At 63.2% G+C, this 57095-nt stretch carries 50 protein-coding genes and 4 pseudogenes (2 of these 54 only partly in view); 23 read left to right on the forward strand and 31 right to left on the reverse strand.

The features are described from left to right. The 3 genes from htpG to CSV86_RS15205 all read right to left on the reverse strand — a co-directional run. On the reverse strand, nt 1-1276 hold the 5' portion of the coding sequence (htpG, locus tag CSV86_RS15195) for a molecular chaperone HtpG (protein WP_009396620.1). 629 nt of this gene lie to the left of the window's left edge; the window shows 1276 of its 1905 coding nt (coding positions 1-1276); its start codon is at nt 1274-1276; the stop codon falls past the left edge of the window. 108 nt (nt 1277-1384) lie between these two features. After that, a complete protein-coding gene (locus CSV86_RS15200) occupies nt 1385-1846 on the reverse strand; it encodes a PaaI family thioesterase (protein ID WP_009396619.1) in 462 nt (153 codons plus the stop codon). Then, entirely contained in the window at nt 1843-2301 is a 459-nt protein-coding gene (locus tag CSV86_RS15205) for a PaaI family thioesterase (protein WP_009396618.1), read from the reverse strand. Before CSV86_RS15205 ends, CSV86_RS15200 begins: the two co-directional genes overlap by 4 nt. Before the next feature lie 175 nt (nt 2302-2476). Between CSV86_RS15205 and CSV86_RS15210 the strand changes: the two genes are divergently transcribed. Next, complete coding sequence (locus CSV86_RS15210; protein ID WP_037059233.1) at nt 2477-2761, forward strand: hypothetical protein; 285 nt, start codon at nt 2477-2479, stop codon at nt 2759-2761. Between the two features lie 59 nt (nt 2762-2820). Here CSV86_RS15210 and CSV86_RS15215 read toward each other — a convergent pair whose 3' ends face one another. From CSV86_RS15215 to sdhC, 11 genes are all read right to left on the reverse strand, one after another. Further along, nucleotides 2821-3561, reverse strand: a complete 741-nt coding sequence (locus CSV86_RS15215) for a DUF599 domain-containing protein (protein WP_009396305.1) — start codon at nt 3559-3561, stop codon at nt 2821-2823. 262 nt (nt 3562-3823) lie between these two features. Beyond that, on the reverse strand, nt 3824-5137 hold the full coding sequence (gene brnQ / locus CSV86_RS15220; RefSeq protein WP_009396304.1) for a branched-chain amino acid transport system II carrier protein: 1314 nt from the start codon (nt 5135-5137) through the stop codon (nt 3824-3826). Between the two features lie 427 nt (nt 5138-5564). Continuing rightward, nucleotides 5565-6449 carry a succinate--CoA ligase subunit alpha gene (gene sucD, locus CSV86_RS15225; RefSeq protein WP_004376004.1) on the reverse strand — a complete coding sequence of 295 codons (885 nt, stop codon included), beginning with the start codon at nt 6447-6449 and terminating at the stop codon, nt 5565-5567. Then, nucleotides 6449-7615: an ADP-forming succinate--CoA ligase subunit beta gene (gene sucC, locus CSV86_RS15230; RefSeq protein ID WP_009396303.1), complete on the reverse strand. Its 1167-nt coding sequence runs from the start codon at nt 7613-7615 to the stop codon at nt 6449-6451. Before sucC ends, sucD begins: the two co-directional genes overlap by 1 nt. 175 nt (nt 7616-7790) lie before the next feature. Continuing rightward, entirely contained in the window at nt 7791-9227 is a 1437-nt protein-coding gene (gene lpdA / locus CSV86_RS15235; protein ID WP_009396302.1) for a dihydrolipoyl dehydrogenase, read from the reverse strand. A 96-nt stretch (nt 9228-9323) separates the two neighbouring features. Beyond that, entirely contained in the window at nt 9324-10547 is a 1224-nt protein-coding gene (gene odhB, locus CSV86_RS15240) for a 2-oxoglutarate dehydrogenase complex dihydrolipoyllysine-residue succinyltransferase (protein ID WP_009396301.1), read from the reverse strand. Between the two features lie 40 nt (nt 10548-10587). Continuing rightward, nucleotides 10588-13419: a 2-oxoglutarate dehydrogenase E1 component gene (locus CSV86_RS15245; protein ID WP_009396300.1), complete on the reverse strand. Its 2832-nt coding sequence runs from the start codon at nt 13417-13419 to the stop codon at nt 10588-10590. Between the two features lie 245 nt (nt 13420-13664). Then, on the reverse strand, nt 13665-14369 hold the full coding sequence (locus CSV86_RS15250) for a succinate dehydrogenase iron-sulfur subunit (RefSeq protein WP_009396299.1): 705 nt from the start codon (nt 14367-14369) through the stop codon (nt 13665-13667). Nucleotides 14370-14380: 11 nt separating this feature from the next. Continuing rightward, nucleotides 14381-16153 (reverse strand): succinate dehydrogenase flavoprotein subunit, encoded by a 1773-nt coding sequence (sdhA, locus tag CSV86_RS15255; RefSeq protein ID WP_009396298.1) that lies wholly within the window; start codon nt 16151-16153, stop codon nt 14381-14383. Between the two features lie 3 nt (nt 16154-16156). Then, on the reverse strand, nt 16157-16525 hold the full coding sequence (gene sdhD, locus CSV86_RS15260; RefSeq protein ID WP_009396297.1) for a succinate dehydrogenase, hydrophobic membrane anchor protein: 369 nt from the start codon (nt 16523-16525) through the stop codon (nt 16157-16159). Further along, entirely contained in the window at nt 16519-16905 is a 387-nt protein-coding gene (gene sdhC / locus CSV86_RS15265) for a succinate dehydrogenase, cytochrome b556 subunit (RefSeq protein WP_170394861.1), read from the reverse strand. Before sdhC ends, sdhD begins: the two co-directional genes overlap by 7 nt. A gap of 350 nt (nt 16906-17255) precedes the next feature. Between sdhC and gltA the strand changes: the two genes are divergently transcribed. Continuing rightward, the gene (gltA, locus tag CSV86_RS15270; protein WP_009396293.1) at nt 17256-18545 is read left to right on the forward strand and encodes a citrate synthase; all 1290 of its coding nucleotides are present in this window, start codon (nt 17256-17258) and stop codon (nt 18543-18545) included. A 201-nt stretch (nt 18546-18746) separates the two neighbouring features. Here gltA and CSV86_RS15275 read toward each other — a convergent pair. The 9 genes and pseudogenes from CSV86_RS15275 to CSV86_RS15315 all read right to left on the reverse strand — a co-directional run bounded on the left by CSV86_RS15275 (nt 18747) and on the right by CSV86_RS15315 (nt 25849). Beyond that, nucleotides 18747-19351: pseudogene (locus CSV86_RS15275) on the reverse strand (START domain-containing protein). 34 nt (nt 19352-19385) lie between these two features. After that, on the reverse strand, nt 19386-19640 hold the full coding sequence (locus tag CSV86_RS15280) for a zinc/iron-chelating domain-containing protein (protein ID WP_009396289.1): 255 nt from the start codon (nt 19638-19640) through the stop codon (nt 19386-19388). 120 nt (nt 19641-19760) lie between these two features. Then, nucleotides 19761-20231: a translation initiation factor 2 gene (locus CSV86_RS15285; protein WP_100228091.1), complete on the reverse strand. Its 471-nt coding sequence runs from the start codon at nt 20229-20231 to the stop codon at nt 19761-19763. A gap of 69 nt (nt 20232-20300) precedes the next feature. Beyond that, on the reverse strand, nt 20301-21746 hold the full coding sequence (locus CSV86_RS15290) for an aminotransferase-like domain-containing protein (RefSeq protein ID WP_009396284.1): 1446 nt from the start codon (nt 21744-21746) through the stop codon (nt 20301-20303). A 311-nt stretch (nt 21747-22057) separates the two neighbouring features. Next, nucleotides 22058-22867 (reverse strand): OmpA family protein, encoded by an 810-nt coding sequence (locus CSV86_RS15295; RefSeq protein WP_009396283.1) that lies wholly within the window; start codon nt 22865-22867, stop codon nt 22058-22060. After that, nucleotides 22864-23216 (reverse strand): annotated as a pseudogene (locus tag CSV86_RS15300) (DUF4398 domain-containing protein). The gene CSV86_RS15295 and the pseudogene CSV86_RS15300 overlap by 4 nt, the downstream one beginning before the upstream one ends. 9 nt (nt 23217-23225) lie before the next feature. Next, complete coding sequence (locus CSV86_RS15305) at nt 23226-24017, reverse strand: substrate-binding periplasmic protein (protein WP_009396280.1); 792 nt, start codon at nt 24015-24017, stop codon at nt 23226-23228. A 152-nt stretch (nt 24018-24169) separates the two neighbouring features. After that, a complete protein-coding gene (locus CSV86_RS15310) occupies nt 24170-25099 on the reverse strand; it encodes an electron transfer flavoprotein subunit alpha/FixB family protein (protein ID WP_009396279.1) in 930 nt (309 codons plus the stop codon). Beyond that, nucleotides 25100-25849 (reverse strand): electron transfer flavoprotein subunit beta/FixA family protein, encoded by a 750-nt coding sequence (locus tag CSV86_RS15315; RefSeq protein WP_009396278.1) that lies wholly within the window; start codon nt 25847-25849, stop codon nt 25100-25102. 536 nt (nt 25850-26385) lie between these two features. Between CSV86_RS15315 and CSV86_RS15320 the strand changes: the two genes are divergently transcribed. Continuing rightward, entirely contained in the window at nt 26386-28050 is a 1665-nt protein-coding gene (locus tag CSV86_RS15320) for an electron transfer flavoprotein-ubiquinone oxidoreductase (RefSeq protein ID WP_009396276.1), read from the forward strand. Nucleotides 28051-28217: 167 nt separating this feature from the next. Here CSV86_RS15320 and CSV86_RS33830 read toward each other — a convergent pair. From CSV86_RS33830 to CSV86_RS15335, 3 genes and pseudogenes are all read right to left on the reverse strand, one after another. After that, nucleotides 28218-28355: pseudogene (locus CSV86_RS33830) on the reverse strand (MFS transporter); the annotation flags it as partial. A gap of 73 nt (nt 28356-28428) precedes the next feature. Further along, nucleotides 28429-29739 carry an MFS transporter gene (locus CSV86_RS15330; protein ID WP_009396274.1) on the reverse strand — a complete coding sequence of 437 codons (1311 nt, stop codon included), beginning with the start codon at nt 29737-29739 and terminating at the stop codon, nt 28429-28431. Between the two features lie 78 nt (nt 29740-29817). Continuing rightward, entirely contained in the window at nt 29818-30300 is a 483-nt protein-coding gene (locus CSV86_RS15335) for a hypothetical protein (protein ID WP_009396272.1), read from the reverse strand. A gap of 271 nt (nt 30301-30571) precedes the next feature. Between CSV86_RS15335 and CSV86_RS15340 the strand changes: the two genes are divergently transcribed. The 3 genes and pseudogenes from CSV86_RS15340 to CSV86_RS15350 all read left to right on the forward strand — a co-directional run bounded on the left by CSV86_RS15340 (nt 30572) and on the right by CSV86_RS15350 (nt 35115). Continuing rightward, complete coding sequence (locus CSV86_RS15340; protein ID WP_009396264.1) at nt 30572-31747, forward strand: efflux RND transporter periplasmic adaptor subunit; 1176 nt, start codon at nt 30572-30574, stop codon at nt 31745-31747. Further along, nucleotides 31748-33712 (forward strand): MacB family efflux pump subunit, encoded by a 1965-nt coding sequence (locus CSV86_RS15345; protein ID WP_009396262.1) that lies wholly within the window; start codon nt 31748-31750, stop codon nt 33710-33712. A 3-nt stretch (nt 33713-33715) separates the two neighbouring features. After that, nucleotides 33716-35115 (forward strand): annotated as a pseudogene (locus tag CSV86_RS15350) (efflux transporter outer membrane subunit). Nucleotides 35116-35206: 91 nt separating this feature from the next. Here CSV86_RS15350 and pvdP read toward each other — a convergent pair. The 3 genes from pvdP to CSV86_RS15365 all read right to left on the reverse strand — a co-directional run bounded on the left by pvdP (nt 35207) and on the right by CSV86_RS15365 (nt 39048). Further along, nucleotides 35207-36826 carry a pyoverdine maturation tyrosinase PvdP gene (pvdP, locus tag CSV86_RS15355; RefSeq protein ID WP_037059219.1) on the reverse strand — a complete coding sequence of 540 codons (1620 nt, stop codon included), beginning with the start codon at nt 36824-36826 and terminating at the stop codon, nt 35207-35209. A gap of 219 nt (nt 36827-37045) precedes the next feature. Further along, nucleotides 37046-38368, reverse strand: coding sequence for an ATP-binding protein (locus tag CSV86_RS15360; RefSeq protein WP_009396256.1), 1323 nt, complete (start codon nt 38366-38368; stop codon nt 37046-37048). Next, the gene (locus CSV86_RS15365; RefSeq protein ID WP_009396254.1) at nt 38365-39048 is read right to left on the reverse strand and encodes a response regulator; all 684 of its coding nucleotides are present in this window, start codon (nt 39046-39048) and stop codon (nt 38365-38367) included. Before CSV86_RS15365 ends, CSV86_RS15360 begins: the two co-directional genes overlap by 4 nt. 165 nt (nt 39049-39213) lie before the next feature. Between CSV86_RS15365 and dsbD the strand changes: the two genes are divergently transcribed. The 4 genes from dsbD to CSV86_RS15385 all read left to right on the forward strand — a co-directional run bounded on the left by dsbD (nt 39214) and on the right by CSV86_RS15385 (nt 43327). Beyond that, entirely contained in the window at nt 39214-40926 is a 1713-nt protein-coding gene (gene dsbD / locus CSV86_RS15370) for a protein-disulfide reductase DsbD (RefSeq protein ID WP_009396252.1), read from the forward strand. Then, a complete protein-coding gene (locus CSV86_RS15375) occupies nt 40926-41771 on the forward strand; it encodes a TlpA family protein disulfide reductase (RefSeq protein ID WP_009396250.1) in 846 nt (281 codons plus the stop codon). Before dsbD ends, CSV86_RS15375 begins: the two co-directional genes overlap by 1 nt. Then, entirely contained in the window at nt 41768-42526 is a 759-nt protein-coding gene (dsbG, locus tag CSV86_RS15380; protein WP_009396248.1) for a thiol:disulfide interchange protein DsbG, read from the forward strand. The genes CSV86_RS15375 and dsbG overlap by 4 nt, the downstream gene beginning before the upstream one ends. 255 nt (nt 42527-42781) lie before the next feature. After that, nucleotides 42782-43327 carry an RNA polymerase factor sigma-70 gene (locus CSV86_RS15385; protein WP_009396246.1) on the forward strand — a complete coding sequence of 182 codons (546 nt, stop codon included), beginning with the start codon at nt 42782-42784 and terminating at the stop codon, nt 43325-43327. A gap of 1 nt (nt 43328) precedes the next feature. On the opposite strand, the gene CSV86_RS15390 is transcribed toward CSV86_RS15385, so the two are convergent. Further along, nucleotides 43329-44132 (reverse strand): substrate-binding periplasmic protein, encoded by an 804-nt coding sequence (locus tag CSV86_RS15390; protein ID WP_037059214.1) that lies wholly within the window; start codon nt 44130-44132, stop codon nt 43329-43331. Nucleotides 44133-44304: 172 nt separating this feature from the next. Between CSV86_RS15390 and CSV86_RS15395 the strand changes: the two genes are divergently transcribed. Together CSV86_RS15395 and ppnP are read left to right on the forward strand one after the other, a co-directional pair. Then, complete coding sequence (locus CSV86_RS15395; protein WP_009396234.1) at nt 44305-44856, forward strand: 3'-5' exonuclease; 552 nt, start codon at nt 44305-44307, stop codon at nt 44854-44856. Between the two features lie 74 nt (nt 44857-44930). Beyond that, complete coding sequence (gene ppnP, locus CSV86_RS15400; protein ID WP_009396232.1) at nt 44931-45215, forward strand: pyrimidine/purine nucleoside phosphorylase; 285 nt, start codon at nt 44931-44933, stop codon at nt 45213-45215. Nucleotides 45216-45334: 119 nt separating this feature from the next. On the opposite strand, the gene CSV86_RS15405 is transcribed toward ppnP, so the two are convergent. After that, the gene (locus tag CSV86_RS15405) at nt 45335-46024 is read right to left on the reverse strand and encodes an alpha/beta family hydrolase (protein ID WP_009396230.1); all 690 of its coding nucleotides are present in this window, start codon (nt 46022-46024) and stop codon (nt 45335-45337) included. A 49-nt stretch (nt 46025-46073) separates the two neighbouring features. Here CSV86_RS15405 and ccoN (CSV86_RS15410) point away from each other — a divergent pair, with 49 nt between their 5' ends. The 11 genes from ccoN (CSV86_RS15410) to CSV86_RS15460 form a co-directional block, all read left to right on the forward strand. Beyond that, nucleotides 46074-47498 carry a cytochrome-c oxidase, cbb3-type subunit I gene (gene ccoN / locus CSV86_RS15410; protein WP_009396227.1) on the forward strand — a complete coding sequence of 475 codons (1425 nt, stop codon included), beginning with the start codon at nt 46074-46076 and terminating at the stop codon, nt 47496-47498. Nucleotides 47499-47508: 10 nt separating this feature from the next. Further along, nucleotides 47509-48117 (forward strand): cytochrome-c oxidase, cbb3-type subunit II, encoded by a 609-nt coding sequence (gene ccoO, locus CSV86_RS15415; RefSeq protein ID WP_009396226.1) that lies wholly within the window; start codon nt 47509-47511, stop codon nt 48115-48117. Between the two features lie 5 nt (nt 48118-48122). Then, nucleotides 48123-48320, forward strand: coding sequence for a cbb3-type cytochrome oxidase subunit 3 (locus CSV86_RS15420; RefSeq protein ID WP_009396225.1), 198 nt, complete (start codon nt 48123-48125; stop codon nt 48318-48320). After that, nucleotides 48317-49252 (forward strand): cytochrome-c oxidase, cbb3-type subunit III, encoded by a 936-nt coding sequence (gene ccoP / locus CSV86_RS15425; RefSeq protein WP_009396224.1) that lies wholly within the window; start codon nt 48317-48319, stop codon nt 49250-49252. The genes CSV86_RS15420 and ccoP (CSV86_RS15425) overlap by 4 nt, the downstream gene beginning before the upstream one ends. A gap of 492 nt (nt 49253-49744) precedes the next feature. Further along, nucleotides 49745-51187, forward strand: a complete 1443-nt coding sequence (gene ccoN, locus CSV86_RS15430; protein ID WP_009396220.1) for a cytochrome-c oxidase, cbb3-type subunit I — start codon at nt 49745-49747, stop codon at nt 51185-51187. Continuing rightward, on the forward strand, nt 51187-51795 hold the full coding sequence (ccoO, locus tag CSV86_RS15435) for a cytochrome-c oxidase, cbb3-type subunit II (protein WP_009396219.1): 609 nt from the start codon (nt 51187-51189) through the stop codon (nt 51793-51795). Before ccoN (CSV86_RS15430) ends, ccoO (CSV86_RS15435) begins: the two co-directional genes overlap by 1 nt. 5 nt (nt 51796-51800) lie before the next feature. After that, complete coding sequence (locus CSV86_RS15440) at nt 51801-51998, forward strand: CcoQ/FixQ family Cbb3-type cytochrome c oxidase assembly chaperone (protein ID WP_009396218.1); 198 nt, start codon at nt 51801-51803, stop codon at nt 51996-51998. Then, a complete protein-coding gene (ccoP, locus tag CSV86_RS15445; protein WP_009396217.1) occupies nt 51995-52975 on the forward strand; it encodes a cytochrome-c oxidase, cbb3-type subunit III in 981 nt (326 codons plus the stop codon). Before CSV86_RS15440 ends, ccoP (CSV86_RS15445) begins: the two co-directional genes overlap by 4 nt. 369 nt (nt 52976-53344) lie before the next feature. Continuing rightward, nucleotides 53345-54763, forward strand: a complete 1419-nt coding sequence (ccoG, locus tag CSV86_RS15450; protein WP_009396216.1) for a cytochrome c oxidase accessory protein CcoG — start codon at nt 53345-53347, stop codon at nt 54761-54763. 12 nt (nt 54764-54775) lie between these two features. After that, a complete protein-coding gene (locus CSV86_RS15455; protein ID WP_009396215.1) occupies nt 54776-55315 on the forward strand; it encodes a FixH family protein in 540 nt (179 codons plus the stop codon). Nucleotides 55316-55478: 163 nt separating this feature from the next. Further along, nucleotides 55479-57095 carry the 5' portion of a heavy metal translocating P-type ATPase gene (locus CSV86_RS15460; protein ID WP_170395071.1) on the forward strand. Its footprint extends 804 nt past the window's final position, so 1617 of the gene's 2421 nt are visible here — the first part of the coding sequence; it begins with the start codon at nt 55479-55481; the stop codon falls past the right edge of the window.

Raw genomic sequence — 57095 nt, forward strand, 5'->3', positions numbered from 1 at the left:
GGTAGTCGGCCAGGGAGACGCTTTGCTCGCCGCCTTCCTCGTGGGTGGAGGCGAAGCGCAGCAGGCCGGCGATCTTTTCCTTGTTGGCGAAGTCTTCCGCCGGCCCTTCCTTGAGGACCTGGCCGAAGTTCTTCCAGAACGCCTTGTACTGTTCGGGTTCGTTCTTCGCCAGCTTCTCCAGCATGTCCAGCACGCGCTTGGTCAGCGCCGACTTCATCGAGTCGATGATCGGATCCTTCTGCAGGATCTCCCGCGAGACGTTCAGCGACAGGTCGTTGGAATCGACCACGCCCTTGATGAAGCGCAGGTACAGCGGCAGGAACGACTCCGCCTGGTCCATGATGAACACGCGCTGCACGTACAGCTTCAGGCCGCGGGGCGCTTCACGCTGGTACAGGTCGAACGGTGCACGGGCCGGAACGTAGAGCAGCGAGTTGTATTCCAGCTTGCCTTCGACCTTGTTGTGGCTCCAGGCCAGCGGGTTTTCGAAGTCGTGGCCGATGTGCTTGTAGAACTCCTGGTATTCCTCGTCCTTGATCTCGGTACGCGGACGGGTCCACAGGGCGCTGGCGCGGTTGACGGTTTCCCATTCCTGGGCGGGCTTCTCCTCGCCTTCGGCGGCCGGTGCTTCTTTCGGCAGCTCGATCGGCAGGGCGATATGGTCGGAGTACTTCTTGACGATGTTGCGCAGGCGCCAGCCGTCGGCGAACTCTTCCTCGCCCTTTTTCAGGTGCAGGACGATGCGGGTGCCGCGCTCGGCCTTGTCGAGGGTGGCAACTTCGAATTCACCCTCGCCTTTCGACGACCAGTGCACGCCTTCGGCGGCCGGCAGCCCGGCGCGACGGCTGAACACATCGACCTTGTCGGCGACGATGAATGCGGAGTAGAAGCCCACGCCGAACTGACCGATCAGGTGCGAGTCCTTCTTCTGGTCGCCGGTGAGGTTCTTCATGAAGTCGGCAGTGCCGGACTTGGCGATGGTGCCGAGGTGGGCGATGACTTCATCGCGGCTCATGCCGATGCCGTTGTCTTCGAGGGTGACGGTGTTGGCGTCCTTGTCGAAGCTGACACGGATCTTCAGGTCGGCGCCGCCTTCGAGCAGCTCGGGCTTGGCCAGCGCTTCGAAGCGCAGCTTGTCCACGGCATCGGAGGCGTTGGAGATCAGCTCGCGGAGGAAGATTTCCTTGTTCGAATACAGCGAATGGATCATGAGGTGCAGCAGTTGCTTCACCTCGGTCTGGAAGCCCAGGGTTTCTTTTTGAGTCTCCACACTCATGGTCTTCAAAACTCCGATCTGATGGCATTGATAGCGCTGGCGGGCGGCCTTGCGGACACGTATCCCGCCAGTCGCAACGGGATGAACAGCAGATGGGGCCATGGAGGACTATTTCAAGGGCGCGACCAGTTCTTTGATCTTGAAATGCGCCCGGGCCGTGGCAATGGGCTCGGCGGCGTCCGCCTGCCAGGCAGTGATCGCCACGTTGGTCACCCGGCGGCCCTGGCGCCACAACTGGCAACGGGCGAAGGTATCGCGCAAATGACCGGCCCGCAGGTAGTCGATGGAGAAGTCGATGATCTTCGGAATGCTCGCACTTTCGCTGAAGACCAGCAGGTACAGCGCCGCCGACAGCTCCATGAAGCCGGCGATCACGCCGCCGTGGATCGCCGGAAGCAGCGGGTTGCCGACGTTGTCCGGGTTGGCCGGCAGACGGAACAGCAGGTCGTCGCCGTCACGGCTGCACTGGATGCCGATCAGCCCGGCATAGGGAATCAGCCCGAGCAGGGCCGAGTAATCGCCGCGGGCATGCGCCTCGCGCAGTTGCCGATGAACCTGGGCCGGGATCATTGCGCTTCTCCCTTGAGGGTGCGGGCGAAGTTGAGGCCACCCTTGATGTCCTTGCCCAGGCGCATGTAGGTACCGACCACCTGGGCGATGGGCTGCCCGGGGTCGGCCTGGTAGCAGGCACCGCGAATGAAGATGACCTCGCGGCTGACCCGGTAGCAATGGGCATGGCCGAACAGGTCCTGGTGGGCGACCCCGGGGCCCATGTAGTCGACCCGCAGGTCGAGGGTCGGACAGACTTCGAACTCCGGCAGGGCGCAGAGCGTGGCCATGCCCAGCGCCGTATCCATCAGGGTGGTGATCGCACCGCCATGAACCGCTCCAGTCTGCGGGTTGCCGACGATCGAGGGGGACCAGGGCATGCGCAGGGTGATGCCCTCCCCGTTCGCGCACTCAACCTGCATGTTCAATACCTGGCAATGACGTAACGCAGAAAGGAAACGTTCGGCCCGCTGCAGCAACGACGACTCGCTCTTATCCACAGCTATCTCCAAAAGTGTGCGGACCTGCACAGAGCAGACAAAAAGTCTATATGGATCCGTTACTTATATAGGTGTATCGTGCGCGGAACTTAAATCCGACGGGACAACTCAAAGGATTCAAGTAATGCTATTCCACAAGGAGAAACACCCCATGCGTAAACCTTTTGCTTATGCCGTCATGATCGCCGCCGCCCTGGGCCTCGCCGCTTGCGACAAAGCCAGCGAAAACAAAGCTCAGGATGCTCAACAACATGCCGAGCAAGCCCAGCAGAAGATGGACGAAGCTCAGGATAAAGTGAACGAGGCCGCTAAAGAAAACGCCGAAGCCGCCAAAGACTCCGCTGAAGCTGAACAAAAAGCCGCTGAAGAAGCTGCGAAAGAATCCGCTCCAGCTACTCCGGCTCCGACCGCTCCGGCAGAACCTGCCAAGCAGTAAGGCTTGCTGGAATAAAAAAACCCGACTTCGGTCGGGTTTTTTTATTGATCGGCGAACACTCAGATCGAACTTTCGCTCTTCGCCATCTCCACGCTGGCTTCGGTCGGCGTATACACCATGACTTCCAATACATCCGAATGGAACTCACGGCGATACAACACCAGCACTACGCCCGCACTCATCGCCATGAATGCCCATGGGCTGATGAACCAGCTGAGCATGGCCATGCCGAAGTAATAGGAGCGCAGGCCGAAGTTGAACTGGTTGGCCGCCATGGAAATCACCCTCGCCGCCCGCGATGCAAAGGCCTTGCGCTCCTGCTCGCTGACCTGGCGCTCGCCGATCATCGGCGCCGATCCCACCAGCACCGCCGCGAAGTTGTATTGGCGCATGCACCAGCTGAAGGTAAAGAAGGCGTAGACGAAGACCACGGCCAGGCACAGCAGTTTGATCTCCGACATGCTTTGCGAGGCCTGCTGCACCAGTGGAAGGTCGGCCAGCAATGACAAGGCGCGGTCGGAAGCGCCGAGCACGGTAAGGATGCCGGCGAGAATGATCAGGGTACTGGAGGCGAAGAACGACGCGTTGCGTTCCAGGTTGCCGATCACGCTGGCATCGGCGATGCGGTTGTCGCGCAGCAGCATGCGGCGCATCCAGTCTTCGCGGTACAGGTGCATGACGCTGGCCAGGCAGGCGGTGTCGCGGCCCTTCCAGGTGGCATAACGGGTATAGCCACCCCAGCAGGTGATGAACCATAGCGCGGCAGCCAGGTTGGTCAGGTTGCTCAGAATGAAGCTCATGAAGGGTTCCGTTGGGCGGTGACGGCAGTTCGACGTCCACACACTCAAAAAGGACACTGCGCGGACCCTGTGGGAGCTGGCTTGCCAGCGATTGCGATGGTGAATTCACTAAAGCAATCGCTGGCAAGCCAGCTCCCACAGGCTCCGCAGCGCTTCTAGCCATCCATGAAAAAGCCCCGCCTCCTGGGTAGGAGGCGGGGCTTCGGGTATCACCGTCGGCAGGCGCTGATGGCTTGTGGCCTCGCCTGCCCTGCGGCGCTACTTAGGCCGTCACTTCGCGCGGCTTGCCGAGCATGCGATCGCACACCACGGCAACCACCAGGGTCGCCACGCACGGCACCAGCCAGGCCAGGCCCTGCTCGCTCAGCGGCAGGTGTTCGGCCCAGGCCGGCAGCCAGTGCTCCAGGCCGGCGCCCTTCAGCGCGTCGATCACGCCGAACACCAGCGATACCGCCATGACCGGGGCCATGATGCGGGTCTGCGAGTGCCACATGCCTTTGCAGAAGCTCAGGCCGACCAGCACGATGCACGGCGGGTAGATGGCGGTCAGTACCGGGACCGAGAACATGATCAGCTTGGTCAGGCCAAGGTTGGAGACCAGCAGCGAGAAGCCGGCCAGCAGCACCACCAGCGCACGGTAGGACAGCGGCAGCAGCCGGCTGAAGTATTCGGCGCAGGCGCAGGTCAGGCCAACCGCGGTAACCAGGCAGGCCAGGGCGATCAGCACCGCCAGGAAACCGCTGCCCAGCGAGCCGAAGGTGTGCTGCACATAGGCATGCAGCACCACCGCACCATTGGTCGCGGTCGCAGCGATATCGTGGCTGCCGGCACCGAGGCGGAACAGGCTGATATACACCAGGGTCAGGCCGACACCGGCGATCAGGCCGGCGATCACCGCATAGCGGGTGATCAGGCGCGGCGAATCGACGCCACGGGAGCGGATCGCATTGACGATGACGATGCCGAACACCAGCGCGCCCAGGGTATCCATGGTCAGGTAACCCTGGATGAAGCCTTGCGAGAACGGCGCCGCCACATAGGCTGGCTGCGCTTCACCAAGGGTGCCCGCTGGCAGGGCGAACGCGGCGATGCCGAGCACGGCCAGGGCGATGATCTTCAATGGCGCAAGGAAGCGGCCGACGGTGTCGAGCAGCTTGCCCGGGTACATGGACACCGCCAGCACCACCAGGAAGTACACCAGGCTGTAGATGAACAGCGCGGTCGGGCTTTCGCCGGTCAACGGCGCCACGCCCACCTCGAAGGACACGGTGGCGGTACGCGGGGTGGCGAACAGCGGGCCCACCGCCAGGTAGGCAGCCGCCGCCAGCAGGCCACCGGCGACCTTGCCGATCGGGCTGCTCAGTTCGTCCATGCCGCCGCCGACCTTGGCCAGGGCGATCACGGTGACTACAGGCAGGCCGACTGCGGTGACCAAAAAGCCCAGCGCCGCCATCCACACGTAAGGACCGGACTGCAAACCCACGATAGGCGGGAAAATGATATTGCCGGCCCCGACGAACAACGCGAACGTCATAAAGCCAAGCGCCAGGATGTCCTGGCCTTTCAAAACTTTCATTAAGGAAATACCACACTGCGTAAATCGGAATTTAGAGAGGGATTTCCCCTTGGGTTAGGGAAATGTTTTTTCCACCCTGATTGAGGCGGACTTTTATAGCGTGGCGCTTCCTTTTGGGCGGCGGACACGAAATGAACGCGCATGGTACTCAAATTGGCGCTCTGGCGCACGGCCTCGGGGCGGATTGTCCGATGAGTGAACCAGAATGTCGCAAACGGTTGCTTGCTCAATTTCTAAAAGCTGGCGCGATTCCTGTGGGAGCTGGCTTGCCAGCGATAGGGCCGGCAAGAACAACGTTGTTGCCTGATCCGACGCCATCGCTGGCAAGCCAGCTCCCACAGGGTGTTTTGCCCAGCTTGCAGATTGGAGCACAAACGAAAAAGGCCACCCGAAGGTGGCCTTTTTCTGCCTGGTCAGCGAAGAAGTCTTACTTCTTCACTTCCCAACCGGTCAGCTCGGCCAGGGCCTTGCCGATGTCGGCGAGCGAACGCACGGTCTTGACACCAGCGTCCTGCAGGGCGGCGAATTTCTCGTCCGCAGTGCCCTTGCCGCCAGAGATGATGGCGCCAGCATGGCCCATGCGCTTGCCCGCTGGGGCAGTCACACCGGCAATGTAGGAAACCACTGGCTTGGTCACGTTGGCCTTGATGTAGGCAGCCGCTTCTTCTTCAGCCGAACCACCGATCTCGCCGATCATGACGATGGCTTCGGTTTTCGGGTCTTCCTGGAACAGCTTCAGGATGTCGATGAAGTTGGAGCCCGGGATCGGGTCGCCACCGATACCGACGCAGGTGGACTGACCGAAACCGGCGTCAGTGGTCTGCTTGACGGCTTCATAGGTCAGGGTGCCGGAACGGGAAACGATACCGACCTTGCCTGGCAGGTGGATGTGGCCTGGCATGATGCCGATCTTGCACTCGCCCGGAGTGATGACGCCCGGGCAGTTAGGGCCGATCAGGGTAACGCCCAGCTCGTCGCACTTGACCTTGGCGTCCAGCATGTCGAGGGTAGGGATACCCTCGGTGATGCAGACGATCAGCTTGATACCGCCGAAGGCCGCTTCCAGGATCGAGTCCTTGCAGAAAGGAGCCGGAACGTAGATGACCGAAGCGTCAGCGCCGGTAGCTTCCACGGCTTCCTTGACGGTGTTGAACACCGGCAGGCCCAGGTGGGTGGTGCCACCCTTGCCTGGGGTTACGCCGCCGACCATCTTGGTGCCGTAGGCGATGGCCTGTTCGGAGTGGAAAGTACCTTGCGAGCCGGTGAAGCCCTGGCAGATGACTTTGGTGTCTTTATTGATCAGGACGCTCATTACTTGCCCTCCGCAGCTTTGACAACTTGTTGAGCAGCGTCGGTCAGGCTGGTGGCCGCAATGATGTTCAAACCGCTTTCTGCCAGTACTTTAGCGCCCAGTTCGGCGTTGTTGCCTTCGAGGCGAACGACGACCGGTACTTTAACGCCGACTTCCTTCACCGCGCCGATGATGCCTTCGGCAATCATGTCGCAACGAACGATGCCGCCGAAGATGTTGACCAGGACGGCCGCGACATTGCTGTCGGACAGAATGATCTTGAAGGCTTCGGTAACGCGTTCCTTGGTTGCGCCGCCGCCAACGTCGAGGAAGTTGGCTGGCTTGCCGCCGTGCAGGTTGACGATGTCCATGGTACCCATGGCCAGGCCGGCACCGTTGACCATGCAGCCGATGTTACCTTCGAGGGCAACGTAGTTCAGTTCGAACTTGGCAGCGTGGGCCTCACGGGCGTCGTCCTGGGACGGGTCGTGGAAGGTCTTCAGCTTGGGCTGACGGTACATGGCGTTGGCATCGATGTTGATCTTGGCATCGAGGCAGTGCAGGTCGCCGTCGGCCTTGATGACCAGCGGGTTCACTTCCAGCAGGGCCAGGTCGTGGTCCTTGAACAGCTTGGCCAGGCCAACGAAGATCTTGGCGAACTGTTGCACCTGCTTGCCTTCCAGGCCCAGCTGGAATGCCAGCTCACGGCCCTGGAACGGCTGGGCACCGACCAGCGGGTCGATGGTTGCCTTGAGGATCTTCTCGGGAGTGTCGTGAGCGACTTTCTCGATGTCCACGCCACCTTCGGTGGAAGCCATGAACACGATACGGCGGCTCGAACGATCGACCACAGCGCCTAGGTACAGCTCTTTGGCGATGTCGGTGCAGGACTCGACCAGGATCTTGGAGACTGGTTGACCGTTGGCGTCAGTCTGGTAGGTCACCAGATTCTTGCCCAACCATTGTGCAGCGAACGCCTTGGCGTCTTCCTTGCTGCGAACCAGCTTGACGCCGCCCGCTTTGCCGCGACCACCGGCGTGGACCTGGGCTTTTACAACCCACTCGGTGCCGCCGATCTTGTCGCAGGCTTCTGCTGCTGCTTCAGGGGTATCGACTGCGAAACCCTTGGAAACTGGCAGGCCGTATTCAGCGAACAGCTGCTTACCCTGATACTCGTGAAGATTCATGCTTTTTACCGTCTTCGTTAGGTACTGCGCTTCGGCGCTGCGCCCGCGAGGGGTGCCGCGCCACCTGTGACCGCTTGCCCCCGGTATGCTCCGGGAGTTCGAGTCCGGCGGACTTTCCGCGGTGAGTCATGCACGCAAGACTCACGACGGGCCGTCCGCCGTGGTTTTCTTATGATTAACGCTTCTTACGGTTGGCTACGTGGATGGCACCGCCATTCACGGCCAGCGCGGCTTCATGCAGCGCTTCGGACAGGGTCGGATGGGAGAAGACCATCATGCCCAGGTCTTCGGCACTGGTGCCGAATTCCATTGCGATTGCACCCTGCTGCACCAGTTCGGCGGCGCTTGGGCCAATCACGTGTACACCCAGGACGCGGTCGGTCTTGGCATCGGCGATGACCTTGACGAAACCGCCGGTATCGTTGGCTGCCATCGCACGGCCGCTGGCCGCGAACGGGAAGGTGCCCACGTTAACCTCAACACCTTCTGCCTTCAAGGCTTGTTCGGTCTTGCCGACCCACGCGATTTCCGGGTGGGTGTAGATGACCGACGGGATCAGGTCGTAGTTCATCTGGGCCTTGTGGCCCTTGATGCGCTCGACGACCATGATGCCCTCTTCCGAGGCCTTGTGCGCCAGCATCATGCCACGCACCACGTCGCCGATGGCGTACACGCCTGGCACGCTGGTAGCGCAGTGGTCGTCAACGAACACGAAGCCGCGCTCGTCGATGGTCACGCCGCTGTCGGCAGCCAGCAGGTCGGTGGTCACCGGACGACGGCCGACCGCGACGATCAGCTTGTCGAAGGTGATCTTCTGTTCGCCGTTGGCGTCGGTGTAGGTGACTTCGACTTCGTCGCCGTTGACCTTCGAACCGGTCACGCGAGCGCCCAGCTTGATGTCCAGGCCCTGCTTGGTCAGGGTTTTCAGCGCTTCCTTGGAAACCGCGGTGTCGGCGGCCATCAGGAAGGTGTCCAGGGCTTCCAGGACGGTGACTTCGGCACCCAGGCGAGCCCAGACCGAACCCAGCTCCAGGCCGATCACGCCGGCACCGATGACGCCCAGGCGCTTCGGAACCGACTGGAATTCCAGGGCGCCGGTGGAATCGACGATGACCTTCTGGTCGACCGGAGCCGGTGGAATGTCGATCGGACGGGAACCGGAAGCCAGGATCACGTTCTCGGCTTCGATGATCTCGGTGCTGCCGTCAGGCTTGGTGACTTCGACCTTCTTGCCGGCCAGCAGCTTGCCGTGGCCCTGGATCGAGGTGACGCCGTTGGCCTTGAACAGGGTGGCAACGCCGCCAGTCAGGTTCTTGACGATACCGGCCTTGCGGCCAACCATCGCAGCGACGTCCATCTTGACTTCACCGGTGGAGATACCGTGGACGTTGAAGCTCTCCTTGGCTTCCTTGTACTTCCAGGAGCTGTCCAGCAGCGCCTTGGAGGGAATGCAGCCAACGTTCAGGCAGGTACCGCCAAGGGCCAGTTTGCCTTCGGCATCGGTGTACTTCTCGATGCACGCGGTCGTGAAGCCCAGCTGGGCGGCCTTGATGGCAGCCACGTAGCCGCCAGGACCTGCACCAATTACTACTACGTCGAACTTCTGGCTCATAAAAAGATTCCTTTATAGCTTCAAGCAGCAAGCCGCAGGCTGCATGGCGACCGGCTCCAGACCAGGAGCGCGGCGCCTGCAGCCTGCAGCTGCGTATTAGATATCCAGCAGCAGGCGAGCCGGGTCTTCCAGCAGGTTCTTGATGGTTACCAGGAAGGTCACGGCTTCCTTACCGTCGATCAGGCGGTGATCGTAGGACAGCGCCAGGTACATCATCGGACGGATCACGACCTGGCCATTGATGGCCATCGGACGCTGGATGATGTTGTGCATGCCGAGGATCGCAGCCTGCGGCGGGTTGACGATCGGGGTCGACATCATCGAACCGAAGGTGCCGCCGTTGGTGATGGTGAAGGTGCCGCCGGTCATCTCTTCGATGGAGAGCTTGCCGTCACGGGCCTTCTTGCCGAAGGTGGCGATGCCGTTCTCGATCTCGGCCAGGCTCATCAGCTCGGCGTTGCGCAGCACAGGAACCACCAGGCCACGGTCGCTGGAAACGGCGACGCCGATGTCCGAGTAGCCGTGGTAGACGATGTCGGAACCGTCGATCGAGGCGTTGACCGCAGGGAAGCGCTTCAGGGCTTCGGTAGCGGCCTTGACGAAGAACGACATGAAGCCCAGGCGCACGCCGTTGTGGGTCTTCTCGAACAGGTCCTTGTACTTCGAACGCAGGGCCATGACTTCGGTCATGTCGACTTCGTTGAAGGTGGTCAGCATGGCCATGTTCGACTGTGCTTCGACCAGGCGCTCGGCAACCTTGGCCCGCAGGCGGGTCATTGGTACGCGCTTCTCGGTGCGGTCGCCAGTGGCGGTGACCACCGGAGCGGCGGCAGCGGCGGCCGGCTTGGCAGCCGGGGCAGCGGCAGGCGCGGACTTCTTGGCGGCAACGGCAGCCACGACGTCTTCCTTGGTAACGCGACCACCCTTGCCGGTGCCGGCAACGGAAGCCAGGTCGATGCCGTTTTCTTCAGCCAGCTTGCGCGCGGCCGGGGCGGCGATCGGGTCGTCTTCGCCAGCGTCGGCGGCGGCAGCAGCCTGGGCAGGCGCGGCAGCCGGGGCAGCGGCAGGAGCGGCGGCAACGCCACCGGCCTCGATCGAACCCAGGACCTCGTCGGACAGGACGGTGTCGCCCTCGCCCTTGACGATCGCGCCCAGTACGCCGTCAGCGGTGGCCAGGACTTCCAGAACGACCTTGTCGGTCTCGATGTCGACGATCAGCTCGTCACGCTTGACGGCTTCGCCCGGTTTCTTGTGCCAGGTGGCAACGGTGCCGTCGGCAACCGATTCCGGGAAGGTAGGGGCTTTGATCTCGATAGCCATTATCAGTGGTTCCTTAATTCGGTTTCAGGTGCGCGAGGCATTAAACGGTGAAGGCATCTTGCAGCAGTTTTTCCTGCTGCTCGGCGTGCATCGAAGCGTAACCACAGGCCGGGGCCGCAGACGCATCACGACCGGCGTACTCAAGGACCAGTGCCTTGTTGTGACGACCGAGGATACGGCGCATGTGGTGCTGGCTGCTGTACCAGGCGCCCTGGTTCATCGGTTCTTCCTGACACCACACCACGTCCTTCAGTTCGGTGTATGGCGCGAGGATTTCAACCAGATCGTCTTCAGGGAACGGATACAGTTGCTCGATACGCACGATGGCGATGTCTTCACGACCTTCGGCACGGCGTTTTTCCAGCAGATCGTAGTAGACCTTGCCGCTGCACAGGACCAGACGGGTGACTTTCTTCGGATCGAGGGTGTCGATTTCCGGGATCACGGTCTGGAACGAGCCTTCGGCCAGATCTTCCAGGGTCGAGATGGCCAGTTTGTGGCGCAGCAGCGACTTCGGTGTCAGTACGATCAGCGGTTTGCGCAGCGGACGGATCACCTGGCGGCGCAGCAGATGGTAGATCTGGGCCGGGGTGGTCGGTACGCAGACCTGGACGTTGTGCTCGGCACACAGTTGCAGGTAACGCTCCAGGCGCGCCGAGGAGTGCTCGGGACCCTGGCCTTCGTAACCGTGTGGCAGCAGCATGGTCAGACCGCACAGGCGGCCCCACTTGTGCTCGCCGCTGGTGATGAACTGGTCGACCACCACTTGCGCGCCGTTGGCGAAGTCACCGAACTGGGCTTCCCAGATCACCAGCGCGTTCGGCGTGGTGGTCGAGTAGCCGTATTCGAAGGCCAGTACCGCTTCTTCCGACAGGAAGGAGTCGTACAGGTCGAACTTCGGCTGGCCGTTGAACAGGTTCTGCAGCGGCAGGTAGGTGCTGGCGTCCTTCTGGTTGTGCAGCACCGCGTGACGGTGCGAGAAGGTGCCGCGACCGACGTCCTGGCCGGTGATGCGAACCGGGTGGCCTTCGAACAGCAGGGTGGCGTAGGCCATGGTTTCGGCGTAGCCCCAGTTGATCGGCAAGCCACCGGCCTGCATCTTCTGGCGGTCTTCGTAGATCTTCGAAACCTGGCGCTGGACCAGGAAGCCTTCCGGCAGTTCCAGCAGCTTGGCGGACAGTTCCTGCAGGGTCTTCAGATCGAAGCGGGTGTCGTGACGCGCGGTCCAGGCATGGCCCAGGTACGGACGCCAGTCGACGAACAGTTCCTTGTTAGGCTCCTTGACCAGGCTTTTCACCACGTGCAGGCCGTTGTCCAGCGCATTGCGGTACTCGTCGACCTTGGCCTGGACGCGCTCGGCATCCAGACGACCAGCCTGCACCAGGCTGTCGGCGTAGAGTTCACGGGTAGTGCGCTGCTTGGCGATCTGCTGGTACATCAGCGGCTGGGTGCCGTTCGGCTCGTCGGCCTCGTTGTGGCCGCGGCGGCGGTAGCAGACCAGGTCGATGACCACGTCACGCTTGAACTGCATGCGGTAGTCGACGGCCAGCTGGGTCACGAACAGTACCGCTTCCGGATCGTCGCCGTTCACGTGCAGGATCGGCGCCTGGATCATCTTGGCGACGTCGGTGCAGTACTCGGTGGAACGGGAGTCCAGCGGGTTGCTGATGGTGAAACCAACCTGGTTGTTGATCACGATGTGCACGGTGCCGCCGGTCTTGAAACCGCGGGTCTGCGACATCTGGAAGGTTTCCATGACCACGCCCTGACCCGCGAACGCGGCGTCACCGTGGATGGAGATCGGCAGGACCTTGTCGCCAACGGTGTCGTTGCGGCGATCCTGACGGGCGCGAACCGAACCTTCCACCACTGGCGAGACGATTTCCAGGTGGGAAGGGTTGAAGGCCATGGCCAGGTGGACTTCGCCACCGGCAGTCATCACGTTGGACGAGAAGCCCTGGTGGTACTTCACGTCACCGGAGCCCAGCTCGACCTTCTTCTTGCCTTCGAACTCGTCGAACAGCTCGCGCGGGTTCTTGCCGAAGGTGTTGACCAGCACGTTGAGACGGCCGCGGTGGGCCATGCCGATAACCACTTCCTTGGTGCCGTAGGAGCCGGAGCGCTGGATCATTTCGTCCAGCATCGGGATCAGGCTCTCGCCGCCTTCCAGGCCGAAACGCTTGGTGCCCGGGTACTTGGTGCCCAGGTACTTCTCCAGGCCCTCGGCTGCGGTCACGCGCTCGAGCAGGTGGCTCTGGATGTCGGCGGAGAAGGACGGACGGCCACGCACGCTTTCCAGGCGCTGCTGGAACCAGCTGCGCTGCTCGGAATCGACGATGTGGGTGAACTCGGCGCCGATGGTGCGACAATATGTCTGCTGCAACGCCTCGAGGATTTCGCGTAGGCTCGCTTCCTCTTTGCCGATGAACAGGTCGCCGGCACGGAAGGTCGTATCAAGATCGGCATTGGTCAAGCCGTAATGATTGATCGACAGGTCTACTGGCGCAGGGCGCTGCCACAACCCCAGGGGGTCGAGCTTCGCAGCCTGGTGGCCGCGCATACGGTAGGCCTGGATCAGTCGCAGCACTTCAACCTGCTTCTTCTCATGCTCACTGCTCACGCTACCGGCGGACACCGGTTGGGCGCGGCGCTGGTTCTTTGCCAGCAGCACGAAATGGTCGCGGATCGTCGAGTGCGATACATCGGTAGCAGTGCTGCCTTCTGCGGGCAACTTCTGGAAGTAGGTGCGCCACTCTTCTGGCACGGCGTTAGGGTCGTGCAGGTAGAGCTCGTAGAGCTCTTCCACATATGCAGCGTTACCACCTGACAGGTGGGCGCTGTTCCACATGCGCTGCATCACGCTTTCTTGCATGCTTGGTCACCCTCGGTTAGGGGCCTCGATCGGCAGAACCACGTAAGCCTGGAGTCATCTCACCAAAACCAGGCCTGCAAGATCCCGCAGATTTACCGGGTACCAGCCCGGATGCCCCTGCTGGTCTCATATCTTCATAGGTAAAGCTCGGGCTTTTGACCCTCGCTCGGGTTGCACCTCGGTGCGGGCTGGGCGCCCGCACCTTGGCGTACTGCGGTTACAACATCTACATCACACTTGCAGAATCAGGTACCGCTTTGCAGCAGCATGTTGCGTACGTGACCGATCGCCTTGGTCGGGTTCAGACCCTTCGGGCAGACGTTCACGCAGTTCATGATCCCGCGGCAGCGGAATACGCTGAACGGGTCATCCAGGGACGCCAGGCGCTCCTGGGTCTTGGTGTCGCGGCTGTCGGCCAGGAAACGGTAGGCCTGCAGCAAGGCGGCCGGACCGAGGAACTTGTCGGGGTTCCACCAGAACGACGGGCAGGAGGTCGAGCAGCAGGCGCACAGGATGCACTCGTACAGACCGTCCAGCTTGTCACGTTCTTCCGGCGACTGCAGACGCTCGATAGCCGGGGCCGGAGTATCGTTCTGCAGGAACGGCTTCACCTTCTCGTACTGCTTGTAGAAGATGCTCATGTCGACGACCAGGTCACGGATAACCGGCAGACCAGGCAGCGGACGCACCACCAACTTGTTACCTTTTACGACAGAGGACAGCGGCGTGATGCACGCCAGGCCGTTCTTGCCGTTGATGTTCATGCCGTCGGAACCGCAAACGCCTTCACGGCAGGAGCGACGGTAGGAGAAACCCTCGTCCTGTTCCTTGATCAGCGCCAGCACGTCCAGCACCATCAGGTCCTTGCCACCGGTATCGACCTGGAACACCTGGGTTTTAGGCGCCGAATCGGTATCCGGGTTGTAACGATAAACTTCAACTTGCAACATGGCGGCCACCCTTAGTAAGTCCGGACTTTTGGTTCGAACGCCGGTACGGTCTTCGGCGCGAAGTTGACTGCACGCTTGGCAACCCGCTTCTCACCGGGGAAGTACAGGGTGTGGCACAGCCAGTTTTCGTCATCACGGTCTTCGTAGTCTTCACGGGCGTGAGCGCCGCGGGACTCTTTACGGACTTCGGCCGCGATGGCGGTAGCTTCGGCGACTTCCAGCAGGTTCTGCAGCTCCAGCGCTTCGATACGCGCAGTGTTGAACGCCTGGGACTTGTCGTTGATCTTGACGTTGGCGATACGCTCGCGCAGGTCGGCCAGCTGGGCGATACCCTTCTGCATGTATTCGCCGGTACGGAACACACCGAAGTAGTTCTGCATGCAGCTCTGCAGCTCGCGCTTCAGGGTTGCCACGTCTTCACCGGTGGTACGCTCGTTGAGCTTGTTCAGACGGTTCAGGGCGACTTCGACGTCGGTGTCGCTGGCGTCGCGGTATTCGATACCGTCGGTCAGCGCCTTCTCCAGGTGCAGGCCGGCAGCGCGGCCGAAGACCACCAGGTCGAGCAGCGAATTGCCGCCCAGGCGGTTGGCACCGTGGACCGATACGCACGCCACTTCGCCTACGGCGAACAGACCCGGGATGATCTGGTCCTGGCCGTTGGCGTCCTGGGTGATGGCCTGGCCATGAATGTTGGTGGCAACGCCGCCCATCATGTAGTGGCAGGTTGGAACGACCGGCACCGGTGCGACCACAGGGTCGACGTGGGCGAAGGTCTTGGACAGCTCGCAGATGCCTGGCAGGCGGCTGTGCAGGACTTCCTCGCCGAGGTGGTCGAGCTTCAGCATCACGTGGTCGCCGTTAGGGCCACAGCCGTTGCCGGCGATGATTTCCTTGACCATGGAACGGGCAACCACGTCGCGACCCGCGAGGTCTTTCGCGTTCGGAGCGTAACGCTCCATGAAACGCTCGCCGTGCTTGTTGATCAGGTAACCGCCTTCACCACGGCAGCCTTCGGTGACCAGTACACCTGCGCCGGCGATGCCGGTCGGGTGGAACTGCCACATTTCGATGTCCTGCACCGGAACGCCGGCACGCAGGGCCATGCCAACGCCGTCACCGGTGTTGATCAGGGCGTTGGTGGTCGAAGCGTAGATGCGACCGGCACCGCCGGTAGCCAGTACGGTGGCCTTCGAACGGATGTACTGGGTTTCGCCGGTTTCGATGCAGATGGCGATCACACCGACGAACGCGCCGTCCTGGTTCTTCACCAGGTCAACCGCGTAGTACTCGTTGAGGAAGGTGGTGCCTGCCTTCAGGTTGCCCTGGTACAGGGTGTGCAGCAGCGCGTGACCGGTACGGTCGGAAGCGGCACAGGTACGGGCAGCCTGGCCACCCTTGCCGAAGTCCTTGGACTGGCCGCCGAACGGACGCTGGTAGATACGACCGGTTTCGGTACGGGAGAACGGCAGGCCCATGTGGTCCAGTTCGAAGACCGCGGCCGGACCTTCCTGACACATGTATTCGATAGCGTCCTGGTCACCGATGTAGTCGGAACCCTTGACGGTATCGTACATGTGCCAGCGCCAGTCATCGTTCGGGTCGGCCGAAGCGATGGCGCAGGTGATGCCGCCCTGTGCCGACACGGTGTGCGAACGGGTCGGGAAGACCTTGGTGATCACCGCGGTCTTGTGACCGCCCTGTGCCAGTTGCAGCGCAGCGCGCATACCGGCACCGCCGCCGCCGACAATGATGGCGTCGAAAGAAATCGTTGGAATGATAGCCATGAATCAGATACCCCAGAGAATCTGCACACCCCAGACGAAGTACGCGAACATCGCGACACCACATACCGCCTGGAACAGGAAACGAATCGCAGTCGCCGACTTGCCGAACGCCATAGGGGTCAGGTAGTCGGTTGCAATGGTCCACATGCCGACCCAGGCGTGAGCGCCCAGGGCAACCAGTGCCAGCAGACTGAAGATACGCATCGCGTTATTGGAGAACAGAGCGTGCCACTGGGCATATTCGATGCCAGGGTGCGCTACCAGGTAGCCGATCAGGAAGATGAAATAAGCCGCGAGAACGACCGCAGAAACGCGCTGCGCCATCCAGTCATAGAGGCCCGAACGCGAAAGGTTCGTGACGTTGGTTACCATATCCAAACTCCTGCCAGCACGATCACCACCACGGAGATGACGATGACGATTTTCGAGCCCAGCTTACCGCCTTCCAGCGTCTCGCCGATGCCCATGTCCATGATCAGATGGCGCACACCGGCCACCAGGTGATACAGCAAGGCGGACAGCAGAGCCCAGAACACGAACTTGGCCAGCGGACTGGTCAGACACGCCTTCACCTCGCCAAAGCCTTCCTCGGAACCCAGGGATTTGCCCAATGCATAAAGCATGATGGCCAGGCCCAGGAACAGGATGACGCCGGAGATGCGGTGAAGAATGGACGTGTAAGCAGTGATCGGGAGTTTGATGGTCCTTAGGTCTAGGTTTACAGGTCGTTGGCTTTTCACGGCTTTTTTCACACTGAAGAGCCCCTAGCAAGCAGGGCAAAGTTGTTGGTAAGTGTACTGGTCAGGTACCCACCACCCAGGGAGCGGCGACCCCCAGTCAGACGGGCGCGGATGCCCCTGGCGGTCGGGTGCCGAGTATAGACAGTTAGGCTACTAATGACAACGTGAAGGGGTAGCCCAAATAGCGCATTGCCTTTATCGAACAAAAGGCGTAAACGGGCGACATTTTCGAGGAAAAACAGGGCCTAAACCCCATTACAACCGTGCTTTAGGCAAATTGACATTCGAATTTATCTCACTATAGTGGTGCGGGCCCTGCGTGGGGGTCTGTCAGATGATTTCAAGCATTAATAGGAGGCCACATGGCTGACAAAAAAGCGCAGTTGGTCATCGAGGGCGCAGCCCCCGTCGAGCTGCCCATTTTAACCGGCACCGTTGGTCCAGATGTTATCGACGTCAGAGGGTTGGGGGCCACGGGTCACTTCACTTTCGACCCTGGTTTCATGGCGACCGCATCCTGCGAGTCGAAGATCACCTACATCGACGGCGACAAGGGCATCCTGCTGCATCGTGGCTACCCGATCGAACAGCTCGCCGAGCAATCCGACTACCTCGAAACCTGCTACCTGCTGCTCAACGGCGAACTGCCGAACGCCGAGCAGAAGGCCCAGTTCGTCAGCACCGTGAAGAACCACACCATGGTGCACGAGCAGTTGAAGTCCTTCTTCAACGGCTTCCGCCGCGACGCCCACCCGATGGCCGTGATGTGCGGCGTGGTCGGCGCCCTGTCGGCGTTCTACCACGACTCGCTGGACATCAATAACCCGCAGCACCGGGAAATCTCCGCCGTTCGCCTGGTCGCCAAGATGCCGACCCTGGCCGCGATGGTCTACAAGTACTCCATGGGCCAGCCCATGATGTACCCGCGCAACGACCTGTCGTATGCGGAAAACTTCCTGCACATGATGTTCAACACCCCGTGCGAGATCAAACCGATCAGCCCGGTACTGGCCAAGGCGATGGACCGGATCTTCATCCTCCACGCCGACCACGAACAGAACGCCTCCACCTCCACCGTGCGCCTGGCCGGCTCTTCGGGCGCCAACCCATTCGCCTGTATCGCCGCCGGTATCGCTGCACTGTGGGGCCCTGCCCACGGCGGTGCGAACGAGGCCGTGCTGACCATGCTCGACGAGATCGGCGATGTGTCCAACATCGACAAGTTCATCGCCAAGGCGAAGGACAAGAACGATCCGTTCAAACTGATGGGCTTCGGTCACCGCGTTTACAAGAACCGTGACCCGCGCGCCACCGTGATGAAGCAGACCTGCGACGAAGTCCTGCGCGAGCTGGGCATCACCAACGATCCGCAACTGGAACTGGCGATGCGCCTGGAAGAGATCGCCCTGACCGATCCGTACTTCATCGAGCGCTCGCTGTACCCGAACGTCGACTTCTACTCGGGCATCATCCTCAAGGCGATCGGCATTCCGACCAGCATGTTCACCGTGATCTTCGCCCTGGCGCGGACCGTCGGCTGGATCTCGCACTGGAAGGAAATGCTCTCCAGCCCTTACAAGATCGGCCGTCCTCGCCAGCTGTACACCGGCTACGAGTCCCGCGACCTGGTCAAGCTGGAAGACCGCAAGTAAGCCTCGGCCGAACGCAAAAAGGCTGCCCTCCGGCAGCCTTTTTTATTTGCAACGCGGGCCCTGTGGGAGCGGGTTCACCCGCGATTGCTATGGTGAACTGACTGCCGCAATCGCGGGTAAACCCCGCTCCCACAGGGTCGCGGCACTTTCTAGCACCAGACAGTTGCCGGTCAGCGAAGGAAACCCAACAACTGTTACGCCTCACTTCGCCGCTTCGGCTTTCTCCTTCAACGCCTTCAAGGTGTTGAACGGCGCCTCGACCACGAATTTGTTCGACAACCAGGACGGCACGCTCCCCCCGGATCGGTGTGCAACTGGTAGGTCACCTCGGTGGCATCGCCCTTGGGCACCAGCTTCCAGAAACCGTTGGCCGCCGCCACCCGCACAAAGTCCTTGTCCTGTGGCTGGTAGGTCGGCGCCGCCTCGATCGTGCGCGTTACGCTGCCATCAGCACCCTGCTCGGTAGTGATATGCAGCACCGAGTCCCGCGCGGTCACCGGCCACGGCGTATTGAACTGCGCATAGGTCCAGCTCTGGTTGCCTTCATGCTTGAGCAGCTTCTGCATCTTGCACTCGTGGATCCAGGTACAGGAACCCGCCACATCCTCCTGCAGCCTTGCAATGGTCGCCACCGGCGCCTTGATCAGGGCGACACCGCGATAAGCCTTGTACTTGGAGCCCGCCACATCACTGAGGGAGACCTGGATGCCCTGCTCGTTCTTCACCTCTTGCCATTGCTCGGCAAAGGCCACGCTCGACAAGGCAGTCAAACCTACGATTACAGCTACATGCTTGAACGATCTCATCCGCTTGTTTTCCTTATTGTCGAAGATCCGGCTTTCAGGCCGCAGTCATTTGCTCCCACCAACCGATGATCCTGATCGCCTCGTCGCGATCGCTGCCACACACCTCGATATCCGCCTTGAAACCGGAACAGACCGCCGGACGCTCCGGCTGCCCGAACAGATTGCACAGGTTGACCGCGGAGAGATGAACGCAGCGCACGCCAGCCGGCTTGCCATCAGGCATGCCGGGAATGAACGAGCTGATCGATGGCGCTATGCAGCACGCGCCGCAGCCTTCTCGGCATTTCATGAATCAGAACCTCGGGGACGCAAATGGTGCGGATGAAAGGATAGTAACGACTAAAACAGGCGTTTGAAATTCCCGACAGGATGAAATATCGCTGACCGGTCGGTTCTCATTTTCAGAGCCTTACTGCTTGAATTCGAAGTCGATGGCGGCGCCTTCGATTTCCTGCTGGCGCATATCGTTGCGCAGCTGCAACTGCATTTCGTTGCTGAGCAGCCGCCCGTTGAGCTGGAACGGGCTGTCGGCCTGCGGTTTTTCCCCGAACATCGCTGGCAGCAGTGGCTTGCGCACCTCCGCCTCGATCTCTTCCACCGGCTTCATGCCCTTCATCAGATCAGGCGGAAGGCTCAGGTCCAGCCTGGCCTTGGGCAAGGGCGCAGCAATGGCATCGGCTTTCTTGCGTGCGGGAGTCTTGCTGACCTTCACCGGTTTTTTGGTCGCTGTAGCAGGCTTGGCCGGCGATGCTTTGCTGGCAGTGTCATTAGCGGTTTTCTGGACCTGCGGCCTGGCCTCGGAAGCTGCCATTACCGGGTCTACCGAAGACACCGCGAGCAACCCCGCCAACACCAGGCCGACACAACGCAAGAGAGTCATAGGCAACGACAGACTATCAGGGGAAAGTGCCTATGCTCCCCGTTCCAGACCTGCCTGACAAGGTGCAGATTACAGATAGCCAGCACTGGCCGTTTCCTGGCACAGCTGGCTGGCCAGCATGCCCAGGGTCATCAGTGCCCTCTCCGCCTCGCGATTCCAGGGGATCCCGCAGTTGAGGCGAATGCAATGGTTGAACTGCTCGGTATTGCTGAAGATCAGCCCCGGCGCAATGCTGATGCCCTGCTGCAAGGCCCGCACATGCAGTTCCTGGGTATTGACCCTGCCCGGCAAACTGACCCAGAGAATGAAGCCACCCGTTGGTCGGGTCATCTGCGTGCCTTCGGGGAAGTACTGCTGCACGGCCAACTGATAAGCGCTGAGATTTTTCCGATATTCCTGACGGATAAAGCGCAGATGGCGGTCGTAACCTCCATTTTCCAGGTAGGCCGCCACCCCCATCTGGGTCACACTGCATGCCGAGTGAGTGCTGAAGGTCTGCAGCCGCTGGATTTCCGGCTGGTAGTTGCCGGCGATCATCCAGCCGATGCGCACCCCCGGCGACAGGGTCTTGGAAAAACTCGAACAGTAGATGACCCGCCCCAGGCGGTCGAAGGCCTTGAGCGACTTGGTCTTGCCCTGCTCGAACATCAGCTCGCCGTAGATATCGTCCTCGATGATCTGGATATTGAAATCCGACGACAGGCGCAACAGCTGCTTCTGCCGCTCTTCCGGAATCGTCCCGCCCAGAGGGTTGCTCAGGCGCGCCGTCAGCACCAACGCCTTTATCGACCACTGGTTCGCCGCCAGTTGCAGTGCCTCGAGGCTGATCCCGGTGGAGGGGTCGCTGGGAATCTCGATAACCTTCAGGCCCAGCAGATCCGCCAGTTGCAGCAACCCGTAGTAGGTTGGCGACTCAGCAGCGATCAGGTCACCCGGCCGGGTCAGTACCCGCAGCGACATCTGCAAGGCATCGACGCACCCATGGGTAACCACCACCTCGGACGGATCGACCACCACCCCGGCGTCGCGCATGCGAATGGCAATCTGCCGGCGCAGCGGTTCGAAGCCAGGGCTGAACATATAGCTGAACGCCCTCGGGCTCTGGAAACGGGTAACCTTGGCCAGCTGCTGGTGCAACGCCCGCACTGGCAGATAGTCCACATGAGGCACGGCTGCCCCGAGCGGGAATACGCCATCGCGGCGGGCTTCGGTCAGTACCTGCTGGATGATGCTGGCCCGGGTGACCAGGCCAGGCCGCTCGACCCGCGCGATATCGGGGGTGGACGCAGTCAGCGCAGGGGTCTGGTGGACGTAATAACCAGACTGCGGCCGAGCCCGGATCAGGCCTTGGTCTTCGAGATTGGCATAGGCCTGGAGCACCGTTGCATGGCTCACATTAAGTTGCGAGCTCATCTTGCGCACGGACGGCACACGCTCTCCCGGCTGGTAAACACCGCGACGAATGTCTTCGGCGAGTTGCTGGGCGATACGCTGGTAAAGCAACAGGTTGGTCATGGATCCTTCTCTCGACACGCAGGCAGTCCCGTTGTTCTTGTGTGATCTGCCGCTGAGAATACCGTAACAGTTGGCAAGTGTACCGGGACAGATTGCAATTCAGCAGACAATACAGCTGTGTCGCGGGGAAGCAAAGCGGCGCTTGGGTATAAGTTGTGGCTGAGGGCCTCATCGCTGGCAAGCCAGCTCCCACAGGGTTCGCGGTGCACACAAAACCTGTGGGAGCTGGCTTGCCAGCGATGAGGCCCTTCAGCACAACAAAAAACCCGGGATCTTTCGATCACCGGGTTTTCTTCAGAACTGACACCCCCTTACCGCTCGGCGCCGAGCCTGCCCTTCTCGTCGGAGAACACGATCTCCACCCGACGATTCTGCGCCCTGCCCCGCTCCGAGGCATTTGCCTCGACAGGATACTGATCGCCGTAGCCGATCACCTTGATGCGCTTCTCGTCGACGCCCAGGTCCACCAGCATGTCGGCCACCGACTGCGCGCGATCCCGCGACAGTTTGAGGTTGTCATCGGGGTTGCCGGTGCTGTCGGTATAACCCTCGATACGCACCACGCGCTTGGGGTTCAACTGAAGAAACTGCACCAGCTTCAGCACGGTACGGCTGGCCGAACTCTTCAGCTCCGCCTCACCGGTATCGAACAGCACATCCCCCAGGGTCATCACCAGGCCACGATCGGTGTCGTTGGTGGCCAGGCTGACGATCTGCTCCTCCAGCCACTTGCCCTGCTGTTGCACACTGGCCAGCTTGGCTTCGCGCAAGGCCAGTTGCAGGCGCTGGCGCTCCAGCTCCAGCTTGGCCTGGCGCTCCTGGTTGAGCACCAGGTTGCTATGCTCGCGGGCGATCTGGCTGTAGCGCTGGCTCAGGTAGGCGTAGTGGCGCACATCGCTGCCCGTTCCCCAGTAGCTGGCGAGTCGCTCGGCCTTGGCCAGCGACTCGCCAGCCCGGATCACATCCCGTGGCGCGCTGCGCAACACGTTGGAATCGTCCTTCACCGACTGGAAGGCCGTGCTCGCCTGGTCCAGTGCCTCTTCGCTGCGCTGGCTGGCGCAACCCTGCAAACCGAGAACGCCGGCAATCGCCAGCACTGCCAAAGGCTTGATCGAACTCACCGTTGCTCTCCCAGTTGCTTGCGAAGACGGTCCACCCGGGATTGCAGCAGGGTCAGTTGTTCCTGACTCTTCAGGGTCAGCACCTTGGCTTCGGCCAGGCGCGCATCCAGCTCGGACTGTTCGGCGCGCATCCGCGCATCGCGGAATGACTCGCTCAGCATGTTGGAACGGGCACGCTCCAGCTTTTCTTCGGCCAGCTTGAGCTCGGCGACGTCGTCGGTGGCACCGACGGCCTTGGCCTGCTCCAGCGCCTGCTCGGACAGGCGCATCTGCTCGTGGGGGCCGGGTCACTGGCACAACCGACCAGGGCCAGCAGCGCCAGGGCGGCGAATAGCGATTGGATTCTCACAGGGCATTCCTACTGTTTTTGGGCATCGAGCGGCGCCTGCAGCTGCGCCTGCCAGCGCTCGACATTGCGTTGCACCGCCGCCTGGACTACGCCAGAAGCCGGCAATTCTGTCAGCTTTTTCGCCAACTGTCCGCGTAACCAGGCGTCGTTGCAGGCGGAATTGTGCGACAGCGCCAGGAACAGCCCCGGATGATCGAGGGCCTGGCCACGGGCCACGAGGTCATCGGCCATGCCCAGGCTGCGCGCCATGGCCATGCCCGAGTAGCGCCCGGCAAGCACGTAGTCAACCTGGCCAAGCAGGAGCTTCTGCATGGCCTGGGTCAGGTTGGGCACCTGTACCAGCTTCAGTTGGGCCTTGCTGAACGCCGCGAATTCCGGGGTTAGCCGGGACTTTTCGGAAATGGCGCCCTGGTGCTTGTGCAGGTCGGCCAGATTGTCATAGACCAGCGTGGAATCATGCCGGGTCCAGACCACGTACTCGTTCTGCAGCACCGGCGGATGAATGTAATCGACCGATGTCAGCTCGCTCACTGCCAGCGGCGCGTCGACCAACAAATCCATGCGCCCGCTGCGCACCTCGTCCTGGGCCTCGCTGCGCTTGCCAGAGTAGAGCACCTCGACCTTAAGGCCCAACTCACCGGCGACCTGCTTGAGCAGATCGACGCTGGCGCCCATCAAGTGACGTGGGTCCTGCGGATCGCGCCACGAATAAGGCGGCGCATCCGGGCTGCCTGTCGCCACCAGCCGCTCGCATTTGCCGGCCGCCATCGCCAGCGACGGCAGGCACGCCAATCCGAGCATTGCCAGCGTTCCCGTTCGAGCAAACCGCACCATCACACGCCCCTTCTTCGACCGCAAAAAAACAAAAGCCCGGCTGCCCGGAGCGTAGCACCGTGGAAAAACCACCGTGCACGCCCCGCACAACCGGGCCCTTTATAAGTGAAGCGACTGGATTAAACCAGCTTCTCCAGCTCAGGAACGGCTTCGAACAGATCCGCCACCAGGCCATAGTCGGCCACCTGGAAGATCGGCGCTTCTTCGTCCTTGTTGATCGCGACGATGACTTTCGAGTCCTTCATACCGGCCAGGTGCTGGATCGCGCCGGAGATACCGACGGCGATGTACAGCTGTGGCGCAACGATCTTGCCGGTCTGGCCGACCTGCATGTCGTTCGGCACGAAACCTGCGTCGACTGCAGCGCGGGAAGCGCCGACTGCCGCGCCCAGCTTGTCGGCCAGAGCGTACAGGTGCTTGAAGTTGTCGCCGTTCTGCATGCCGCGGCCGCCGGAAACGACGATCTTGGCAGCGGTCAGCTCAGGACGGTCGGACTTGGCCAGCTCTTCGCCAACGAAGGACGACTTGCCCGCGTCGTGGGCAGTAGCAACGGCTTCCACGGCAGCCGAACCACCTTCGGCGGCAACGGCGTCGAAGCCGGTGGCGCGAACGGTGATGACCTTGACCGCAGCGGTCGATTGCACGGTGGCAATGGCGTTGCCGGCGTAGATCGGACGCTTGAAGGTGTCGGCGGACTCAACCGAGATGATCTCGGAGATCTGGTCGACGTCCAGCAGTGCAGCAACGCGCGGCAGTACGTTCTTGCCGTTGGAGGTGGCAGGTGCCAGCACGTGGCTGTAGCCCTTGCCAAGCTCAGCTACCAGCGGCGCTACGTTCTCTGGCAGGAAGTGGGCGTTGGCAGCGTTGTCGGCAACCAGCACCTTGGCCACGCCAGCGATTTTGGCAGCAGCTTCGGCTACGCCACCGACGTTCTGGCCAGCGACCAGGACGTGGATGTCGCCACCGATCTTGGCGGCAGCGGCAACGGTGTTCAGGGTAGCGGGTGCAATGGCACCGTTCTCGTGTTCAGCGATAACCAGGATAGTCATTTAGATTACCTTCGCCTCGTTCTTCAGTTTCTCGACCAGTTCAGCAACCGACTTGACCTTGATGCCCGCGCTGCGTGCAGCAGGCGCTTCGACTTTCAGGGTCTTGTTGGTCGAGGCGGTGGAAACGCCCAGCGCGTCCGGAGTGACGGTCTCCAGCGGCTTCTTCTTGGCCTTCATGATGTTCGGCAGCGACGCGTAGCGCGGCTCGTTCAAACGCAGGTCGGTGGTGACGATCGCCGGCAGGTTCAGGGCGACGGTCTGCAGGCCGCCGTCGATTTCACGAGTGACGTTGACCTTGTCGCCAGCGACTTCGACCTTGGAAGCGAAGGTGCCCTGGGCGAAGCCGGTCAGCGCAGCCAGCATCTGGCCGGTCTGGTTGTTGTCGCTGTCGATGGCCTGCTTGCCGAGGATGACCAGCTGAGGCTGTTCCTTGTCGACAACGGCCTTGAGCAGCTTGGCAACGGCCAGGGAAGTCAGTTCTTCGGCGGATTCGACCAGCACGGCGCGGTCGGCACCCAGGGCCAGGGCGGTACGCAGTTGTTCCTGGGCAGTGGCAGGACCGACGGTAACGACGACGATCTCGCTGGCCACGCCTTTTTCTTTCAGGCGTACGGCTTCTTCGACGGCGATCTCGCAGAAGGGGTTCATGGACATTTTGACGTTGGCGAGGTCGACGCCGGAGTTGTCCGCCTTGACGCGAACCTTGACGTTGTAGTCGACCACTCGTTTGACAGCTACAAGAACCTTCATGGATTCCTCGTTACTCTCCGGTGAAAAGAATATCGCCTGGGCCGGACCCGGCGATTGCACGGTACAAGGGCACCTCTAAAAACGCATCCGGAGGGACGAAGCCGGACTGACCGGGCAGTCCCGTTTCGACCCTTCATCGCAAAACCCGTGGGTCATTTCTTGTGGTGACGTGTAGACTTCACTACAAAACCCCGGTTTGGCGTAACTGCCCTGCGTTTAGCCAGGTCTTTAGGGGTGCTCCTGCATCCGACGGTAAGCCTACGGCGAGCGTAAAACCGCCCGTATCTTGACCGTAACGCCCAATCCGGTCAATACGGCAAAACCGCCAGCTTCAAGCCGCGCCACTTTGATTTTACTGGGCTTCGGCAAATTCAAACAAACGTTTGTATTGGACCGCGCAAGTGGTGTAGATATAATGCGCGGCCAAGAGAAAGCGGTGTAGTACGTCATCCCCCGAAGCTACAGAATCGCCCCTTCGATGTGACCGCCTTGCACCCCATTAGAAAAAACCGAGAGCCTTGAGTAGGAGAGAACCTGTGGAACGCGAATACATGGAATTCGACGTGGTCGTCGTCGGCGCAGGCCCGGCGGGCCTGTCCGCCGCCTGCCGACTGAAGCAGAAGGCCGCCGAAGCCGGTAGCGAAATCAGCGTCTGCGTGGTCGAGAAAGGCTCCGAGGTCGGTGCGCATATCCTCTCCGGCGCGGTATTCGAACCGCGCGCATTGAACGAACTGTTCCCGGACTGGAAAGAACTCGGCGCGCCGCTGAACACCGAGGTCAAGCGCGACGATATCTACGTGCTCAAGGACGACAGCAGCTCGATCAAGGTCCCTGACCTGTTCGTGCCGAAAACCATGCACAACCAGGGCAACTACATCATTTCCCTGGGAAACCTGTGCCGCTGGCTGGCGCAGCAGGCCGAAAACCTGGGCGTCGAAATCTACCCGGGCTTCGCCGCCCAGGAAGTGCTGTTCGACGAGAACGGCGTAGTCCGCGGGATCATCACCGGCGATATGGGCGTCGATCGCGAAGGCAATCCCAAGGACGGCATGTACACCCCGGGCATGGAATTGCGCGGCAAATACACCCTGTTCGCCGAAGGCTGCCGTGGTCACCTGGGCAAGCAACTGATCAAGCGCTTCAACCTCGACAGCGACGCTGACACCCAGCACTACGGCATCGGCCTCAAGGAAATCTGGGAAATCGATCCGGCCAAGCACGAGCAAGGCCTGGTGGTACACACCGCCGGCTGGCCGCTGGACGTGATGAAAAAGGAAAACACCGGCGGCTCCTTCCTCTATCACCTGGAAAACAACCAGGTGGTGGTCGGCCTGATCGTCGACCTGTCCTACAGCAACCCGTTCCTTTCGCCGTTCGACGAATTCCAGCGCCTCAAGCACCACCCGGTGATCAGCCAGTACCTCGAAGGCGGCAAGCGCATCAGCTACGGCGCCCGCGCCCTGGCCAAGGGCGGCATCAACTCGCTGCCGAAGATGGTGTTCAACGGCGGCGCCCTGATCGGTTGCGACCTGGGTACCATGAACGTGGCCAAGATCAAGGGCAGCCACACCGCGATGAAGTCCGGCATGCTCGCTGCCGAAGCGGTGGCCGACGCCCTGCTCGCCGGCAGCGAAGGCGGCGACCAGCTGAACAGCTATGTCGATGCCTTCAAGGCCAGCTGGCTGCATGAAGAACTGTTCGCCAGCCGCAACTTCGGCCCGGCCATGCACAAGTTCGGCCCGATGCTCGGTGCAGCGTTCAACTACGTCGACCAGAACTGGTTCGGCGGCAAGCTGCCGTTCACCCTGCGCGACACCAAGCCGGACTATGCCTGCCTCAAGCTGGCCGCCGACTCGACCCGCATCGATTACCCGAAACCCGACGGCAAGCTGAGCTTCGACAAGCTCAGTTCGGTGTTCCTCTCCAGCACCAACCATGAAGAAGAACAGCCTTGCCACCTGAAGCTCGCCGACGCCGGTATCCCGATCGGCACCAACCTGCCGCTGTACGACGAACCGGCGCAGCGCTACTGCCCGGCCGGCGTGTACGAAGTGATCACCCAGGAAGACGGCAGCAAGCGCTTCCAGATCAACGCGCAGAACTGCGTGCACTGCAAGACCTGCGATATCAAGGATCCCTCGCAGAACATCACCTGGGTTACCCCGGAAGGTGCCGGCGGGCCGACCTACCCGAACATGTAAGTCACCGGCCATGAAAAAGCCCCTCTGCCGCAAGGCATGAGGGCTTTTTACTAGCGACGCTTACCCTGTGGGAGCTGGCTTGCCAGCGATGAGCCCGGCACTGGCAATGATGTTGTCATGTTTGGCCCTATCGCTGGCAAGCCAGCTCCCACAGGGGCCGAGTCGCCTCAGCTATTGGCCAGGGCCAGGTCTTCCTCGGTACTCAACTGTTCCCGCGCCCCGAAGTACATCGCCGCGCAGAACGCCACGCACACCCACGGGCTCCATGGCATCAGCGCGATCAGCAGCAGAGACGTTAGCGACGCGGACCCTGTGGGAGCTGGCTTGCCAGCGATGAGGCCGGCACTGGCAAGCCAGCTCCCACAGGTCCGGGTCGCGTCAACTATTGGCCAGGGCCAGGTCTTCCTCGGTACTCAACTGTTCCCGCGCCCCGAAGTACATCGCCGTCAGCACCCCGACCAGGCCCATCGCCGCGCAGAACGCCACGCATACCCACGGGCTCCATGGCATCAGCGCAATCAGCATCAGCGGCGTGGTACTCGCCCACAGCGCGTAGGCGACGTTGTAGGTAAAGGAAATCCCCGACACGCGGATCCGCGCCGGGAACAACCCGACCATCACCGAGGGCACCACGCCGACCACACCACAGGCCAGGCCGGCCAGGGCATAAGCGATACCGACGCTGTCCCAGCCCGCCACCAGGCTGCCATACAAGGCACCGATCCCCAACGGCAGCAACAGCGAATAGAGGATCAGTGCCCGCCAGGCACCGATGCGATCCACCAGCATCCCGGCCAGCACGCAGCCGATATTGAGGAAGACGATGCCAATGCTGCTCAGGGCGAAGGTATGCCCCGCGCTCATGCCGAAACGTTGCTGCATCACGGTCGGGGTGATAACCACCAGCACCACCACCGCCGAGGTCAGCACGCAGGTCAGCAAGGCGGCGGGAACCAGCGCCCGGCGATGCTCGCGCAACACCGCGCGCAGGGGAAACTCCACCGGCCTGTCGCTGCGCTGGCGTTCCAGGGCCAGGAAGATCGGCGTCTCGCTCAACCAGCGGCGCAACCACACGCCGATCACGCCGAACACCCCGCCGAGCAGGAACGGATAGCGCCAGGCGAAATCGAGGATCTCCTGCGGGGTGAAGACTTTTGCCAGCAGGGTCGCGGTCAGCGCGCCGAGCAGGTAGCCGAAGGTCAGCCCGGCCTGGAGAAAGCCCAGGGCGTAGCCGCGCCGGCCGACCGGCGCATGTTCGGCAACGAAGGTCCAGGCACTCGGCACCTCGCCGCCGACCGCCGCCCCCTGCAGGATGCGCAGCGCCAGCAGGATCAGCGGCGCGGCATAGCCGATGTCCGCATAGGTCGGCATCACCCCGATCAGCAGGCAAGGCAGTGCCATCATCAGAATGCTCAGGCTGAACACCTTCTTGCGTCCCAGGTGGTCGGCAAAATGCGCCATGAGGATGCCACCCAGCGGACGCGCCAGGTAACCGGTGACGAAGATCCCGAAGCTTTGCAGCAGGCGTAGCCACTCGGGCATTTCCGGCGGGAAGAACAGCTGGCTCAGGGTCAGGGCGAAGAATACGAAAATGATGAAATCGTAGATTTCCAGCGCACCGCCCAGGGCCGCCAGGCCAAGGGTCTTGTGATCGCCACGGGATAGCCGCGTGGAGTCGTTGGCAGTCATAGGGATTTCCGCAGCAATGGACAGGGTCGCGCGAACGAGCGGCAGAGCATATCAAAAATGCGCAGGCGTGCTGGCGTCTCAGGAGGATCGGGAAAACACCGTCTGCCCAAGGTTCTGCAAGCGTTTGGCCGGCCCGCGCAGGCCTGGCTTGCCCGGCGGTCGCAACTGGCCGATCACCCGCGGTGTGTCCACCAGCGCCATGAAGGCCTGCAGGGTCTCGTCATCGGGCACCCTGGGCAGGCTGATGTTCAGGGCCTGGCGCTGGCCCGGCGGCACTGCCGGTATCTTCAGGTGCTGGGACTCGTAGAGCAGCGCATGCTGGATCTGCACATTGACCCGGCAGAAGCGTTCCAGGTCCACCCCGGCATGGCTGGCAAGATCGATGTTGCCGATCAGCAGGTTGAAGGGCTGCAGCGCGTTGTGCACCAGATGCTGCAGGTCGTCGAAGGACTGCACCGGGGCGATGCGGAAATAGCCCATGCCATTGAGCATCTTCTCCAGTTGCAGAAGTTGCATCGGATGCGCGTCGGCGAGGAGGATTCGCAAGGACTTGTCGGGCATCGTCGGTGACCAAGGGCAGTGGTTGAGGGTGAACGATCCTTGGTCGATTCGCCGCAGGAAGCGGCTTTCCCTGGCAGCTTTCCTTGATAGTTGACGGGAAACCGTCGGAAATCAAGGAAGCGTCAATATATTGTTTAAACGGCGTCCGCGTTTCGACCTGCGTACTCGCGTGCACGGGGTAAATAAGCGCACAAGTGCTTCGTCTACCTGGGAGCCCCTCCCCGCGCTGTCGCCCCTGTGCGCGGGCCGAACCCTTCGGCTGGAACCCGCCATGAGACGTCCCGCATTCAAATACCGCCTGCTGCTCTGCGCCCTTGGCCTGGCCAGCCTCGGCGCCCTGGCCGCCTGGAAGACCCTGCCCGGCCAGGACACGCTGAACACCGTCACGGTCACCCGCAACACTATCGAAAGCAGCGTTACCGCCCTCGGCACCCTGCAACCGCGCCGCTACGTGGATGTCGGCGCCCAGGCCTCGGGACAGATCCGCAAGCTGCACGTCGAACCCGGCGACCAGGTCGAGGAAGGCCAGCTACTGGTGGAAATCGATCCCTCTACCCAGCAGGCCAAGCTCGACGCCGGGCGTTACTCCATCGACAACCTCAAGGCCCAACTGGCCGAGCAGCAGGCCGAGTACCGGCTCGCCGAACAGCAGCTCAAGCGCCAGCAAAGCCTCGCCACAGGCGGCGCTACCCGCGAGGAAGACGTGCAGACCGCGCAAGCGCGGCTCAAGGTGACCCAGGCACGCATCGACATGTACCGCGCGCAGATCCTCCAGGCCCAGGCCAGCCTGCGCAGCGATGAGGCGGAGCTGGGCTATACGCGGATCTATGCGCCGATGTCCGGCACCGTGGTCGCGGTGGACGCGCGCGAAGGCCAGACCCTCAACGCCCAGCAGCAGACGCCGCTGATCCTGCGCATCGCCAGGTTGTCGCCGATGACCGTCTGGGCCCAGGTATCGGAAGCCGACATAGGCCACGTCAGGCCTGGCATGCAGGCCTGGTTCACCACCCTCGCCGGCGGCAAGCGACGCTGGGTCAGCACGGTACGGCAGATCCTGCCAATACCGCCCAAGCCCCTCGACCCGTCGATGCAGAGCAGCGGCGGCAGCGTTACAGGCAGCAGCGGCAGCAGTGGTGGCAAGGTGGTGCTCTATACCGTGTTGCTCGACGTGGACAACCCGGACAACAGCCTGATGGCGGAAATGACCGCCCAGGTGTTCTTCGTGGCCGGCCAGGCCAGCAATGTTCTGACCGCGCCCCTGGCGGCACTTGAAGAAGACGGCGACCAGCCCGACCAGCGCCTGGCCCAGGTGCTGGGGCGCGACGGCCAGGTGCAGCAGCGCCATGTGCGTACCGGCATCAGCGACCGCCTGCGGGTGCAGATCCTCGACGGCCTGGCCGAAGGCGAGCGCCTGCTGATCGGCGCGCCTGTCGCCAGCGGGGGTTGAATGAGCATCCCGCTGATCGAACTGCGCGACATCCGCAAATCCTACGGCGGCGTCGACACCCCCAAGGTCGAGGTGGTGCGCGGCATCGACCTGGCCATCCACCCGGGTGAATTCGTCGCTATCGTCGGCGCCTCCGGTTCCGGTAAATCGACGCTGATGAACATCCTCGGCTGCCTCGACCGTCCCACCAGCGGCCAGTACCTGTTCGCCGGCCGGGATGTCGCCGGGCTGGACAGCGACGAACTGGCCTGGCTGCGCCGCGAGGCCTTCGGTTTCGTGTTCCAGGGCTACCACCTGATCGCCTCCGGCTCGGCCCGGGAGAACGTCGAAATGCCGGCAATCTACGCCGGCCTTCCGGCCGAGGAGCGCCATGCCCGTGCCACCGCCCTGCTGGAGCGCCTGGGCCTCGGCGAGCGCACCGGCAACCGCCCGCACCAGCTCTCGGGCGGCCAGCAGCAACGGGTGTCCATCGCCCGCGCGCTGATGAACGGCGGCCATATCATCCTCGCCGACGAACCCACCGGTGCCCTCGACAGCCAGAGCGGTGCCGAGGTCATGGCCTTGCTCGACGAACTGGCCAGCCAGGGCCACGTGATCATCCTCATCACCCACGACCGCCAGGTGGCCGCCCGCGCCCGGCGCGTGATCGAGATCCGCGACGGCCTGGTGATCAGCGACTCGATCAACCCGCAAGGCGAGCGCGAACCCGCCAGGGCCGGCGCCCAGGCCGAGGAGTTGCGCCAGCACCTGGACCGCGGCGCCACTCAGACCGGCGCCTGGAAGGGCGAGCTGCTGGAAGCCTTGCAGGCGGCCTGGCGAGTCATGTGGATCAACCGCTTCCGCACCGCCCTGACCCTGCTCGGCATCGTCATCGGCGTTGCCTCGGTGGTGGTCATGCTCGCCGTCGGCGAGGGCAGCAAGCGCCAGGTCGTCGCGCAGATGGCCGCCTTCGGCTCGAACATCCTTTACCTCAGTGCCAAGTCCGCGAGCCTTCACGAACCGGCAGGCATCGTCACCCTCGACGATGTCGAGGCGCTGTCCGGGCTGCCGCAGGTGAAGAAGATCATGCCGGTGATCGGCAGCGAGCTGACCGTGCGCTATGGCAATGCCAGCCACAGCTTCTATGTCGGCGGCAACAACACCTATTTCCCGGGGATCTTCAACTGGCCGGTGGTGGAAGGCAGCTTCTTCACCGACGCCGACGAACGCAGCGCTGCCGCCGTGGCGGTGATCGGGCAGAAGGTCCGGGAAAAGCTGTTCGCCGAGCGCAATCCCATCGGCCAGTACATCCTGATCGGCAAGGTGCCGTTCCAGGTGCTCGGCATCCTTGCCGCCAAGGGCGCCAGTTCCGGCGACACCGACAGCGACGGGCGCATCGTGGTGCCCTACTCCGCCGCCTCGATCCGCCTGTTCGGCAGCCGCGATCCGGAATACGTGACCATCGCCGCAGTCGATTCGGCCCGGGTCAAGGAAACCGAAGCGGCCATCGACCACCTGATGCGCAAGCTGCACCACGGCAAGCAGGACTACGAACTGACCAACTTCGCCGCACTGATCCAGGCCGAAGCGCGCACGCAGAACACCCTGTCGCTGATGCTCGGGGCGATCGCCGCGATCTCCCTGCTGGTCGGCGGCATCGGGGTGATGAACATCATGCTCATGACCGTGCGCGAACGCACCCGTGAAATCGGCATACGCATGGCCACCGGGGCACGGCAACGCGACATCCTGCGCCAGTTCCTCACCGAGGCGGTACTGCTGTCGATGGTCGGCGGGGTCACCGGCATCGTGCTTGCCGCACTGATCGGCGGTGGCCTGATGCTGGCGGACATCGCCGTGGCCTTCTCCCTCGGCGCCGTGCTCGGCGCCTTTACCTGCGCCGTGATGACCGGCGTGGTGTTCGGCTTCATGCCGGCCCGCAAGGCGGCCCGGCTCGATCCGGTCAAAGCCCTGACAAGCGAATAAACGATGAACGCCAGCCGCCTCAGTCTTCTCACCCTTGGTTTGCTTCTCGCCGCGTGCTCCAGCCCCCGGCCGGACAACGCACTGCCTGTGGTGCCGGCCCACTGGCAAGGCCCGATGCAGGCCAGCCCGACGATCGCCGACGGCCCTTGGTGGCAGGCCTTCGCCAGCCCACAGCTGGATGCCCTGATCGAACAGGCAAAGGTCAACAGCTTCGATCTTGCCGCCGCCATGGCCCGGGTCCGCCAGGCCCAGGCCAGTGCGGTGATCGCTGGTGCTCCGCTGCTGCCGCAAGTGAAGTACGGTCTCGATGCCAGCCGCCAGCGCCTGCTGCACGGCAAGGGCTACAACGGCATCGACGCCAACGACGGCGATCGCACCTACAGCTCGTATGGCACGGCATTGAGCGCCAGCTATGAAGTGGACTTCTGGGGCGGCAAGGCGGCGGCCCGGGACAGTGCCCGGTATAGTCTCGATGCCAGCCGCTTCGACCGGCAGACAGTGGAGCTGACCCTGTTCAGCGGGGTCGCCGGCAGTTACCTGCAAAGCCTGGCCCTGGCCGAACAACTGCAGATCGCCCGGCTAAACCTGGCCAACGCCAAGGACGTGCTCAAGGTGGTGCAGACCCGTCATGCCGCAGGTTCGGCCACGGCCCTGGAACTGGCCCAGCAGCGCAGCCTGGTGGCGGCCCAGGAACGGCAGGTGCCGTTGCTGGAGCAGCAATTGCAGGAAACCCGCATCACCCTGGCGACCCTGCTTGGCGAGCCGGTGCAACGATTGCCGGCCATTGGCGAACGCTTCGAGGCCATTCGCTGGCCGGACATCGGCGCCGGCGTGCCCAGCGACCTGCTCGGACGACGGCCCGACATCGCAGCGGCCGAGGCCAGGCTGGCAGCGGCGCAGGCCAACGTGCAGGTAGCCCGGGCGGCGATGCTGCCGAGCCTGACCCTGGGCGCCAGCCTCGGCTCCGGGGCGCAGGTATTCGATCAACTGCTGCGCAGCCCCTATTACAGCCTCACCGCCGGGCTGGCGGCGCCGATCTTCGACAATGGACGACTGGGTGCCGAGCGCGACAGGGCCGTGGCCCAGCGCGAAGAACTGCTGGCGACCTATCGCGGCAGCATCGTTTCGGCCTTCGCCGATGTGGAAAAGGCCCTGAACGGAATTGACGGGGTGGATCGCCAGCGTGAATGGCAGGATGAGGAGGTGCGTCAGGCACGCACGGCGTTCGAGCTGGCCCAGAGTCGCTACCGGGCCGGAGCAGAGACGCTGCTGACCGTGCTGGAGACGCAGCGGACCTTGTACCAGGCGCAGGATCAGCAGGTGCAGTTGCGGTTGGCGCGGGTGCAGGGGAGCGTTGCGCTGTACAAGGCTCTGGGGGTGGTTGGCAGGTAGCTTCACGCTAAGTTTCAGGGCCTCATCGCTGGCAAGCCAGCTCCCACAGGGTTCGGCAGCGCCGCGGACACTGTGGGAGCTGGCTTGCCAGCGATGAGGCCATCAGGCAATCCCTTTCATCGACAGGTGCCGCGCATACCAGGGCCGCTGCGGTACCCGCTTGAACAGCGGCTCCAGCCCATCATCCTTGGCAAACACGATGCGCAGCGCCAGTTTCATGGTCTCGATATCCATCTCCACCGACTTGCCCGGGAACAGGCCAGGGGTGGTGCTGCAGCCGTGGGTGTCGGGCCCCAGCCAAGGGTCTTCCACTTCGTTCCAGCGGCCCTTGGCGAACCACTCCACGCCGTTGACCTGCAAGCGTCGCACCTGCCCGGGATTGTGCCGCTCATGGGCGCGGTACCAGTCTTCGATACGGTCGTCGATCCAGCCGTGGAAGCCCCAGAACACCGGGTTCACATGGGAGGAAAACGGGTCGCCGAGGAAATCGTTTTCCGGCCCGTACCAGCGTGCGGCGAAGTCCGAAGGATCGCGGGCGAAGGGCACCGGCGCGCCGTTGGAGGGATCACGCGGCACCGATGCCCAGCACATGTGCAGCCAGTCATGCAGGTTCATCTCAAGTTCCGAACCCAACTCGCCCAAGGTCATTTTCGACAGGTACAGCGGGTCCTGGTATTGCGACTCCCAGACCTGGAAGTTGGAGCAGAAGGTTTCCTGCGCCTTGATCGCCGCGACCCATTGGGTGTAGTCGTTGTCCCCCGGCGCGCGCCAGGTCGGCGGGACGCTGTAGCCGTCATGGTTGTCGAAGTAGCGGGCGAAGCCGTGGCGGTCGTATTCCACGTTCGGCTGCGGCAAGGGGAAATGCGGCCAGGACGGCAATGGCTGGATGGCCCGGGCGGCATCGAGCATGTGCCGGTGCATGAACAGGAAATCCACGCCCGAGCCGTTGCGGTGCTTTTTCGGCCCCCGGGCATCGCGCTCCTGGCCACGCGGGCCGGGTTGCCAGCCAAGGCCGCGCAGCGCGCCGTGGCGCTCTTCGGAAAGGCGATGCCATTTGTCCCGGGTCGCATGCCAGAGCTGGTGGAACAGCCGGTGTTCGGGGCTGATCAGCCAGGCGCGCAGTTCCGGGGTATAGACGATGCGCTCGCGGGCTTCGGGGAACATCCGCTTGACCGCGACGAAATGGCTGTCCTGGACGGGCAGCGCCATGGAACGGTCGAGGGGCTGCATGCGCCCGGAGAGGGTGCCGCTGCCGGCATTGCCGTACTCGCCCCAGACTTCGTCCAGGGTGGCAATGCACTCGAAGCCGGGACCGCCCTGGTTGCTCAACAGGCGCCAGCGCACCTGGGCGCTGGAGGCACCGACCAGGTCACCGAGTACGCGATACATGGCGGGGCCGGGCTGCTCGAGGTTTTCCCGAGTGCCCAGCACGCCACGCAGGCCTCGGCCCTTGGCGGCGATGTCGAGGTAGAGCGGGATGCCCTCGCGGGGCAAGCCCGGCAAACCGCCGTCGGCACCGGTGAAACGAATATCCCAGACGCCGCGCAGTTGGTTGGCCAGTTGCTGGCCGGCACTGTCGGCCAGCTCGACGCTAGCTTCGCCGGGGGTGACGATATCGTCCTCGGGGTCGTGGGTCAGCTTCTTGTGGGCGTAATACACCGCCGGCACCGCCGCGCCCGTCACCGCCAGACCTGCCAGGAACCCCCTGCGCGATATCGTCATTCCCCACCCGTGTCAGCCATGGAAACTGCTTATGTCCAAGCTAGAACGTTGGGTTGGAGGAAAAATTTAGGCGGGAGAACACACTAGCCGCAACACCACAAAACCTGTGGTAGCTGGCTTGCCAGCGATAGGGCCGGCACGGGCAATGATGTTGCCTGGTCTGGCCTCATCGCTGGCAAGCCAGCTCCCACAGGGGCCAGTCTCACAGGGAGATCCGGCTCAGGTGGATGCTTTAAGCGGCATCCTCAGCAACACCCGCAGCCCGTCGCTGCGGCTGTCGAAGTCGAGCGAACAGGCGCAGCGCTGCACGATGGCCTGGACGATCGCCAGCCCCAGCCCGCTGCCCTCGCTGTGCCCGTTGCGCCAGAAACGCTGGGTCAGATGTTGCAGGTCCTGCTCGGGAATGCCCGGGCCGTGATCGCGGACAAGGAAGCCGACGCCCGCTTCTTCCACCCGCACTTCAAGCTCCACCGGCGCTTCGCCGCTGCTATGGCGCAGGGCGTTGTCCAGCAGGTTGCGCAACGCCGCCACCGCCAGTGCACCGGGCATGTCCAACTGCGCCTTGGCCGCCTGCAACGGAGCATTGAGCACGATCCGACGATCATCACCGGTGTCCTGGATCGCCTGGCGCGCCACCTGGTCGGCACTGCACTGCACGCCATCGTCGAACGACAGGCTACCCTCGACCCGCGCCAGCAGCAGCAACTGCTCCAGGGTCCGGTGCAGGCGGTCGGCGCCTTCCTCGGCGTGGGCCAGGGCTTGCTCGCGGACCAGGCCATCGGTCATCCGCGCAACCTGCAGATGGGTCTTGATCGCCGTCAGCGGGCTGCGCAGTTCGTGGGCGGCGTCGCCGGTCAGGCGGCGCTCGCGCTCGATGGTCTGGCCGATGCGCTGCAACAGCTGGTTCTGGGTATCCAGCAAAGGCTGCAGCTCGCTGGGCACCGCCTTGATCTGCAGCGGCTCGACCGAGTCCGGGCTGCGCCGGCGCAAGGCTTCGCGCATCCAGTTCAGCGGCGCCAGGCCCTTGCCGATACCGATCCACAGCAGCCCGAGACTGCCGAGCAGCGCCACCAGCACCGGCGCCGAGGCCGCCAGCAGGATCGAGCGGTTGAGCGCCTCGCGTTCCAGGTGGCGGTCCGCGGTGGTGATGCGGATATCGCCATGGGCGAAGGTGAAACTGCGCCAACGCGCACCGTCGATCATCTGGTCGTGGAAGCCGCCACGACCGTCGTCCAGGTGCTGGTCGGCATTCTGATGGCTGCGCGCAAGGATCTCGCCGCGCAGGGAAGTAACCTGGCAGGCCATGCCGTCCGGTACGCTGAGCTGGTCGGCGCTGAGGTGGGTGCCCTCGCCCTTGCTGGTCAGGGGTTGCGGCAACTGGTCGATCAGGCCGGCAACCATGCGGGCCGAAGCCACCAGACGCTGGTCGAGGGAGAACATCATCTGCTGGCGCAGGTCGCGCAGCATCCAGGCGGCGGCCAGCGCCCAGATCAGGACGAAGGCGGTGCCCAGGATCAGGCTCAGGCGCAGGCGCAGGCTCATTGCCCGGCCTCCTCGGGCAGGCGCGCCGGGCCAAGACGGTAGCCCAGGCCGCGCACGGTCTCGACGATGCCGTTGCCCAGCTTGCGCCGCAGGTGATGGATATGCACGTTGAGCGCGTTGCTCTCCACCTCGTCGCTGAAACCGTAGACGCTGTCCTTGAGCTGTTCGCTGGACAGCACCCGCCCCGGATTGTTGAGCAGTGCCTGCAAGAGCGCCTGTTCGCGACGGGAAAGATCGACCGGCTGCCCGCCAAGGCTGACCTCGCAGTTGCTCGGGTCGAAACTCAGCGGCCCGTGCTCGATGATGTTCACGCAGCGCCCGGCAGTACGCCGCACCAGGGTGTGCAGGCGTGCGGCCAGTTCACGCAGGTCGAAGGGCTTGAGCAGGTAATCGTCGGCCCCCGCCTGCAGGCCATCGACCCGGTCGGTCACCGCATCGCGGGCGGTCAGGATCAGCACCGGCAGGCTGTGGCCCTGCTGGCGCAGGCGCTGGAGGAGCTTGAGGCCGTCTTCGTCGGGCAGGCCGAGGTCGAGCACCATCACGTCGAAATGCGCGGCCTGGAGCATGGCCCGCGCCGCGCTGGCGTTGGCCACCCGGTCCACGTTCAGGCCCTGGGCGCTGAGCCCGGCAATGATGCCGCTGGCAATCAGGTCGTCGTCTTCACAGAGCAGTACATGCATGGGTGCGATTCGGTCATGGGCGGGGAAGCCCGCATTGGGCCACGGCAGGATTAACCGGGGATTATGCCCTGCCCCACGGGCCCCGTCGCCTGCCGGCCGACGGCTTAACCTTGCTTTAATCCGCCCGGGTCAGCCTTGGCCGCTCATGACATCCAAGGCTTCGACATGCGTGCATTGATCCTGGCGTTTCTCTGCCTGTTCGGCTCCCTGGGCCAGGCGCAGGACTTCGCCAATCCCTTCGCCCAGGGCGACTTCCTTCCGGTGGAGAAGGCTTTCGTCTTTACCAGCGAGCGCCTGCCTTCGGGAGAAACCCGCCTGCACTGGGCAATCACCGAGGGTTACTACCTTTATCAGAAGCGCCTGAAATTCGATGGCCTGACGCCGGAACAGACGCCGCCGCTGCCTCCTGCCGTCGATCATCACGACGAATTCTTCGGCAACCAGCCGGTGTATCGCGGTGCCCTGGAGCTGACCCTGCCTGCCTCGGCCAAGGGCACGTTGCGCATGGGCTGGCAAGGCTGTGCCGATGCCGGGCTGTGCTACCCGCCGCAGACTTCCATGGTCGACCTGGGCGGCGCGGCCGCGAGCGTGGCCCAGGCCGACGACCAGGTCCTGGCCGGCACCCTGCAACAGGGCCGACTGGCCTGGGGCCTGCTGGTGTTCTTCGGCCTCGGCCTGCTGCTGGCGTTCACCCCTTGTTCGCTTCCGATGTTGCCGATCCTCGCCGGGCTGGTGATGGGCAGTAACGTCAGCAGTCGCCGTGGCTGGGTTCTGGCCGGCACCTATGTGCTGAGCATGGCGCTGGTGTATGCCGCCCTCGGCGTGATCGCCGCACTGCTCGGTGCCAATCTCCAGGCCTGGCTGCAACAGCCATGGCTGCTGGGCAGCCTGGCCGCGCTGTTCGTCTTGCTGGCGCTGCCGATGTTCGGCGCTTTCGAACTGCAATTGCCGATGGCCCTGCGTGATCGCCTGGAACGTGCCGGCAGCAAGACACGCGGCGGCAACCTGGCCGGTGCCGCCGTGCTCGGCGCGCTGTCCGGCCTGTTGATGGGCCCGTGCATGACCGCGCCACTGGCCGGCGCCCTGCTGTACATCGCCCAGAGCGGCAACGCCGTGCATGGCGGCCTGGTGCTGTTCAGCCTCGGCCTGGGCATGGGCCTGCCGCTGCTGTTGCTGGTCACCGTGGGCAATCGCTACCTGCCGCGCCCCGGCGCCTGGATGAATCTGGTCAAGGGCCTGTTCGGCTTCGTCTTCCTCGGCATGGCCCTGTACACCCTGCGCGTGGTCCTGGCACCGAGCCTGTGGCTGGCGCTGGCCGGCGCCTGGCTGCTGGCCCTGGCATGGAGTGCCTGGCCAGCCCTGAAGCACTTGCGTGCGCTGCAGCCGGTGATGCTGGTCGCCGGCTTGTGGGGCGTGCTGGCGCTGGTCGGTGCGGCAGGTGGCGGTAGCGATCCGTGGCGTCCGCTCGCGCCGTTCAGCGGCGCAGGCGCCAAGGTCGTGGCCGACGCAGATGCCTTCACCACGGTGAGCACCCCGCAAGCCTTGCAGGCCGAACTGGACGCCGCGCGCAGCCAGGGCCAGTGGGTATTCCTCGACTACTATGCGGACTGGTGCGTGTCCTGCAAGGTCATGGAAAAGCAAGTGTTCGCCCGTCCTGACGTCCTTGCGGCACTGGCCGGGGTCCACCTGGTGCGCCTGGATGTCACCGCCGACGCCGCCCCCGCCCGCGAACTGCTCAAGCGCTACCAGGTCCCTGGTCCGCCGAGCATGCTGTGGATCGGCCCGGATGGCGAGGAACGCCGTGCCCGGCGCATCGTCGGTGAAGTGGACGCCACCACCTTCCTGCAACACTGGAACAGCACCCGGAGCGACGGCTGATGTTGACGGTGAATATCGGCCCGGTCGCCCTGGCCCTCGACCACCTGCTGCTGCTTCTGGCCCTGGGCCTGGCGACCCTGGTCGGCTGGCGCGTGGCCAGGCGCGGCGGCGACAACCCCGAGTCGTCGCTGTTCAACCTGTTCATCGCCGGGCTGCTCTGCGCGCGGATCGGTTTCGTCGCTGCCTACTGGCCGCTGTACCGTGACGACCTGCTGCAGATCGTCGATATCCGCGACGGCGGCTTCCTGCCCTGGGCCGGCGCCCTCGCCGTGCTGATCGGTGCACCGTGGACCGCCTGGCGCAAGCCGGGCCGACGCCGTCCGCTGGGCTGGGGCCTGGCCAGCGGAGCGCTGTTCTGGCTGCTGGCCAGCTGGGCCAGCCATCTTTACGAACAGGGCACGCAACTGCCGCACCTGAGCCTGAAGAACGCCCAGGGCCAGGAAGTGGTGCTGGACAGCCTGCGCGGCAAGCCGCTGGTGATCAATATCTGGGCGACCTGGTGCCCACCGTGCCGGCGTGAAATGCCGGTGCTGCAACAGGCCCAGCACGAGTACCCGCAGGTCACCTTCCTGTTCGTCAACCAGGGCGAGACGCCGCAGATCGTCACCAACTTCCTCGCCACCACCGGGCTCAACCTGTCCCACGTGCTGTTCGACGCCGGCGGCCGCCTGGCCACCGCCGTCGGCTCGATGGCCCTGCCCACCACCCTGTTCTACGACGCCGAAGGGCGACTGGTGGGCAGTCACCTGGGCGAACTGTCCCGTGCCAGCCTGCATCACGCGCTGCAATCCCTCGATGAAGACTTGCGCCGCGCTCCCGCTCCCGCAACAAGGAATGCACCATGAGAATCCCGCTTTACCTGAGCCTGGCCGCGAGCCTGATTGCCAGCCCCCTGCTGGTGGCCGAAGAGCTGCCGCCGGCCGTGCGCCAGATCGAAGCCAAGGGTGCCGAGGTGGTCGGCCGCTTCGATGCACCCGATGGCCTCAAGGGTTATGCCGCACGCTTCCAGAACAGAGGTGTGGCCCTGTACCTGACCCCGGATGGCAAGCACGTACTGGTGGGCAGCCTGTTCGATGCCCAGGGCCGGGACCTCAGCGAGCCGCAACTGGAAAAGCTGGTGTATGCGCCAATGGCCAAGGAGGTCTGGGCGAAGATGGAGAAAGCCGCCTGGATCGCCGACGGCAAGGCCGATGCTCCGCGCATCGTCTACCTGTTCAGCGACCCGAATTGCCCGTACTGCAACATGTTCTGGGAGCAGGCGCGGCCGTGGGTCGAATCCGGCAAGGTGCAGTTGCGGCACATCATGGTCGGCATCATCCGCGCCGACAGCCCGGGCAAATCGGCGGCCCTGCTCGCCGCCAAGGACCCGCAGAAAGCCCTGCTGGAACATGAACGGGCCGGCAAGGCGAGCACGCTCAAGGCCCTGGAGCAGATTCCCGCCGAGGTCCAGGCCAGGCTCGACGCCAACCAGGCCCTGATGGACGAGCTTGGTCTGTCCGCCACCCCGGCAATCTTCTACCTCGACGAACAGCAGCGCCTGCAACAGCAGCAAGGCGCGCCACGCCCGGAATTGCTGGGCAAGATCCTCGGCAAGCGCTGAGCCCTCCTCCCGTCCGGAGCGAATTCAGCCCGCGCTCCGGTTCGTTTGACCGCCCATCGTGGCGGTCTTTTTTTGCCCAGGACGCTCTGGCTCACCAGCTGGCGCGGATTGCGACCCTGGCTTAGATCTAAATCGCAGGATCTATTACCAACTTTCGCATTTGACAATAATTATCATTAATACTAGTTTGTCGCACGTTGCAGTGAACGGCCCCGTAAGGCCGTTCGCTATCCACTTAGAGAAAAGGTGATTTCCATGGCGGAACAACTATCCACAGGTAAGTGCGATTCACCGTTACTCCAAGCGTTCGTCGACAATCGCAACATCCTCGTCAAGATCGCGGCCCGCATCACCGGCTGCCGCTCTCGGGCCGAGGATGTCGTCCAGGACGCTTTCTTCCGTCTCAATTCCGCGCCGCAGATCACCTCGTCGTTCAAGGCGCAGCTGAGCTATCTGTTCCAGATCGTGCGCAACCTGGCCATCGACCATTACCGCAAGCAGGCAATGGAAATGAAGTACTCGGGAAGCGAAGAGGAAGGCTTGAACGTGGTGGTCCAGGGCGCCTCGCCCGAGGCCGCGCATATCAACTTCGCCACCCTCGAACATATTGCCGATGCGTTGACCGAACTGCCGCCGCGCACCCGCTACGCCTTCGAGATGTACCGCCTGCACGGCGTTGCGCAAAAGGACATTGCCAAGGAACTGGGCGTGTCCCCGACCCTGGTCAACTTTATGATCCGCGATGCCCTGGTGCACTGCCGCAAGGTGTCCAGCGCCCGTAGTGCCGGCTCGACCCACTGAATCAGCGGGCGGGCGTGGCGGTCACCTGGATCTGGTAGGGCTGGAAGATCCTCGTCAGCTCGCCGCTGACCCGTAACTGCTCGAGCAACGCGGCGAATTCCTCGCCGCTGATCTTCGCCTGCGGACGCAGCAGCGCGTAATGGTGATAGACCTGGTCGATGCGCTGCGAGGCGAGCAACTCATCGGCGCTGCCCGGGTTGCGCACCATGTAGTCGCTCAGGTACGAGCGGGTGACCAGGGCGATGTCGGCACGGCCGCGCTGCACCATCAGCAGGTTGCTGTCGTGGGAATAAGTGAGCGTGGCGTTGTAGGTAGTGGCCAGGTAGCGCGGGTCGGGATTGAAATTGGCGAAGGCGTAGTGGTAACCGCTGAACAGGGCCAGGCGCTTGCCCTTGAGGTCGTCGAAGTAACGCTGGTCGCGTCCTTCGGTACGGTGGGTGACGAAGACTTCGGCATCCTCCAGGCCCATGTCCACGCTGACGTGGGCGATGTTCTGCCAGCCCCAGTCCGGGTTTTCGAAGATCGCCATGTCCACCCGCCCCTGTTCGAAATCACGGAAGCGCCGCGGAATCGAAGTGGGCACCAGGACAAAGTGGAAGCGTTGCTGCGCCTTGTTCAGCGCTTCGGCCAGTTGCGGCAGCAAACCGGTATCCGCGCCCTGCTCGGGGCGCACGGTGTAAGGCGGAAAATGCGCCGCGCCGATCTTGATATCGACGCTTTCCCCGGCGAAAACCGCCTCTGCCTGCCAGGTCAGGAAGAGACACGATAACGAAAGCAATACCCGTGGTATTGGCGCTGGGATCAAGGGCAACACTCTCAAGGATTTCCGGCCTGAATCCAACTAAGCTAGGGGTTTTCCCGAGGTAACACAACCCGCTGCATGCGCCATTTTCGCGCACTGAGGGCAAAATGCCACGGGATACCGGCAGCCGCCGGGTTTGGCTACGCTTGAGCCTTATCTTGTCAGGGAAACAGTTATGGGCCATTGGTTGGTGATCGACCTGGAAGCCACCACCGATGACGGCGGCTGGCCGATCACGGAAATGGAAATCATCGAAATCGGCGCGAGCCTGGTCAATCGCGAAGGCCGCGAGGTGGATCACTTCCAGCGCTTCGTCAAACCGCGGCGGCGTCCGCAACTGACGGCGTTCTGCCGCCAGTTGACCCATATCACCCAGGCCAACGTGGATGGCGCGGCGCCCTTTGCCGACGTCTGGGAACAGTTCGAGCGCTGGCTGGGCAACTACCAGCCACGCCTGGAGGGCTGGACCAGCTGGGGCGACTACGATCGCAAGCAACTGCTTCAGGAATGGCAGGCCAATGGCATCGACAGCCTGCTGGCCCGGGTTCCCCACCTCAACCTCAAGCAGCGCTTCGCCAAGGCCCGCCACCTGAGCCGGCCGCCGGGGCTCAACGGCGCGTTGCAACTGGCCGGATTGCAGTTTCAAGGACAACAGCATCGGGCCCTGGAAGATGCCCGCAACACCGCGCGTTTGCTGCCGTTGACCCTGCCGTTGCAGGGCACCTGAAAGCGGATGACGAGACCAGCCGGCTTGGGCATACTGGCCGGCCTTTTTGGTCCCTTTCTTTTCAGGAGTCGCCCATGTTCAAAGTCAACGAGTACTTCGATGGCACGGTCAAATCCATCGCCTTCACCGGCGCTGAAGGTCCGGCCACTATCGGCGTCATGGCCCCGGGCGAATACGAGTTTGGCACTGCCCAGCGTGAAATCATGCACGTGGTCTCCGGCGCCCTGACCGTCAAGCTGCCAGACAGCGACAACTGGGAAACCTTCTCCGCCGGCAGCCAGTTCAATGTGCCGGCCAATGCCAAGTTCCAACTGAAGGTAGCGGTGGATACCGCCTACCTGTGCGAGTACCGCGACTGATCAGCGGCTTGCACAAACCCCTGTGGGAGCTGGCTTGCCAGCGATAGGGCCGGCAAGGGCAATGACGTTGCCTGATCTGGCCTCATCGCTGGCAAGCCAGCTCCCACAGGGTTCTCGGCTCACTTCAGGAATTGTGCAACCCGCTCCGCCGCCATCTGCATATGGTCGGCATGAGTAAAGCCTGAAGCCTTCAACGGCTTGAGGTCATGATCCCCCGCCTCCAGCCAGCACAGCTCGATCGCCGGCGACAGTTCATAGCCTTCCACCGCCTCCCGGTTCCCCAAGGCATCCCGCGTCCCCTGGATGATCAAGGTCGGCGTCTTCAGCCCGGCCAGATGCGCCACCCGTGGCTTCTCCGGCTTGCCCGGTGCATAGAAGGGATAGCCCAGGCACACCAGAGCGCTAGCCCCCAGCTCGTCCGCCAGCAGGCTGGCCATGCGCCCGCCCATGGACTTGCCGCCAACCGCCAGCGGCCCAGCGACCAATGGTCGCACCTCGCGCCACACCTCGCGCCAGCTCTCCAGCAAAACCGCCTGGGGATTCGGCGGCCTTTTGCCACCAGTGGCGCGGCGCTGCGCCATGTACGGGAACTCGAAGCGCAGCACGCCAACCCCTTGCCCGGCGAGCCTTTGCGCGATGTCGTCCATGAACCCGCTGTCCATCGGCGCACCCGCCCCGTGGGCAAGCACCAGGCAGCCGCGAACCCCGCCATCTGCCTGATTTTGCGGGGCATTCCACAACCACCCGCGCACGTTCGCCCTGTTCGCCAATTGATCCCCGTCAATACCGGCGACCTGCCCATTAATCATGCTTGCCTCGCTTTCTAGCCTGCCTATAACCGTGGATGGGAACCCATACATGAACACAACCAGCAGTACCGCCTACAACTACAAGGTGGTCCGCCAATTCGCCATTATGACGGTGATATGGGGAATCGTCGGGATGGGGCTCGGCGTTTTCATCGCCGCGCAACTCGTCTGGCCCGCCCTCAACTTCGACCTTCCCTGGACCAGCTTCGGGCGTCTGCGCCCGCTGCATACCAACGCGGTGATCTTCGCCTTCGGTGGGTGCGCGCTGTTCGCCAGCTCGTACTACTCGGTCCAGCGAACCTGCCAGACCACCCTGTTCGCGCCCGCGCTCGCCGCGTTCACGTTCTGGGGCTGGCAACTGGTGATCCTGCTCGCCGCCATCACCTTGCCGCTGGGCTACACCAGCTCCAAGGAATACGCCGAGCTGGAATGGCCGATCGACATCCTCATCACCATCGTCTGGGTGGCCTATGCCGTGGTGTTCTTCGGTACGCTGATCAAACGCAACACCAAGCACATCTACGTCGGCAACTGGTTCTTCGGCGCCTTCATCCTCACCGTGGCGATGCTGCACATCGTCAACAACCTGGAACTGCCGGTCAGCCTGACCAAGTCCTACTCGCTGTACAGCGGCGCCACCGACGCCATGGTCCAGTGGTGGTACGGCCACAACGCCGTGGGCTTCTTCCTGACCGCCGGCTTCCTGGGGATGATGTACTACTTCGTGCCGAAACAGGCCGAGCGTCCGGTGTATTCCTATCGCCTGTCCATCGTGCACTTCTGGGCGCTGATCACCCTGTACATCTGGGCCGGTCCGCACCACCTGCACTACACCGCCCTGCCCGACTGGGCCCAGTCCCTCGGCATGATCATGTCCCTGGTGCTGCTGGCGCCAAGCTGGGGCGGCATGATCAACGGCATGATGACCCTCTCGGGTGCCTGGCATAAGCTGCGCTCCGACCCGATCCTGCGCTTCCTGGTGGTGTCCCTGGCGTTCTACGGCATGTCGACCTTCGAAGGCCCGATGATGGCCATCAAGACCGTCAACGCCCTGTCCCACTACACCGACTGGACCATCGGCCACGTACACGCCGGTGCCCTCGGCTGGGTCGCGATGATCTCCATCGGCGCCCTGTACCACATGATCCCGAAAGTCTTCGGCCGTACCCAGATGCACAGCATCGGCCTGATCAACGCGCACTTCTGGCTCGCCACCATCGGCACCGTGCTCTACATCGCCTCGATGTGGGTCAACGGTATCGCCCAGGGCCTGATGTGGCGTGCGGTCAACGCCGACGGCACGCTGACCTACTCGTTCGTGGAAACCCTGGTGGCCAGCCACCCGGGCTTCATCGTGCGTTTCGTCGGCGGTGCGATCTTCCTGACCGGCATGCTGCTGATGGCCTGGAACACCTGGCGCACCGTGCGTGCCCCGGTTGCGGCCACCGCAGACGCTTCCGCGCAGCTGGCCTGAGGAGTACGAGATGAAACACGAAGCCATTGAAAAGAACGTCTTCCTGCTGGTCCTGCTGATGGTGTTCGCCGTGAGCATCGGCGGCCTGACCCAGATCGTTCCGCTGTTCTTCCAGGACGTCACCAACAAGCCGGTCGAAGGCATGAAGCCCTACACCGCGCTGCAACTGGAAGGCCGCGATATCTACATCCGCGAAGGCTGCGTCGGCTGTCACTCGCAGATGATCCGTCCGTTCCGCGCCGAAACCGAGCGCTATGGCCACTACTCGGTGGCCGGCGAAAGCGTCTGGGACCACCCGTTCCTCTGGGGCTCCAAGCGTACCGGTCCTGACCTGGCCCGTGTGGGTGGCCGCTACTCCGACGACTGGCACCGTGCGCACCTGTACAACCCGCGCAACGTGGTACCGGAGTCGAAGATGCCGGCGTACCCCTGGCTGGTCGCCCAGCAAGTGGATACCAGCCATACCGAAGCCAAGATCAAGGCCATGCGCACCCTCGGCGTGCCGTACAGCGACGACGACATCAGCGGTGCCGTCGCCTCGGTCAAGGGCAAGACCGAAATGGACGCCCTGGTCGCCTACCTGCAGGTGCTCGGCACCGCGATCAAGAACAAGAGGTAAGCGCCATGGATTTCAGTCTGGATATCGGCCAGTTGCGCGGCCTCGGCACCCTGGTGGTGGCGATCGCCTTCATCGGCCTGTCGCTCTGGGTCTTCAACCGCCGGCGTGACCGCGAGTTCGCCGAAGCGAGCCTGCTGCCCTTCGCCGACGACCGCCTGCCCAACGCCGAACAAGAAAACGCCACGAGGAGTAATCGGCAATGACCACCTTCTGGAGTACGTATATCAGCGTACTGACCATCGGTAGCCTGATCGGCCTGACCTGGTTGCTGCTGTCCACCCGCAAGGGCGAGACACCCGGCAGCACCGACCAGACCATGGGCCACGCCTTCGATGGCATCGAGGAGTACGACAACCCGCTGCCACGCTGGTGGTTCTGGCTGTTCGTCGGCACCCTGGTGTTCGCCGCCGGCTACCTGGTGCTCTACCCTGGCCTGGGCAACTGGAAAGGCATCCTGCCCGGCTATGAAAATGGCTGGACCGGCGCCAACGAGTGGCAGAAGGAGATGGAACGCGCCGATGCCAAGTACGGGCCGATCTTCGCCAGGTTCGCCGCCATGCCGGTGGAAGAAGTGGCCAAGGACCCGCAAGCGCTGAAGATGGGCGGCCGCCTGTTCGCCTCCAACTGCGCCGTGTGCCACGGTTCCGACGCCAAGGGTTCCTACGGCTTCCCCAACCTGACCGACAAGGACTGGCGCTGGGGCGGCGAGCCGGAAACCATCAAGACCACCATCATGCTCGGTCGCCACGGTGTGATGCCGGCCTGGTCGGAAGTGATCGGCGAGCAGGGCGTGGCCGATGTGGCCGCCTTCGTGCTGACCAAGCTGGATGGCCGCAGCGTGCCGGAAGGCACCAAGGCCGACCCGGCCAACGGCGAGAAGATCTTCGCGGCCAACTGCGTGGCCTGCCACGGTGCGGAAGGCAAGGGTACGCCAGCGATGGGTGCACCCAACCTGACCCACCCGCAGGCGTTCATCTACGGTTCGAGCTTCGCCCAGTTGCAGCAGACCATCCGTTATGGCCGCCAGGGCCAGATGCCTGCCCAGCAGGACATCCAGGGCAACGACAAGGTCCACTTGCTGGCCGCGTACGTCTACAGCCTTTCGCAGGAAGGCGACAAGACTTCTGCACAGTAAGCCTTCGATCCATCTGAGGATTGACTGAAGCCGCCGCACCCGAACCGGGTGCGGCGGTTTTTTTCGTGCCTGCGGCAGAGTGTCGCACCCCTTCCGCGTACCTCCTTGCACCCCCTCCGAACGGGACTAAGCTTGTTGCCTCATGGGGCTTCAGGCGATGTCGACCCTACACCCCTGTCGGGTGATCTCACTTCGCCACAGCCGCGCAAACGCCGATGGCCCTTTGCTTTCCCCTAGTTTTCGCAGGGAGAAAGCGCGGAGTGTCGACGGGAATCGGTGCCTTGTTGGGCGTGCAATCCACAACAAAAATGGTGCACATAAATAATTGATTATTGTGTACAATTTGCGCGGTAGTTGGGTCGGAAGGGCCGCAGCAAAGGCCCTGGAGAGCCGTGGGACGGTACCTCTTGCGTTGCAATACCCACACTCCCTGTAGATACTTGCGCCGATTTCTCTACCTACAAAAACACCTAAAAACCGTGGAACCTTAGAATGAGCACAGCAATCAGTCCGACTGCTTATAACTATAAGGTCGTCCGCCAGTTCGCCATCATGACGGTGGTCTGGGGGATCCTTGGCATGGGCCTCGGTGTCTTCATCGCCTCGCAACTGGTCTGGCCGCAGCTGAACCTTGACCTGCCATGGACGAGCTTTGGACGCCTGCGCCCCTTGCACACCAACCTGGTGATCTTCGCCTTCGGCGGGTGTGCGCTGTTCGCCACTTCCTACTATGTCGTGCAGCGAACCTGCCAGACCCGACTGATCTCCGACAGCCTCGCGGCCTTCACCTTCTGGGGTTGGCAAGCGGTGATCGTCAGTGCACTGATCACCCTGCCCATGGGCTACACCACCACCAAGGAATACGCCGAGCTGGAATGGCCGATCGCCATTTTGCTGGCCATCGTCTGGGTAACCTACGCGGTGGTGTTCTTCGGCACCATCGTCAAGCGCAAGACCAAGCACATCTATGTCGGCAACTGGTTCTACGGTGCCTTCATCCTGGTCACCGCGATGCTGCACATCGTCAACCACATCTCGCTGCCGGTGAGCTTCTTCAAGTCGTACTCGGCCTACGCCGGCGCCACCGACGCGATGATCCAGTGGTGGTACGGGCACAACGCCGTGGGCTTCTTCCTGACCACCGGTTTCCTCGGCATGATGTACTACTTCGTGCCCAAGCAGGCCGAGCGTCCGATCTACTCGTACCGCCTGTCCATCGTGCACTTCTGGGCGCTGATCACCCTGTACATCTGGGCAGGTCCGCACCACCTGCACTACACCGCCCTGCCCGACTGGGCCCAGTCGCTGGGCATGGTGATGTCGATCATCCTCCTGGCACCCAGCTGGGGCGGCATGATCAACGGCATGATGACCCTTTCGGGCGCCTGGCATAAGCTGCGCACCGACCCGATCCTGCGCTTCCTGGTGGTGTCCCTGGCGTTCTACGGCATGTCGACCTTCGAAGGCCCGATGATGGCGATCAAGACCGTCAACTCGCTGTCCCACTACACCGACTGGACCATCGGCCACGTGCACGCCGGCGCCCTCGGCTGGGTGGCGATGATCTCCATCGGCGCCGTGTACCACATGATCCCGAAACTCTACGGTCGCGCGCAGATGCACAGCATCGGCCTGATCAACGCGCACTTCTGGCTCGCCACCATCGGCACCGTGCTCTACATCGCCTCGATGTGGGTCAACGGCATCACCCAGGGCCTGATGTGGCGTGCGATCAACGATGACGGCACCCTCACCTACTCCTTCGTCGAAGCCCTGCAAGCCAGCCATCCGGGCTACATCGTCCGCGCCCTGGGCGGTGCGTTCTTCGCCTCGGGCATGCTGCTGATGGCCTGGAACGTCCTGCGCACCGTACGCGCGTCGAAACCGGCCGAGGCTGCGGCCGCCGAACAGATCGTCGTCGTGGGAGCGCACTGATGAAGCACGAAGTAGTCGAGAAGAATATCGGCCTGCTGGCCTTCTTCATGGTCATCGCCGTGAGCATCGGCGGCCTGACCCAGATCGTTCCGCTGTTCTTCCAGGACGTCACCAACAAGCCGGTCGAAGGCATGAAGCCGCGCACCGCGCTGGAACTGGAAGGCCGCGACGTGTACATCCGCGAAGGCTGCGTCGGCTGCCACTCGCAGATGATCCGTCCGTTCCGCGCCGAGACCGAGCGCTACGGCCACTACTCGGTGGCCGGCGAAAGCGTCTGGGACCACCCGTTCCTCTGGGGTTCCAAGCGCACCGGGCCGGACCTGGCCCGGGTCGGCGGTCGTTACTCCGATGACTGGCACCGCGCGCACCTGTACAACCCGCGCAACGTCGTGCCCGAGTCGAAGATGCCGGCCTACCCGTGGCTGGTGGAAAACAAGCTCGATGGCAAGGATACCGCGAAGAAGATGGAAGTCCTGCGCACCCTGGGCGTGCCGTACACCGACGCGGATATCGCCGGTGCCCGCGACGCGGTCAAGGGCAAGACCGAAATGGACGCGCTGGTCGCGTACCTCCAGGGCCTCGGCACCATCATCAAAAGCAAACGGTGACTGCGATGGATATCGGGATGATTCGTGGCCTGGGCACCGTCGTGGTGATGGTGGCCTTCGTGGGCCTGGCGTTGTGGGTGTTCAGTTCTCGGCGCAAATCCGAGTTCGACGAAGCGACCATGCTGCCCTTCGCGGATGATCCCGAGGCCAGCAAGCACGTCGAGCAAGCGCAAGAGAAAGCGTCTAGGAGTAACAACGAATGACTACCTTCTGGAGTCTGTACGTCACCGTTCTGAGTCTGGGCACCATCTTCGCCCTGACCTGGCTGCTGCTCTCCACCCGCAAGGGCCAGCGCAGCGAAACCACCGAGGAAACCGTCGGCCATTCCTTCGACGGCATCGAGGAATACGACAACCCGCTGCCGAAATGGTGGTTCATGCTGTTCGTCGGCACCATCATCTTCGCCCTCGGCTACCTGGCGCTGTACCCGGGCCTGGGTAACTGGAAGGGCATCCTGCCGGGCTACCAGTATCTGGATACCGAGAAGCAAGTGCAGTTCGCCAACGGCCAGGCCGGCTGGACCGGCGTGCACGAGTGGGAGAAGGAAATGGCCCGCGCCGATGCGAAGTTCGGGCCGATCTTCGCCAAGTTCGCCGCCATGCCAATCGAAGAAGTGGCCAAGGATCCGCAAGCGTTGAAGATGGGCGGCCGTCTGTTCGCCTCGAACTGCTCGGTCTGCCACGGCTCCGACGCCAAGGGTTCCTACGGCTTCCCCAACCTCACCGACAATGACTGGCGCTGGGGTGGCGAACCGGAAACCATCAAGCAGACCATCATGGCCGGTCGCCATGGCGTGATGCCGGCCTGGGCCGAAGTCATCGGCGAGCAGGGCGTGGCGGATGTCGCTGCGTATGTGCTGACCAAGCTCGATGGCCGTACCCTGCCGGAAGGCACCAAGGCCGACCCGGCCAACGGGCAGAAGATCTTCGCCGCCAACTGCGTGGCCTGCCATGGTCCGGAAGGTAAAGGCACCCCGGCGATGGGCGCACCCAACCTGACCCACCCGCAGGCGTTCATCTACGGTTCGAGCTTCGCCCAGCTGCAGCAGACCATCCGTTATGGCCGCCAGGGCCAGATGCCGGCGCAGCAGGAAATCCAGGGCAACGACAAGGTCCACCTGCTGGCGGCCTATGTCTACAGCCTATCGCACAAGGATGAAAAACCGGCCGAGGCGCAGTAAGGCCCGGCGGTAGACAAGGCCCCGTCAGTGCAGGCTGGTGGGGCCTTTTTTCTTGGCAGATGGATGCAGTGGTGTTCTTCCGGGCCTCATCGCTGGCAAGCCAGCTCCCACAGTGACCGCGTCGCACCACAGACCCCTGTGGGAGCTGGCTTGCCAGCGATAGGGCCCGAAAGACCACCCTCAGTTGACCTGCATCAATTGACATCGCCATTACACCATTGCCAGCTGCAAACCAACGCGACCTAAGGTCGCACCCGCGCCCCGGGGCCCCTGCACAGGCGTATGATGCGGGCCAGAGCAGCAACACTTCTGACTGCGGTCGGCATGCACTGGCCGCGGCATTTTTCCACTGCCGTGGGACTGTAGACGATGAGCAAGCAGATTCCTGTACAAGACATCACCCCGCCTGCCAAGAACAAGAAAGACACTGGCGTCGACCTCTACGCTGCCCGGGAGAAGATCTACACCCGGGCCTTCACCGGTATCTTCCGCAACCTGCGCATGGCGGGCGGGGCCCTGCTGTTCCTGCTCTACTTCGGCACCGTATGGCTCGACTGGGGCGGACGCCAGGCCGTCTGGTGGGACCTGCCGGAGCGCAAGTTCTACATCTTCGGCGCGACCATCTGGCCCCAGGACTTCATCCTCCTCTCCGGCATCCTCATCGTCGCCGCCTTCGGCCTGTTCTTCATCACCGTGTTCGCCGGCCGTGTCTGGTGCGGCTACACCTGCCCGCAAAGCGTGTGGACCTGGATCTTCATGTGGTGCGAGAAGATCACCGAGGGCGACCGCAACCAGCGCATGAAACTGGACAAGGCGCCGATGAGCGGCAACAAGTTCCTGCGCAAGCTCGCCAAGCACAGCCTCTGGCTGCTGATCGGCTTCGTTACCGGCATCACCTTCGTCGGCTACTTCGCGCCGATCCGCGAGCTGCTGGTGGACTTCTTCACCGGCCAGGCCGATGGCTGGTCCTATTTCTGGGTCGGTTTCTTCACCCTCGCCACCTACGGCAACGCCGGCTGGCTGCGCGAACAGGTGTGCGTATACATGTGCCCCTACGCGCGCTTCCAGAGCGTGATGTTCGACAAGGACACCCTGATCGTCTCCTACGACCCGCGTCGCGGTGAGAACCGTGGCCCGCGTAAAAAGGACGTGGACTACAAGGCCAAGGGCCTCGGCGACTGCATCGACTGCACCATGTGCGTCCAGGTCTGCCCCACCGGCATCGACATCCGCGACGGCCTGCAGATCGAGTGCATCGGTTGTGCCGCCTGCATCGACGCCTGCGACAGCATCATGGACAAGATGAACTACCCGCGCGGGCTGATCAGCTACACCACCGAGCACAACCTGTCCGGGCAGAAGACCCACCTGCTGCGCCCGCGGCTGATCGGCTACTTCGTGGTCCTGCTGGCGATGATCGGCCTGCTGGCCACGGCCTTCCTCATGCGCCCGCTGGTCGGCTTAGACGTCAGCAAGGACCGCGTGCTGTACCGCGAGAACGCCCAGGGCTGGATCGAGAACGTGTACAGCCTGAAGGTCATGAACAAGGACCAGCGCGACCACGTCTACGTCCTCGAAGCCCAGGGCCTGCCGAACCTGCGGCTCGAAGGGGCCAGGGAAATCCGCGTCGCGGCCGGCGACATCGTCAGCCTGCCGGTGCAGCTGTCGGTCTCGCCCGAGCAGTTGCCGTCGACCACCAACGAAGTCACCTTCATTCTCCGGGACGCCGACGACAGCGCTTCGGAAGTCGAAGCCAAGAGCCGGTTCATCGGCCCGCAAATCCGTTAAGAGAGCACGCCAATGCCTGCAACGAACACCGTTCACAGCGTCTGGTACAAGAACCTCTGGCCTTGGATCATCATCGGCATCCTCGCCACCTCGGTGACCCTGAGCCTGACCATGGTCAGCATCGCGGTGAACAACCCGGACAACCTGGTCAACGACAACTACTACGAGGCCGGCAAGGGCATCAACCGCTCGCTGGACCGCGAGTTGCTGGGGCAGACCCTGAAGCTCAAGGCCAATGTGCACTTGGATGAAGTTACCGGTGAAGTGGAACTGCGCCTGACCGGCGACAGCCAGCCGCAGGCCCTGGAACTGAACCTGATCTCACCCACCCAGCCCGAGAAGGACCGCAAGATCGCCCTGGCCCTGAGCAGCGAGCCGGGACGGTACCTGGGACAACTGGAAGACAAGGTGGAAGGCCGGCGCTTCGTCGAGCTGCTGGGGACCGAGAAGGGGCAGACCTGGCGGTTGTTCGAGGAAGAGGATGTGGCCCACGGGGCGACCCTGGTGCTGGGTGATGAAGAGCTGAAGGGAGCCGAGCACCTGGACAAGTGAAGATGTGCTGTTGCTAATGGCCTCATCGCTGGCGAGCCAGCTCCCACAGGTCTTGTGCACGCCGCGAATCCTGTGGGAGCTGGCTTGCCAGCGATTGGGCTCACCACCGAAAGACCTGCGATAAGACAGTCATGACCACCCCACGCCTTGCTATCACTGCGCCCTGCCCGTCCCCGCCGACAGCCATTTCACCGCCGTCGTGCTCGGCGAACCCCGGCCATTCTGCTGCCCCGGCTGCCAGGCGGTGGCCGAGGCCATCGTTGCCGGCAAGCTGGAGAGTTATTACCAGCACCGCAGCGAAGCCAGCGCCAATCCCGATGCCCTGCCCCGCCAGTTGGCCGATGAACTGGCCCTGTACGACCGCGCCGATGTCCAGCAACCCTTCGTCCGCCATGAAGGTGAGCTGGCCGAAGCCACCCTGCTGGTCGAAGGCATCAGTTGCGCCGCCTGTGGCTGGCTGATCGAGAAACGCCTGCGCAGCCTGCCCGGCGTCGCCGAAGCGCGCCTGAACCTGTCCAATCACCGTCTGCTGGTGAGCTGGGCCGACAGTCAGTTACCACTGTCCAGCCTGCTCGCCGAACTGCGCCGGATCGGCTACGCCGCCCACCCCTACCAGCCCGACCGCGCCGCCGAGCAACTGGCCGGGGAAAACCGTACCGCCCTGCGCCAGCTCGGCGTGGCCGGCCTGCTGTGGTTCCAGGCGATGATGGCGACCATGGCCACCTGGCCCGAATTCAACATCGACCTCAGCCCCGAAATGCACACCATCCTGCGCTGGGTGGCGATGTTCCTGACCACGCCCATCGTTTTCTACAGTTGCGCGCCGTTCTTCCGTGGCGCCGCCCGTGACCTGCGCACCCGCCACCTGACCATGGACGTCTCGGTGTCGCTGGCCATCGGCCTGGCCTATGCCGCTGGGATCTGGACCGCAATCACCGGCAGCGGCGAGCTGTATTTCGATGCGGTGGGCATGTTCGCCCTGTTCCTGCTCGCTGGCCGCTACCTGGAGCGCCGCGCCCGCGAGCGCACTGCCGCGGCCACCGCGCAACTGGTCAACCTGCTGCCAGCCTCGTGCCTGCGCCTGGATGCCGCCGGCAACAGCGAGCGCATCCTGCTGCGCGAACTGCAGATCGGCGACCGCGTGCAGGTCCGGCCCGGCGCGGTGATACCGGCCGACGGGCGCATCGTCGACGGCCAGTCGAGCATCGACGAATCCCTGCTGACCGGCGAATACCTGCCCCGCCCGCGGCAGACCGGCGACAGCGTCACCGCCGGCACCCTCAATGTGGAAAGCGTACTGACCGTGGAGGTCCAGGCCCTGGGCCACGACACCCGGCTTTCCGCCATCGTCCGCCTGCTGGAGCGGGCGCAGTCGGAAAAGCCGCGCCTGGCGGAAATCGCCGACCGCGCCTCGCAATGGTTCCTGCTGTTCAGCCTGGTCGCCGCCCTCGGCATCGGCCTGCTGTGGTGGCAGATCGACGCCGAGCGGGCCTTCTGGATCGTCCTGGCGATGCTGGTGGCGACCTGCCCTTGCGCCCTGTCCCTCGCCACCCCGACCGCCCTCACCGCGGCCACCGGCACCCTGCACCGCCTTGGCCTGCTGCTGACCCGCGGCCATGTGCTGGAAGGCCTGAACCAGATCGACACGGTCATCTTCGACAAGACCGGCACCCTCACCGAAGGTCGCCTGACCCTGCGCGCCATCCGCCCGCTGGCCGGGCTCGATGCCGATCACTGCCTGCGCCTTGCCGCTGCCCTGGAAAACCGCTCCGAACACCCG

The organism is Pseudomonas bharatica CSV86, assembly GCF_000319305.2.
GTDB lineage: Bacteria > Pseudomonadota > Gammaproteobacteria > Pseudomonadales > Pseudomonadaceae > Aquipseudomonas > Aquipseudomonas bharatica.

Excerpts from the sequence above, each read along its gene's own strand:
- CSV86_RS15200 (WP_009396619.1), bottom strand. The coding sequence starts at position 1,846 with ATGATCCCGGCCCAGGTTCATCGGCAACTGCGCGAGGCGCATGCCCGC.
- CSV86_RS15210 (WP_037059233.1), top strand. The coding sequence starts at position 2,477 with ATGCGTAAACCTTTTGCTTATGCCGTCATGATCGCCGCCGCCCTGGGC.
- CSV86_RS15215 (WP_009396305.1), bottom strand. The coding sequence starts at position 3,561 with ATGAGCTTCATTCTGAGCAACCTGACCAACCTGGCTGCCGCGCTATGG.
- brnQ (WP_009396304.1), bottom strand. The coding sequence starts at position 5,137 with ATGAAAGTTTTGAAAGGCCAGGACATCCTGGCGCTTGGCTTTATGACG.
- sucD (WP_004376004.1), bottom strand. The coding sequence starts at position 6,449 with ATGAGCGTCCTGATCAATAAAGACACCAAAGTCATCTGCCAGGGCTTC.
- sucC (WP_009396303.1), bottom strand. The coding sequence starts at position 7,615 with ATGAATCTTCACGAGTATCAGGGTAAGCAGCTGTTCGCTGAATACGGC.
- lpdA (WP_009396302.1), bottom strand. The coding sequence starts at position 9,227 with ATGAGCCAGAAGTTCGACGTAGTAGTAATTGGTGCAGGTCCTGGCGGC.
- odhB (WP_009396301.1), bottom strand. The coding sequence starts at position 10,547 with ATGGCTATCGAGATCAAAGCCCCTACCTTCCCGGAATCGGTTGCCGAC.
- CSV86_RS15245 (WP_009396300.1), bottom strand. The coding sequence starts at position 13,419 with ATGCAAGAAAGCGTGATGCAGCGCATGTGGAACAGCGCCCACCTGTCA.
- CSV86_RS15250 (WP_009396299.1), bottom strand. The coding sequence starts at position 14,369 with ATGTTGCAAGTTGAAGTTTATCGTTACAACCCGGATACCGATTCGGCG.
- sdhA (WP_009396298.1), bottom strand. The coding sequence starts at position 16,153 with ATGGCTATCATTCCAACGATTTCTTTCGACGCCATCATTGTCGGCGGC.
- sdhD (WP_009396297.1), bottom strand. The coding sequence starts at position 16,525 with ATGGTAACCAACGTCACGAACCTTTCGCGTTCGGGCCTCTATGACTGG.
- gltA (WP_009396293.1), top strand. The coding sequence starts at position 17,256 with ATGGCTGACAAAAAAGCGCAGTTGGTCATCGAGGGCGCAGCCCCCGTC.
- CSV86_RS15280 (WP_009396289.1), bottom strand. The coding sequence starts at position 19,640 with ATGAAATGCCGAGAAGGCTGCGGCGCGTGCTGCATAGCGCCATCGATC.
- CSV86_RS15285 (WP_100228091.1), bottom strand. The coding sequence starts at position 20,231 with ATGACTCTCTTGCGTTGTGTCGGCCTGGTGTTGGCGGGGTTGCTCGCG.
- CSV86_RS15290 (WP_009396284.1), bottom strand. The coding sequence starts at position 21,746 with ATGACCAACCTGTTGCTTTACCAGCGTATCGCCCAGCAACTCGCCGAA.
- CSV86_RS15305 (WP_009396280.1), bottom strand. The coding sequence starts at position 24,017 with ATGCTCGGATTGGCGTGCCTGCCGTCGCTGGCGATGGCGGCCGGCAAA.
- CSV86_RS15310 (WP_009396279.1), bottom strand. The coding sequence starts at position 25,099 with ATGACTATCCTGGTTATCGCTGAACACGAGAACGGTGCCATTGCACCC.
- CSV86_RS15315 (WP_009396278.1), bottom strand. The coding sequence starts at position 25,849 with ATGAAGGTTCTTGTAGCTGTCAAACGAGTGGTCGACTACAACGTCAAG.
- CSV86_RS15330 (WP_009396274.1), bottom strand. The coding sequence starts at position 29,739 with ATGACTGCCAACGACTCCACGCGGCTATCCCGTGGCGATCACAAGACC.
- CSV86_RS15335 (WP_009396272.1), bottom strand. The coding sequence starts at position 30,300 with ATGCCCGACAAGTCCTTGCGAATCCTCCTCGCCGACGCGCATCCGATG.
- CSV86_RS15340 (WP_009396264.1), top strand. The coding sequence starts at position 30,572 with ATGAGACGTCCCGCATTCAAATACCGCCTGCTGCTCTGCGCCCTTGGC.
- CSV86_RS15345 (WP_009396262.1), top strand. The coding sequence starts at position 31,748 with ATGAGCATCCCGCTGATCGAACTGCGCGACATCCGCAAATCCTACGGC.
- pvdP (WP_037059219.1), bottom strand. The coding sequence starts at position 36,826 with ATGACGATATCGCGCAGGGGGTTCCTGGCAGGTCTGGCGGTGACGGGC.
- CSV86_RS15360 (WP_009396256.1), bottom strand. The coding sequence starts at position 38,368 with ATGAGCCTGCGCCTGCGCCTGAGCCTGATCCTGGGCACCGCCTTCGTC.
- CSV86_RS15365 (WP_009396254.1), bottom strand. The coding sequence starts at position 39,048 with ATGCATGTACTGCTCTGTGAAGACGACGACCTGATTGCCAGCGGCATC.
- dsbD (WP_009396252.1), top strand. The coding sequence starts at position 39,214 with ATGCGTGCATTGATCCTGGCGTTTCTCTGCCTGTTCGGCTCCCTGGGC.
- CSV86_RS15375 (WP_009396250.1), top strand. The coding sequence starts at position 40,926 with ATGTTGACGGTGAATATCGGCCCGGTCGCCCTGGCCCTCGACCACCTG.
- dsbG (WP_009396248.1), top strand. The coding sequence starts at position 41,768 with ATGAGAATCCCGCTTTACCTGAGCCTGGCCGCGAGCCTGATTGCCAGC.
- CSV86_RS15385 (WP_009396246.1), top strand. The coding sequence starts at position 42,782 with ATGGCGGAACAACTATCCACAGGTAAGTGCGATTCACCGTTACTCCAA.
- CSV86_RS15395 (WP_009396234.1), top strand. The coding sequence starts at position 44,305 with ATGGGCCATTGGTTGGTGATCGACCTGGAAGCCACCACCGATGACGGC.
- ppnP (WP_009396232.1), top strand. The coding sequence starts at position 44,931 with ATGTTCAAAGTCAACGAGTACTTCGATGGCACGGTCAAATCCATCGCC.
- CSV86_RS15405 (WP_009396230.1), bottom strand. The coding sequence starts at position 46,024 with ATGATTAATGGGCAGGTCGCCGGTATTGACGGGGATCAATTGGCGAAC.
- ccoN (WP_009396227.1), top strand. The coding sequence starts at position 46,074 with ATGAACACAACCAGCAGTACCGCCTACAACTACAAGGTGGTCCGCCAA.
- ccoO (WP_009396226.1), top strand. The coding sequence starts at position 47,509 with ATGAAACACGAAGCCATTGAAAAGAACGTCTTCCTGCTGGTCCTGCTG.
- CSV86_RS15420 (WP_009396225.1), top strand. The coding sequence starts at position 48,123 with ATGGATTTCAGTCTGGATATCGGCCAGTTGCGCGGCCTCGGCACCCTG.
- ccoP (WP_009396224.1), top strand. The coding sequence starts at position 48,317 with ATGACCACCTTCTGGAGTACGTATATCAGCGTACTGACCATCGGTAGC.
- ccoN (WP_009396220.1), top strand. The coding sequence starts at position 49,745 with ATGAGCACAGCAATCAGTCCGACTGCTTATAACTATAAGGTCGTCCGC.
- ccoO (WP_009396219.1), top strand. The coding sequence starts at position 51,187 with ATGAAGCACGAAGTAGTCGAGAAGAATATCGGCCTGCTGGCCTTCTTC.
- CSV86_RS15440 (WP_009396218.1), top strand. The coding sequence starts at position 51,801 with ATGGATATCGGGATGATTCGTGGCCTGGGCACCGTCGTGGTGATGGTG.
- ccoP (WP_009396217.1), top strand. The coding sequence starts at position 51,995 with ATGACTACCTTCTGGAGTCTGTACGTCACCGTTCTGAGTCTGGGCACC.
- ccoG (WP_009396216.1), top strand. The coding sequence starts at position 53,345 with ATGAGCAAGCAGATTCCTGTACAAGACATCACCCCGCCTGCCAAGAAC.
- CSV86_RS15455 (WP_009396215.1), top strand. The coding sequence starts at position 54,776 with ATGCCTGCAACGAACACCGTTCACAGCGTCTGGTACAAGAACCTCTGG.